General features: G+C 59.9%; 49 protein-coding genes and 2 tRNA genes (2 of these 51 only partly in view). 15 read left to right on the top strand and 36 right to left on the bottom strand.

Annotation, left to right across the window (positions count from 1 at the left end):
- The 8 genes from KW837_RS16345 to rnr form a co-directional block, all read right to left on the bottom strand.
- Positions 1-2,045: the 5' portion of a YgiQ family radical SAM protein gene (locus tag KW837_RS16345; protein ID WP_123499835.1), read on the bottom strand. 259 nt of this gene lie to the left of the window's left edge; only the first 2,045 of its 2,304 coding nucleotides appear in the window; it begins with the start codon at positions 2,043-2,045; the stop codon falls past the left edge of the window.
- Between the two features lie 218 nt (positions 2,046-2,263).
- Complete coding sequence (gene dnaB / locus KW837_RS16340; RefSeq protein ID WP_008068885.1) at positions 2,264-3,658, bottom strand: replicative DNA helicase; 1,395 nt, start codon at positions 3,656-3,658, stop codon at positions 2,264-2,266.
- A 123-nt stretch (positions 3,659-3,781) separates the two neighbouring features.
- Complete coding sequence (rplI, locus tag KW837_RS16335) at positions 3,782-4,228, bottom strand: 50S ribosomal protein L9 (protein ID WP_003197251.1); 447 nt, start codon at positions 4,226-4,228, stop codon at positions 3,782-3,784.
- 19 nt (positions 4,229-4,247) lie between these two features.
- A complete protein-coding gene (locus KW837_RS16330; RefSeq protein ID WP_218397213.1) occupies positions 4,248-5,141 on the bottom strand; it encodes a hypothetical protein in 894 nt (297 codons plus the stop codon).
- A 36-nt stretch (positions 5,142-5,177) separates the two neighbouring features.
- Positions 5,178-5,408, bottom strand: a complete 231-nt coding sequence (rpsR, locus tag KW837_RS16325) for a 30S ribosomal protein S18 (RefSeq protein ID WP_002551829.1) — start codon at positions 5,406-5,408, stop codon at positions 5,178-5,180.
- 28 nt (positions 5,409-5,436) lie between these two features.
- Positions 5,437-5,859, bottom strand: coding sequence for a 30S ribosomal protein S6 (gene rpsF / locus KW837_RS16320; RefSeq protein ID WP_095052890.1), 423 nt, complete (start codon positions 5,857-5,859; stop codon positions 5,437-5,439).
- 304 nt (positions 5,860-6,163) lie between these two features.
- On the bottom strand, positions 6,164-6,925 hold the full coding sequence (rlmB, locus tag KW837_RS16315) for a 23S rRNA (guanosine(2251)-2'-O)-methyltransferase RlmB (RefSeq protein WP_218397210.1): 762 nt from the start codon (positions 6,923-6,925) through the stop codon (positions 6,164-6,166).
- Complete coding sequence (rnr, locus tag KW837_RS16310; protein ID WP_218397208.1) at positions 6,922-9,561, bottom strand: ribonuclease R; 2,640 nt, start codon at positions 9,559-9,561, stop codon at positions 6,922-6,924. The genes rlmB and rnr overlap by 4 nt, the downstream gene beginning before the upstream one ends.
- Positions 9,562-9,787: 226 nt before the next feature.
- On the opposite strand from rnr, the gene KW837_RS16305 reads away from it, so the two are divergent.
- From KW837_RS16305 to KW837_RS16290, 4 genes are all read left to right on the top strand, one after another.
- Positions 9,788-9,874, top strand: a tRNA-Leu gene (locus KW837_RS16305).
- Between the two features lie 165 nt (positions 9,875-10,039).
- Positions 10,040-10,126 (top strand) — tRNA-Leu (locus KW837_RS16300).
- 335 nt (positions 10,127-10,461) lie between these two features.
- The gene (locus KW837_RS16295) at positions 10,462-11,472 is read left to right on the top strand and encodes an iron ABC transporter substrate-binding protein (RefSeq protein ID WP_218397206.1); all 1,011 of its coding nucleotides are present in this window, start codon (positions 10,462-10,464) and stop codon (positions 11,470-11,472) included.
- Positions 11,472-13,037: an iron ABC transporter permease gene (locus KW837_RS16290; protein WP_218397204.1), complete on the top strand. Its 1,566-nt coding sequence runs from the start codon at positions 11,472-11,474 to the stop codon at positions 13,035-13,037. Before KW837_RS16295 ends, KW837_RS16290 begins: the two co-directional genes overlap by 1 nt.
- 96 nt (positions 13,038-13,133) lie before the next feature.
- On the opposite strand, the gene KW837_RS16285 is transcribed toward KW837_RS16290, so the two are convergent.
- The 12 genes from KW837_RS16285 to KW837_RS16230 form a co-directional block, all read right to left on the bottom strand.
- The gene (locus tag KW837_RS16285) at positions 13,134-15,068 is read right to left on the bottom strand and encodes a methyl-accepting chemotaxis protein (protein ID WP_218397202.1); all 1,935 of its coding nucleotides are present in this window, start codon (positions 15,066-15,068) and stop codon (positions 13,134-13,136) included.
- 149 nt (positions 15,069-15,217) lie between these two features.
- Entirely contained in the window at positions 15,218-16,510 is a 1,293-nt protein-coding gene (locus KW837_RS16280) for an adenylosuccinate synthase (RefSeq protein WP_008068879.1), read from the bottom strand.
- A gap of 54 nt (positions 16,511-16,564) precedes the next feature.
- On the bottom strand, positions 16,565-17,752 hold the full coding sequence (locus KW837_RS16275; RefSeq protein ID WP_008068877.1) for an ATP phosphoribosyltransferase regulatory subunit: 1,188 nt from the start codon (positions 17,750-17,752) through the stop codon (positions 16,565-16,567).
- Between the two features lie 317 nt (positions 17,753-18,069).
- A complete protein-coding gene (hflC, locus tag KW837_RS16270; protein ID WP_123499847.1) occupies positions 18,070-18,939 on the bottom strand; it encodes a protease modulator HflC in 870 nt (289 codons plus the stop codon).
- Positions 18,939-20,111 (bottom strand): FtsH protease activity modulator HflK, encoded by a 1,173-nt coding sequence (gene hflK / locus KW837_RS16265; protein WP_192345971.1) that lies wholly within the window; start codon positions 20,109-20,111, stop codon positions 18,939-18,941. The genes hflC and hflK overlap by 1 nt, the downstream gene beginning before the upstream one ends.
- A gap of 96 nt (positions 20,112-20,207) precedes the next feature.
- Positions 20,208-21,509 carry a ribosome rescue GTPase HflX gene (gene hflX / locus KW837_RS16260; RefSeq protein WP_008009827.1) on the bottom strand — a complete coding sequence of 434 codons (1,302 nt, stop codon included), beginning with the start codon at positions 21,507-21,509 and terminating at the stop codon, positions 20,208-20,210.
- A gap of 12 nt (positions 21,510-21,521) precedes the next feature.
- Positions 21,522-21,782, bottom strand: coding sequence for an RNA chaperone Hfq (hfq, locus tag KW837_RS16255; protein ID WP_007902656.1), 261 nt, complete (start codon positions 21,780-21,782; stop codon positions 21,522-21,524).
- Between the two features lie 94 nt (positions 21,783-21,876).
- Positions 21,877-22,848, bottom strand: a complete 972-nt coding sequence (miaA, locus tag KW837_RS16250; RefSeq protein ID WP_007902653.1) for a tRNA (adenosine(37)-N6)-dimethylallyltransferase MiaA — start codon at positions 22,846-22,848, stop codon at positions 21,877-21,879.
- Positions 22,848-24,755, bottom strand: a complete 1,908-nt coding sequence (gene mutL, locus KW837_RS16245) for a DNA mismatch repair endonuclease MutL (protein WP_371317135.1) — start codon at positions 24,753-24,755, stop codon at positions 22,848-22,850. Before mutL ends, miaA begins: the two co-directional genes overlap by 1 nt.
- Entirely contained in the window at positions 24,752-26,182 is a 1,431-nt protein-coding gene (locus KW837_RS16240) for an N-acetylmuramoyl-L-alanine amidase (protein ID WP_123499853.1), read from the bottom strand. Before KW837_RS16240 ends, mutL begins: the two co-directional genes overlap by 4 nt.
- Positions 26,183-26,653: a tRNA (adenosine(37)-N6)-threonylcarbamoyltransferase complex ATPase subunit type 1 TsaE gene (tsaE, locus tag KW837_RS16235; RefSeq protein WP_218397200.1), complete on the bottom strand. Its 471-nt coding sequence runs from the start codon at positions 26,651-26,653 to the stop codon at positions 26,183-26,185.
- Positions 26,641-28,140: an NAD(P)H-hydrate dehydratase gene (locus KW837_RS16230; RefSeq protein WP_218397198.1), complete on the bottom strand. Its 1,500-nt coding sequence runs from the start codon at positions 28,138-28,140 to the stop codon at positions 26,641-26,643. The genes tsaE and KW837_RS16230 overlap by 13 nt, the downstream gene beginning before the upstream one ends.
- A 63-nt stretch (positions 28,141-28,203) precedes the next feature.
- Between KW837_RS16230 and queG the strand changes: the two genes are divergently transcribed.
- Positions 28,204-29,268: a tRNA epoxyqueuosine(34) reductase QueG gene (gene queG / locus KW837_RS16225; protein WP_218397197.1), complete on the top strand. Its 1,065-nt coding sequence runs from the start codon at positions 28,204-28,206 to the stop codon at positions 29,266-29,268.
- A gap of 101 nt (positions 29,269-29,369) precedes the next feature.
- On the opposite strand, the gene KW837_RS16220 is transcribed toward queG, so the two are convergent.
- Both KW837_RS16220 and orn read right to left on the bottom strand, forming a co-directional pair.
- Positions 29,370-29,981, bottom strand: coding sequence for a trimeric intracellular cation channel family protein (locus KW837_RS16220; protein WP_030128339.1), 612 nt, complete (start codon positions 29,979-29,981; stop codon positions 29,370-29,372).
- Between the two features lie 182 nt (positions 29,982-30,163).
- Positions 30,164-30,706 carry an oligoribonuclease gene (gene orn, locus KW837_RS16215; RefSeq protein WP_008068863.1) on the bottom strand — a complete coding sequence of 181 codons (543 nt, stop codon included), beginning with the start codon at positions 30,704-30,706 and terminating at the stop codon, positions 30,164-30,166.
- Positions 30,707-30,813: 107 nt separating this feature from the next.
- Between orn and rsgA the strand changes: the two genes are divergently transcribed.
- The 4 genes from rsgA (at position 30,814) to KW837_RS16195 (ending at position 33,914) form a co-directional block, all read left to right on the top strand.
- Entirely contained in the window at positions 30,814-31,845 is a 1,032-nt protein-coding gene (gene rsgA / locus KW837_RS16210; protein WP_007902636.1) for a small ribosomal subunit biogenesis GTPase RsgA, read from the top strand.
- A 213-nt stretch (positions 31,846-32,058) separates the two neighbouring features.
- Positions 32,059-32,466, top strand: coding sequence for a TIR domain-containing protein (locus KW837_RS16205; RefSeq protein WP_218397195.1), 408 nt, complete (start codon positions 32,059-32,061; stop codon positions 32,464-32,466).
- A 3-nt stretch (positions 32,467-32,469) separates the two neighbouring features.
- A complete protein-coding gene (locus KW837_RS16200) occupies positions 32,470-33,429 on the top strand; it encodes a caspase family protein (RefSeq protein WP_218397193.1) in 960 nt (319 codons plus the stop codon).
- A complete protein-coding gene (locus KW837_RS16195; protein ID WP_218397191.1) occupies positions 33,429-33,914 on the top strand; it encodes a toll/interleukin-1 receptor domain-containing protein in 486 nt (161 codons plus the stop codon). Before KW837_RS16200 ends, KW837_RS16195 begins: the two co-directional genes overlap by 1 nt.
- A 42-nt stretch (positions 33,915-33,956) precedes the next feature.
- Here KW837_RS16195 and motB read toward each other — a convergent pair whose 3' ends face one another.
- Together motB and motA are read right to left on the bottom strand one after the other, a co-directional pair.
- Positions 33,957-34,985: a flagellar motor protein MotB gene (gene motB / locus KW837_RS16190; protein ID WP_218397189.1), complete on the bottom strand. Its 1,029-nt coding sequence runs from the start codon at positions 34,983-34,985 to the stop codon at positions 33,957-33,959.
- A gap of 3 nt (positions 34,986-34,988) precedes the next feature.
- Entirely contained in the window at positions 34,989-35,840 is an 852-nt protein-coding gene (motA, locus tag KW837_RS16185; RefSeq protein WP_008009851.1) for a flagellar motor stator protein MotA, read from the bottom strand.
- 155 nt (positions 35,841-35,995) lie between these two features.
- On the opposite strand from motA, the gene KW837_RS16180 reads away from it, so the two are divergent.
- From KW837_RS16180 to KW837_RS16165, 4 genes are all read left to right on the top strand, one after another.
- Positions 35,996-37,528: an HDOD domain-containing protein gene (locus tag KW837_RS16180; RefSeq protein ID WP_218397187.1), complete on the top strand. Its 1,533-nt coding sequence runs from the start codon at positions 35,996-35,998 to the stop codon at positions 37,526-37,528.
- Between the two features lie 265 nt (positions 37,529-37,793).
- Positions 37,794-38,609 (top strand): rhodanese-like domain-containing protein, encoded by an 816-nt coding sequence (locus KW837_RS16175; protein WP_218397185.1) that lies wholly within the window; start codon positions 37,794-37,796, stop codon positions 38,607-38,609.
- Positions 38,610-38,627: 18 nt separating this feature from the next.
- Entirely contained in the window at positions 38,628-39,488 is an 861-nt protein-coding gene (asd, locus tag KW837_RS16170; protein WP_218397183.1) for an archaetidylserine decarboxylase, read from the top strand.
- A 161-nt stretch (positions 39,489-39,649) separates the two neighbouring features.
- A complete protein-coding gene (locus KW837_RS16165) occupies positions 39,650-41,440 on the top strand; it encodes a molecular chaperone (protein WP_218397181.1) in 1,791 nt (596 codons plus the stop codon).
- A gap of 119 nt (positions 41,441-41,559) precedes the next feature.
- Here KW837_RS16165 and serB read toward each other — a convergent pair whose 3' ends face one another.
- A complete protein-coding gene (gene serB / locus KW837_RS16160; protein ID WP_007939616.1) occupies positions 41,560-42,774 on the bottom strand; it encodes a phosphoserine phosphatase SerB in 1,215 nt (404 codons plus the stop codon).
- Between the two features lie 134 nt (positions 42,775-42,908).
- On the opposite strand from serB, the gene KW837_RS16155 reads away from it, so the two are divergent.
- On the top strand, positions 42,909-44,438 hold the full coding sequence (locus KW837_RS16155) for an AhpA/YtjB family protein (protein ID WP_218397179.1): 1,530 nt from the start codon (positions 42,909-42,911) through the stop codon (positions 44,436-44,438).
- A 240-nt stretch (positions 44,439-44,678) separates the two neighbouring features.
- Here KW837_RS16155 and KW837_RS16150 read toward each other — a convergent pair whose 3' ends face one another.
- The 9 genes from KW837_RS16150 to KW837_RS16110 all read right to left on the bottom strand — a co-directional run bounded on the left by KW837_RS16150 (position 44,679) and on the right by KW837_RS16110 (position 54,057).
- The gene (locus KW837_RS16150) at positions 44,679-45,392 is read right to left on the bottom strand and encodes a membrane integrity-associated transporter subunit PqiC (RefSeq protein WP_218397177.1); all 714 of its coding nucleotides are present in this window, start codon (positions 45,390-45,392) and stop codon (positions 44,679-44,681) included.
- 176 nt (positions 45,393-45,568) lie between these two features.
- Positions 45,569-47,836, bottom strand: a complete 2,268-nt coding sequence (parC, locus tag KW837_RS16145) for a DNA topoisomerase IV subunit A (RefSeq protein ID WP_123500118.1) — start codon at positions 47,834-47,836, stop codon at positions 45,569-45,571.
- A 10-nt stretch (positions 47,837-47,846) separates the two neighbouring features.
- On the bottom strand, positions 47,847-48,368 hold the full coding sequence (locus tag KW837_RS16140) for a TIGR02281 family clan AA aspartic protease (RefSeq protein ID WP_218397175.1): 522 nt from the start codon (positions 48,366-48,368) through the stop codon (positions 47,847-47,849).
- On the bottom strand, positions 48,365-49,354 hold the full coding sequence (locus tag KW837_RS16135) for an esterase-like activity of phytase family protein (protein ID WP_218397173.1): 990 nt from the start codon (positions 49,352-49,354) through the stop codon (positions 48,365-48,367). The genes KW837_RS16140 and KW837_RS16135 overlap by 4 nt, the downstream gene beginning before the upstream one ends.
- Entirely contained in the window at positions 49,354-51,258 is a 1,905-nt protein-coding gene (gene parE, locus KW837_RS16130) for a DNA topoisomerase IV subunit B (RefSeq protein WP_218397171.1), read from the bottom strand. Before parE ends, KW837_RS16135 begins: the two co-directional genes overlap by 1 nt.
- Positions 51,259-51,312: 54 nt before the next feature.
- Complete coding sequence (locus KW837_RS16125; RefSeq protein ID WP_192346003.1) at positions 51,313-51,921, bottom strand: YqiA/YcfP family alpha/beta fold hydrolase; 609 nt, start codon at positions 51,919-51,921, stop codon at positions 51,313-51,315.
- A 148-nt stretch (positions 51,922-52,069) separates the two neighbouring features.
- Positions 52,070-52,885 carry a 3',5'-cyclic-AMP phosphodiesterase gene (gene cpdA, locus KW837_RS16120; protein WP_218397169.1) on the bottom strand — a complete coding sequence of 272 codons (816 nt, stop codon included), beginning with the start codon at positions 52,883-52,885 and terminating at the stop codon, positions 52,070-52,072.
- Between the two features lie 111 nt (positions 52,886-52,996).
- Positions 52,997-53,449 (bottom strand): DUF1249 domain-containing protein, encoded by a 453-nt coding sequence (locus KW837_RS16115; RefSeq protein ID WP_218397167.1) that lies wholly within the window; start codon positions 53,447-53,449, stop codon positions 52,997-52,999.
- Positions 53,440-54,057 (bottom strand): NUDIX domain-containing protein, encoded by a 618-nt coding sequence (locus KW837_RS16110; RefSeq protein WP_123500105.1) that lies wholly within the window; start codon positions 54,055-54,057, stop codon positions 53,440-53,442. Before KW837_RS16110 ends, KW837_RS16115 begins: the two co-directional genes overlap by 10 nt.
- Before the next feature lie 229 nt (positions 54,058-54,286).
- On the opposite strand from KW837_RS16110, the gene KW837_RS16105 reads away from it, so the two are divergent.
- On the top strand, positions 54,287-55,033 hold the full coding sequence (locus KW837_RS16105) for an RsiV family protein (protein ID WP_123500103.1): 747 nt from the start codon (positions 54,287-54,289) through the stop codon (positions 55,031-55,033).
- Here the strand turns inward: KW837_RS16105 and cytX are convergent.
- Positions 55,002-56,294 carry a putative hydroxymethylpyrimidine transporter CytX gene (gene cytX, locus KW837_RS16100; RefSeq protein ID WP_218397165.1) on the bottom strand — a complete coding sequence of 431 codons (1,293 nt, stop codon included), beginning with the start codon at positions 56,292-56,294 and terminating at the stop codon, positions 55,002-55,004. The two genes, KW837_RS16105 and cytX, sit on opposite strands and share 32 nt — an antisense overlap.
- A gap of 187 nt (positions 56,295-56,481) precedes the next feature.
- On the bottom strand, positions 56,482-57,671 hold the 3' portion of the coding sequence (thiC, locus tag KW837_RS16095) for a phosphomethylpyrimidine synthase ThiC (protein ID WP_192346009.1). Its footprint extends 700 nt past the window's final position; the window shows 1,190 of its 1,890 coding nt (coding positions 701-1,890); its start codon lies off the right edge, out of view; it ends in the stop codon at positions 56,482-56,484.

Here is a 57,671-nt window from a genome sequence, read left to right as displayed (position 1 = left end):
GTCGCCGGTTGATGCAGCGGGATCAACTGGTTCTTGCCCGGCCCGATCAGATCGGCGCGGCCCATGCGGGTCAACGCTTCACGCAGCATCGGCCAGCCTTTGGGGTCGTGATAACGCAAGAACGCCTTGTGCAGGCGACGCTGTTCTTCGCTCTTGACGATGGTCACGGCGTCACTCTTGTAAGTGACCTTGCGCAGCGGGTTCTTGCCCGAGTGGTACATCGCGGTAGCGGTAGCCATCGGCGACGGGTAGAACGCCTGCACCTGGTCGGCACGGAAACCGTTGCCCTTGAGCCACAGGGCCAGGTTCATCATGTCTTCGTCGGTGGTGCCCGGGTGAGCGGCGATGAAGTACGGAATCAGGTACTGCTCTTTCCCGGCTTCCTTGGTGTACTTCTCGAACATGCGCTTGAACTTGTCATAGCTGCCGATGCCCGGTTTCATCATCTGGTTGAGCGGACCTTCCTCGGTATGTTCCGGGGCGATCTTCAGGTAACCACCAACGTGGTGGGTCACCAGCTCCTTCACGTATTCCGGCGACTCGACCGCGAGGTCGTAACGCAGGCCGGATGCGATCAGGATCTTCTTCACACCCGGCAAGGCACGGGCGCTGCGATAGAGCTGGATCAGCGACGAGTGATCGGTGTTGAGGTTTTCACAGATGCCCGGGAACACGCAGGACGGCTTGCGGCACGCGGATTCGATGACCGGGCTCTTGCAGGCAATGCGGTACATGTTCGCGGTCGGGCCGCCGAGGTCGGAGATCACCCCGGTGAAGCCTGGCACCTTGTCGCGGATCTCTTCGATTTCGCGAATGATCGACTCTTCGGAACGGTTCTGGATGATCCGGCCTTCGTGCTCGGTGATCGAGCAGAACGTACAGCCACCGAAGCAACCGCGCATGATGTTCACCGAGAAGCGGATCATGTCGTAGGCAGGAATCTTTTCCTTGCCGTACGCCGGGTGCGGAACCCGTGCGTAAGGCATGCCGAACACGTAGTCCATTTCTTCGGTGGTCATCGGAATCGGAGGCGGGTTGAACCAGACGTCCACTTCGCCATGCTTCTGCACCAGCGCACGGGCGTTGCCCGGGTTGGTTTCCAGGTGAAGCACGCGGTTGGCGTGGGCGTAGAGCACCGAGTCGCCACGGACTTTTTCCATCGACGGCAAACGGATGACCGTTTTCTCCCGGGTGAGGCGCGGGTTCGGCAGCAATTGCACGACCTTCGCTTCGTTCGGATCTTCCGTCGGACCCTTTTCCTGCTCGATGGCGCAGGCTTGCGTGTCCTGGGTGTTCACGTACGGGTTGATGATCTTGTCGACCTTGCCCGGACGATCGATGCGCGTGGAGTCGATCTCGAACCAGTCTTTTGGCGTGTCACGACGAATGAACGCGGTGCCGCGCACATCGGTGATGTCTTCGATCTTGTGACCGAATGACAGACGCTGGGCGACTTCGACGATCGCACGCTCGGCGTTGCCGTAGAGCAGGATGTCGGCGCAGGCGTCGATCAGGATCGAGTTGCGCACCCGGTCCTGCCAGTAATCGTAGTGGGCGATGCGGCGCAGGGAGGCTTCGATGCCACCGAGCACGATCGGCACGTGCTTGTAGGCTTCCTTGCAGCGCTGGCTGTAAACCAGGCTCGCGCGGTCCGGACGTTTGCCCGCCAGGCCACCGGGGGTGTAGGCGTCATCGGAACGGATTTTCTTGTCGGCGGTGTAGCGGTTGATCATCGAGTCCATGTTGCCGGCCGCGACGCCGAAGAACAGGTTTGGCTCGCCGAGCTTCATGAAATCGTCTTTTGACTGCCAGTTCGGCTGCGCAATGATCCCGACGCGGAAGCCCTGGGCCTCCAGCAGCCGGCCGATGATTGCCATGCCGAACGACGGGTGGTCGACGTAGGCATCACCGGTGACGATGATGATGTCGCAGGAATCCCAGCCAAGCTGATCCATCTCCTCCCTGCTCATCGGCAGGAATGGCGCTGGCCCGAAACATTCGGCCCAGTACTTGGGATAGTCAAATAACGGCTTGGCTGCTTGCATGTCGATAACCGGTGTTGGCTTTCATTGAATTTCGCGGGCGCGGAATATAGCACAAAATTTGACCAATTCCGACGGCTATGGTCGGAAATTAGTGTCGCCCTCTTCGCGGGCAAGCCTCGCTCCTACAGGTTTTGCGTTGGATCACGATTGCGCGAACGACACATGGTCTGTAGGAGCGAGGCTTGCCCGCGAAGAGGCCCTGTCAGGCACTACACAACTTACTCGTCGTCGAAATTGTAGCTGCCCGGCGCCAGGTTTTCGAAGCGGGTGTACTTACCGATGAACGCCAGTCGTGACGTGCCGATCGGGCCGTTCCGCTGCTTGCCGATGATGATCTCGGCGATGCCTTTGTGCTCGGTTTCCGGGTGGTACACCTCATCCCGGTACACGAACATGATCACGTCAGCATCCTGCTCGATCGCTCCGGATTCCCGGAGGTCGGAGTTGATCGGGCGTTTGTTCGGTCGTTGCTCCAGGGAGCGGTTGAGCTGGGACAGCGCCACCACCGGGCAGTTGAATTCCTTGGCGAGGGCTTTCAAGGAACGGGATATCTCGGAAATCTCGTTGGTCCGGTTGTCGCCGCCGGAACCTGGAATCTGCATCAACTGCAGGTAGTCGATCATGATCAGGGCGATGTCGCCGTGTTCACGTACCAGACGCCGGGTCCGCGCGCGCATCTCCGAGGGGCTGATACCAGCCGTGTCGTCGATGAACAGCTTGCGATCGTTCAGCAAGTTGACCGCCGAGGTCAGGCGCGGCCAATCGTCGTCGTCCAGGCGACCGGCCCGGACCTTGGTCTGGTCGATACGCCCAAGGGACGACAGCATACGCATGATCAGCGATTCGCCTGGCATCTCCAGCGAGTAAACCAGTACGCACTTGTCGCTGCGCAACACGGCGTTTTCCACCAGGTTCATCGCAAAGGTGGTTTTACCCATGGACGGACGGCCGGCGACGATGATCAGGTCGGCAGGCTGCAAGCCGCTGGTTTTCTCGTCGAGGTCGGTATAACCGGTGGACAGGCCGGTAATGGCGTTGTCAGTGTTGAACAAGGTGTCGATGCGGTCGATAGCCTTGGTCAGCAGGTCATTCACGCTCACCGGGCCGCCGGTTTTTGGCCGGGCCTCGGCGATCTGGAAGATCTGCCGCTCAGCTTCGTCGAGAATCTCTTCAGCCGTGCGGCCTTCCGGGTTGAAAGCGCTGTCGGCAATTTCGGTGGCGATGCCGATCAGTTGCCGCAAGGTCGCCCGCGCACGAACGATTTGCGCATAGGCCTTGATGTTGGCGACGGACGGCGTGTTTTTCGCCAGCTCACCCAGGTAGCCGAGACCACCGACTTGCGAGGTCTGACCTTCCTTGTCCAATTGCTCGGCAAGGGTCACGACGTCGATAGGGGAGTTCTGGTCGGCGAGCTTGGCGATCGCACGGAAGATCAAACGGTGGTCATGACGATAGAAATCGCCGTCCGAGACCTGATCGAGCACGCGTTCCCAGGCGTTGTTGTCCAGCATCAAACCACCGAGCACGGCCTGTTCGGCCTCGATGGAATGCGGCGGCACCTTCAGGGCAGCGGTTTGCAGATCGTATTGCTCGGGAGCGGAAATATCGTTCATGGCCACTTGGAATTAGTTTGTAGAAAATCAGGAACCGCAGAAAGACAAAGGGCACGACCTGTAAACAGGATCGTGCCCGATGTTACCGGCAAGCACCCGAGGGTGCCAGCCGACAAGTGCTGCTTAAGCTGCTACCACGACAACGCGTACGGTGGCTTCAACTTCGGCGTGCAGGTGCACGGCTACGTCGAATTCGCCTACGTTGCGGATGGTGCCGTTCGGCAGACGAACTTCGCTTTTTGCAACTTCAACGCCAGAGGCGGTCAGTGCATCAGCGATGTCGTGGGTGCCGATCGAACCGAACAGCTTGCCTTCGTCACCAGCGGTGGCAGTGATAGTCACTTCCAGCTCAGCCAGTTGGGCGGCACGGCTTTCAGCCGAAGTTTTACGGTCTGCTGCGGCTTTTTCCAGCTCAGCGCGACGCTCTTCGAACGCAGCCAGGTTGGCAGCGGTCGCAGCGGTAGCTTTGCCGTAAGGCAGCAGGTAGTTACGACCGTAACCAGCCTTAACGTTCACTTTGTCACCCAGGTTGCCCAGGTTGGTGACTTTTTCCAGAAGGATCAGTTGCATGTGAAAATCCTCTTAACTTTTAACCTTCACCGTTCGCGCTATCGGCATCTTTCGGTGCCGAACGACCGCGAAAATCAATCAGGCTGTCGACGATGGCCAAGACCACCAGCAACGGATAGATCAGTTGCATGAACAGCAACAGCGTGACGTACAACCCCACCAGCCAGAATTTGGCCAGTCGCTTTTGCGCCACCAGCCCGTGAATCAGGGCCAGCCCGGCGAACACCAGCGGTACGCTGCACAACGGTGTCAACATGGCCATCTGCGAGCCTAAGTTAGGCCCCAGAAGCATCAACACCAGCAGCAACATCGCCGGTAAAAGCGGGATTCGGATGGCGCGAAACTCGCGACCAAAACCACCCGGGTTGTACAACAACGCCTGCCAGTAGCGCCCGACAATCAGGCTCAGCACACTGACGATTTGCAACAAGGCCGCAATCAGGCCGGTCAGGACCGGTGCAATCAGGGACGCGAAACGCGCTTGCTCGTCTACCGACAATTGCTGGTAGACATCACCGAGTAGCGACGGCATGACTTTTATCAAAGCCTGCGCCAGCATCTCGATCTGGGGCGCAAAAGCCGCCCCCAGCACCACTGAAAACACCAATCCCATCGCTATGCTGACCAGCAGCACGCGGTTCCAGGACTCGCTTGCGCGCAAAACCAACGCAAGGCTCGAAGACCCCAGCAGCACCAGAAGTGCCCGTGGGTCGTCGGAGTAAAGCCACCAGATCAACGCCGGCAGCAGTCCCAGAGCAAGAACGCCCAAGGCGTCCTTCAATCCGCGCCGCAGGAGCACAAGGCATCCGGCGGCAGCACCCAACCAATACAACAACGGCAACGTTGCGCATCCGGCCACTACCAGAGTGGCCTGCATACGGCCGCGCATGATGAACTCAGCTAAGGCGCGCATGCATTCAATCCTTTGCTACGTGTCGACTGCCCGGTCTCAGCGGCCGTGGCTGTCGGTGTAGGCCAGCAGGGCCAGGAAGCGGGCGCGCTTGATAGCGGTGGCCAGCTGACGCTGATAACGAGCTTTGGTACCGGTGATGCGGCTTGGAACGATTTTGCCGGTCTCGGATACGTAGGCTTTCAGAGTGTTGAGATCTTTGTAATCGATCTCTTTCACGTCTTCAGCGGTGAAGCGGCAGAATTTACGACGACGGAAGAAACGTGCCATGTAATAGGCTCCTCAAAAGGTCCGTGGATTACTCGTCAGCGTTATCGCTGGCGTCGCTGTCATCACCATCAACGCTATCAGCGTCGGAGTGCTCAGGACGGTCGCGACGCTCACGGCGCTCACTGCGGTTTTCTTCAGCCTTGAGCATCTCGGATTGGCCGGTAACGGCTTCTTCGCGACGGATGACCAGGTTACGGATCACTGCATCGTTGTAGCGGAAGTTGTCTTCCAGCTCGGCCAGGGCCTTGCCAGTGCATTCAACGTTCAGCATCACGTAGTGAGCCTTGTGAACATTGTTGATTGCGTAGGCCAGTTGACGACGGCCCCAATCTTCCAGACGGTGGATTTTGCCGCCGTCTTCTTCGATCAGCTTGGTGTAACGCTCAACCATGCCGCCGACTTGCTCGCTTTGATCCGGGTGGACCAAAAAGATGATTTCGTAATGACGCATGAATGCTCCTTACGGGTTGTAGCCTGCCGCTCAAAAACGGTCAGACAAGGAGTGAATGACACTTATGGACTTGCTTGCGATAGACACATGCGTGCCTGCCGTCACAGCAAGGGGCGCAATTGTAGAGAAGGGACAAGAGAGGCGCAAGGCAATTGGTGATTATTTGAACAACCACCAATGTCGCCAGGCATAAATCATTGTGGGAGCGGGCTTGCTCGCGAAAGCGGAGTGTCATTCAGCACAAGTGTTGAATGTCAGACCGTATTCGCGAGCAAGCCCGCTCCCACATTAGGACTGCGTCGGATCAGGACTTTTTGCTGGCAGCTTTGACGCCACGCTGACGCAGGGCCTCGAACAGGCACACTCCAGTCGCCACGGAAACGTTGAGACTGCTGACGCTGCCCGCCATCGGCAGACGCACCAGGTAGTCGCAAAGATCGCGAGTCAGGCGACGCATTCCGCTGCCTTCCGCGCCCATGATCAGGATGGTCGGGCCGGTCAGGTCTTGCTGATACAGATCCTGCTCAGCCTCGCCCGCCGTACCGACAACCCACAAGCCACGTTGCTTGAGTTTTTCCAGGGTGCGCGCCAGGTTGGTCACGGCCACCAACGGAATCACTTCCGCCGCACCGCAGGCGACTTTCCGTACCGTCGGGGTCAGGGTAGCTGACTTGTCCTTTGGCACGATCACCGCCAGCGCACCCGCCGCATCGGCAGAACGCAGGCAAGCACCGAGGTTGTGCGGATCGGTCACGCCGTCGAGCACCAGCAACAGCGGCGCGCCTTCGGTACGATCGAGCAATTCGTCGAGCATCGCTTCGCCCCAGACCTGACTCGGACTCACGTCCGCGACCACGCCCTGGTGCACGCCATCTACCCACGCATCCAGCTCACGACGCTCAGCCTGACCGACCGCTACGCGATTTTCGGCAGCGAGTTCGATCAGCGTCTGTACCCGCGGATCACTGCGGCCTTCAGCCAGCCAGATCTGCTTGACGCGTTTTGGATGGTGACGCAGCAACGCTTCTACAGCGTGCACGCCATAGATCTTTTCCAACTGACTCATGACTTGGCCTTAGGTTTACGCGCCCCGCCGCTTCTGGCGGCTGGAGCGGAACCCGCTTTTGGCGGGCCTTTACGGTGTTTGCTCGGTTTTGCTGGTTTGCCGCCGGAGGCCTTCTCAGGCGCCGACCGCCCGGTCTTTCCCCCAGACGCCGCTTTACCGCCGCTTTTCGCTTCAGACAGCAACGCCTGTTTCAGTTCACGACTTTTGCGCAACTCGGCATTTTTTGCCGCGGCATCGCTCGGGCGATAGGCTTCGACAGCCTTTTCCCTGGCAGGACGACGGCCGGTTTTCGCCGGTGCCGGTTCTGCGGCTGTTTTTGTAGAAGAGGCAGCCGGAGCAGCGGTTTCAGCCCCACGCTTCTTGCGGCCGATCGGCGCGCTGATGGTTTTTTCAGCCATCTCGAAGTCGATCTTGCGCTCGTCGAGGTCGACGCGCATGACGCGAACTTCAACGGTGTCGCCAAGGCGGAAGCTGCGACCGGTACGCTCACCGGCGAGGCGGTGGTGTACAGGGTCGAAGTGGTAGTAATCGCCCGGCAGCGCGGTGACGTGCACCAGGCCTTCGACGTAGATATCGGTCAGTTCGACGAACAGACCAAAACCGGTCACGGCGGTGATCACACCCGGGAACGATTCGCCCACGCGGTCTTTCATGAACTCGCACTTGAGCCAGTTCACCACGTCGCGGGTGGCTTCGTCGGCCCGGCGCTCGCTCATCGAGCACTGCTCGCCGAGCTGCTCCAGGATCGCTTCATCGTACGGATAGATGCGCGCTTTCGGAATGGTCATCGCGCCAGCACGGCGAACGTGCGGGGTGTCCATTTTCGAATGGATGACGCTGCGAATCGCCCGGTGCGTGAGCAAGTCCGGGTAGCGGCGAATCGGCGAAGTGAAGTGGGTATAGGCTTCGTAATTCAGGCCGAAGTGGCCCTGGTTATCAGCGCTGTACACCGCTTGGCTCAACGAACGCAGCATGACGGTCTGGATCAGGTGGAAATCCGGACGGTCCTTGATGCTCGCCAGCAAAGCCTGGTAATCCTTCGGCGACGGACCATCCTTGCCTTTGTGCAGGGACAGACCGAGCTCGCCAAGGAAAGCGCGCAGTTTTTCCAGACGCTCCGGTGGCGGGCCATCGTGGACGCGATACAGCGCAGGGATTTCGTGCTTCTTCAGGAACTCTGCAGTGGCCACGTTGGCCGCCAGCATGCATTCCTCGATCAGCTTGTGGGCGTCATTGCGAACGGTCGGACGGATTTCGGCGATCTTGCGCTCGGAGCCGAAGATGATCCGGGTTTCCTGCGTTTCGAAATCAATCGCGCCACGCACGTGACGGGCCGCCAGCAGCACCTTGTACAGTGAGTACAGCTGCTTGAGGTGCGGCAGGACGTCGGTGTACTCACCACGGAGCTGACGCGCTTCGGTAGCTTTCGGCGTTTCCAGCATGGCGCTGACCTTGTTGTAGGTCAGGCGGGCGTGGGAGTGAATCACCGCTTCGTAGAAGCAGTAGTCAGTCATTTCGCCGGATTTGGAGATGGTCATCTCGCAGACCATGGCCAGGCGATCGACGTGCGGGTTCAGCGAGCACAGGCCGTTGGACAGCTGCTCAGGCAGCATTGGCACGACGCGCTCGGGGAAGTACACCGAGTTGCCACGAACCTGGGATTCGTTATCCAGTGCCGAACCGATTTTCACGTAGCTGGAAACGTCGGCAATCGCCACGTACAACTTCCAGCCACCGGAGAACAGGCGCAGCTTGCCCGGCTTGGCTTCGCAGTAGACCGCGTCATCGAAGTCGCGCGCATCTTCACCGTCGATGGTCACGAACGGCAGATGGCGCAGGTCGATGCGCTTCTCTTTGTCTTTCTCTTCGACTTCCGGCTTGAGCTTGGCGGCTTCCTTGAGCACCGCTTCAGGCCAGACGTGAGGAATATCGTAGGTGCGCAGGGCGACATCGATTTCCATGCCCGGCGCCATGTAGTTACCCACGACTTCGACCACGTCGCCTTGCGGCTGGAAGCGTGGCGTCGGCCAGTGAGTGATCTTCACTTCGACGAATTGACCGATCTGGGCATTGGCGTTACGGCCCGGAGTCACCAGCACTTCTTGCTGGATCTTAGGATTATCCGCGACGACGAAACCGATACCGCCCTCTTCGAAGTAACGACCGACGATGGTCTCGTGGGCACGGGACACCACTTCGACGATCATGCCTTCACGGCGACCGCGACGATCCAGGCCGGAAACACGCGCCAGGGCACGGTCGCCATCGAACACCAGACGCATTTGCGCCGGGCTCATGAACAGGTCGTCACTGCCGTCGTCCGGGACCAGAAAGCCGAAGCCGTCACGGTGACCGCTGATGCGGCCCAGGATCAGGTCGAGCTTGTCCACCGGCGCATAGGTGCCGCGACGGGTATAGATGAGTTGAGCGTCGCGCTCCATGGCGCGCAGGCGACGACGCAGGGCTTCGATCTGGTCTTCTGTGGTCAGACCAAACTCTTCGACCAGCTGCTCGCGGTTAGCAGGCGAACCTCGATCAGCAAGGTGCTGAAGGATCAGTTCGCGGCTAGGAATAGGGTTTTCATATTTTTCCGCTTCACGAGCGGCCTCGGGATCGAGGGACTGCCAATCGGCCATTAGAGAGTTTTCACCTTGTCTATATGCGGGTTAGTTTGGCATAGGCGTAATGAAACGGGAAATTTCAGGCTGTGACAGCCCATCTAAAGCCCTTTATCGACATCGCAAAGCTGATTTGAATACCACTGGAGAAATTTTCCAGGTTTTTTCGATGCCGGGGGTTTACAGTTAAAAAGACGCTCCGTATAGTGCGCGCCATCGACGACGCACACGCGCTGCCGATACTGCCCAGATGGTGAAATTGGTAGACACGCCAGCTTCAGGTGCTGGTGACCGCAAGGTCGTGGAAGTTCGAGTCTTCTTCTGGGCACCAATTTCGAGCTTGAGATTAGAACAATTTCAAGGCTCACACAAAAACCCGCGAAAGCGGGTTTTTGCATTTAAGGCTTCCGGTTTATTAAAATTAAATCAGGGGTTTACAGATCAAAATGCTCTCCGTATAGTGCGCCACATCAACAGCGGCAACGCTGAAGATTATGCCCAGATGGTGAAATTGGTAGACACGCCAGCTTCAGGTGCTGGTGACCGCAAGGTCGTGGAAGTTCGAGTCTTCTTCTGGGCACCAATTCAAATTCAAGGTTTCGATCTTGAATTTCACAGAAACCCGCGAAAGCGGGTTTTTGCGTTTCTGGCTTTCGAAAACCCCAAGCCATTACTTCCCTGTGGCGAGGGGGCTTGCTCCCGCTGGAGTGCGAAGCGCTCCTCATCATTCCAATAGTTACACCGCACTCTCAGGACTTACGACTGCTTCGCAGCCGAACGGGAGCAAGCCCCCTCGCCACAAAAACTCGCCCCCGCCCCTCTAGCAAACACTCCTCAGACCCGCAAGACGCACATGAGAAACAATATCGTTTATCATTGTTGCAAGATTTTGCAATGCGACAGTGAGGAACCCTGCGAATGATGTTTCGAAATACCCTGCGCCGCGGCCTGACCATCACCCTGCTCGGCCTGACACTCGCCACTCCCCTCACCCAAGCCGCCGATCCGGTTTCCCTGACACTCTATAACGGCCAACACAAGGAAGTCGGCGATGCCGTCGCCAAAGCCTTCGAAGCCAGGACCGGGATTCACGTCAATGTGCGCAAGGGCAGCAGCAACCAGCTCGCCAGCCAGATCGTCGAAGAAGGTGATCGCTCCCCCGCCGATGTGATTTACACCGAAGAATCCCCACCACTGAACAAACTCGGCGAACAAGGACTGCTGGCGAAAACCGACGCCGCCACCCTCGCCGTTCTGCCAAAGGACTACGTCGCCGGCAACGGCACCTGGATCGGTATCACTGCGCGAGTCCGCGTGGTTGCGTTCAATCCCAAGTTGATCGATGAAAAAGACCTGCCCAAGTCGGTAATGGAATTCTCCGATCCGAAATGGCAAGGCAAAGTCGGCTTCGTGCCCACCAGCGGCGCATTCCAGGAACAGGCCGTGGCGATCATTAAAGTCCACGGCATGGACGCCGCCGAAGAATGGCTCACCGGCCTGCGTGCATTCGGCAAGACCTACAGCAACAACATGGTCGCGCTGAAGGCTGTGGAAAACGGCGAAGTCGCCTCCGTACTGGTGAACAATTACTACTGGTTCGCCTTGCAGCGTGAAAAAGGCCAGCTCGATTCGAAACTGCATTACTTCACCGGCGGCGACGTCGGCGGGTTGATCACCGTTTCCAGCGCCGCTGTACTGAAATCCAGCAAACATCCAAAAGAAGCCCAGCAATTCCTCGCCTACATGGCCAGCGAAGAAGGTCAGCGCGTGATCACCCAGACCACCGCCGAATACCCGCTGCACAAAGGCATGGAATCGGATCGCGGCCTCAAGCCGTTCAGCGAACTGCAAGCACCGAACGTCACGCCCGCCGATCTCGGCAACGCCGAAGAAGCCCTGGACCTGGAACGTGACGTTGGCCTGAACTGATGAGCGCATCGTTATCTGCCCCCGCCTTGCGCGGGGGCTACGTGCCACGGCGCAAGCGGCCGTCGATCTGGTTGTTGCTGCCGGTTTTGCTGCTGGTGGTGCTCAGCCTGTTGCCACTGGCTTATGTCGGCCTCAAAACCTGGCAAGCAGGCTGGGCCGAGGCGCTGCATCTGCTGTGGCGACCTTACGTGTTTGGCCTGCTGCGTAATACGCTGGCGCTGATGGTGGGCGTCACCCTGGCCTGCGGCGTGATTGGCCTGTCGCTCGCCTGGTTGCTGGAACGCAGCAATCTGCCGGGGCGACGGCTATGGGGCGTGATCCTGTGCCTGCCGTTCGCGGTGCCGGCGTTTGTCAGCAGCTTCACCTGGGTCTCGCTGAGCGCTCACTTCGAAGGGCTAGGCGGCGCGATTCTGGTGATGACCCTGTCCAAATACCCGCTGATTTTTCTGCCAGTGGCGGCAACCCTGCGCAATCTCGATCCGTCCCTGGAGGAGTCCGCACGAACCCTGGGGCAGAATCGCTGGGGCGTGTTCTTAAAAATCACCCTGCCTTTGCTCTGGCCATCACTGCTGGCCGGTTCGCTGCTGATTGCGCTGCACATGCTGGTGGAGTTCGGCGCGCTGTCGATCATAGGGCTGCAGACTTTCACGACAGCGATCTACCAACAGTTCGAGCTGGAATTCAGCAACGCTAACGCCGCGATGCTCTCGGCGGTGCTGTTGGCGCTGTGTCTGGTGCTGCTATGGCTGGAGCTACGCGTGCGTGGCAAGGGCCGACATGTGCGCACCGGCCAGGGCGCGGCGCGGCAGGCGCAACAGGTTCGCCTGGGGCCATGGACGACTGTCGGGCAGCTTTACTGCCTGCTGCTGGCGATCATCGGCAGCGGCATTCCGCTGGGGATGCTGGCGTACTGGCTGATGGTGGGTTCGTCGGCGGCGTTCCCGGTCGCCGCGATCAGCGAGGCGTTGTTGTCATCTCTGGCGCTGTCTCTCGGTGGTGCGGCGCTGTGCCTGGTGCTGGCGGTACCGGTGGGATTGCTGGTGGTGCGCCATAAAGGGCGACTGGCAATCTGGGCCGAGCGCCTGCCGTATCTGCTGCATGCGCTGCCTGGATTGGTGATTGCGCTGACTCTGGTGTATTTCGCCCTGCATTATGTGCCGGTGCTGTACCAGACCTCAGCGCTGCTGCTGATTGCTTATGCACTGTTGTTTCTGCCGCTGGCGCAGGCACCGATTCGTACGGCGCTGAACAAGGCAGCACCGCAACTGGAAGAGGCCGCACGCACGCTGGGAGCGTCGTCCTTCAGCGCGTTTTGTCGAGTGACGCTGCCGATCATCTTCCCTGCCTTGGGGGCAGCCTTTGCGCTGGTGTTTCTGGATGCGATGAAGGAGCTGACGGCGACGCTGCTGCTGAGTCCCACCGGACTGAATACCCTGGCGACGGAAGTCTGGGCGCATACCGCGAATGTGGAGTTTGCGGCGGCGGCGCCTTATGCGGCGTTGTTGATAGTGGTGTCGGGGTTGCCGGTTTACTTGCTGACGACGCGGATGTATTTGAGCCGTTGAAAAGCTTCGCGGGCAAGCCTCGCTCCTACAAGGATTGCGCAACCCCTGTAGGAGCGAGGCTTGCCCGCGAAGGCGTCAGACTTGCAGACAAAAAACTTAAGCCCTGAACTGCCCCAAGCTAGCTTTCAACTGCGCCGCCAAGCCATCCAGTACCTTGCCACTGGCCGTGGTTTCCACCACCGCCTGAGCAGCCTTTTCGGCTTGAGCATGAATGGTCTCAACCCGCCCACGCACGGCCTGCGCACCTTGCGCCTGATGCGCCGCAGCCTGTGTCGCCAGACCAATCGCCGCATGCACCTGCTCGACCGACGCCTGCACCGACTGCTGCAACCGCGCACTGTCGCGCAACACCAACAAACCTTCGCTGGCCTGACGTCCAGCCTGGCCGATTGCCGCAACAGCCTCTCGCGCGCCCTGCTGCAACGCAACAATGTGAGCCTGAATGTCGCCGGTTGAGCTCTGAGTCTTGCTCGCCAGTGCCCGCACCTCATCCGCCACCACGGCAAACCCGCGACCGGTCTCACCGGCACGCGCCGCCTCAATGGCCGCGTTCAACGCCAGCAAGTTGGTTTGTTCGGCGATCCCGTGAATCACCGTCAGCACCACTTCAATCTGCTCACTCTGCTGCGCCAGGCGCTCGATGACTTTCGCACCGGTGTCGACTTGTCCGGCCAATGCCTCAATGAGACTGCCAACTTTCGCCGAGGTCCGAGTGTTTTCATCCGTGGCCTGACGAATGCCCACCACCTGCTGCAAAGCGGCCTGCATGGCGTGGCTTTCAGACTGAGCTTCATCAGCCATTTGCGACAACGCGCGCAAGCTTTCGGCCACTTCATCGCGCTGCATGCCCGCCGCGGCATCGGCGCCGGCATTGCGCAGGGTCATGGCACCGATTTCCACGCCGGTACGCTGGGCCACATCGCCCGCCTCCCGCACGATCGGCTGCAACTTATCCACAAAGCGATTGACCGCCGAGGCCATGTCGCCAATCTCATCCTGGCTGTTGATCTGCACACGCTTGGTCAGATCGCCCTCACCCGCTGCCAGGTCATCCATGGCAGCGATCAGCAGCTTCAAGCGATTGACCACTCGACGACCCAGCACCACCGCCAGCAACAGCAGCACACCAAAACCTACCAGCGCCAGGCCCATGCCGATGCGCCAGCGTAAAGTCCCCGCAGCTTCCTGCACGGCAGTGGTGGTATTGGCTTTCATTTCAGTGGCGGTGGACTGTGCCGATTGCAGGCGCCCGCGCATCGCCGTCGCGCTGTCAGCTGCCGCACCTTTGAGGCTGTCACCCACCAGTTGATCGCTGCTGGCGATCAGCGCCGAGAATCGCTTGTCCAGCGCCGCCACATCGGTTTCCACGGAGGCGGTCGAGACGCCCATCAACACCTTGCCGATCTCCACCCCATTGGGGTTGATCGAGGCTTCAAGGTAGTAGACCGACGGATCGTTCTTCGCCGCATCCAGTACCTTGTCCAGCGCCCGCTCGCCCTGACCTTTTTCCAGAAGCGCCTTGTTGATCGGGTTCTCCCGGTTGAGGTAGCGCGTCAGGTGCTGGCCCGTGGCGTCGTCGTAGACCACGAACAAAACGTTGGGATTACGCTGGGCACGGCGAGCGAATTCGGACAGGGTAGGAATGTCGCTGTCCCACATGGCGCGAGGTGCGACCGAAGCCAGAAGCTGCGCCATGTCGTTGGCCGAATCCTTCAGGTCCGTCTCCAGCGTCGTACGCAATTGCGCCTGTTCGTCCTTCAGACGCGAAGACAGCCCGGCCGTCAGGCGCTGACGGGTACTGGTGGACAGGCTATCCAGGCTCGACGTGACTTCACGACCTGCCTGCTCAAGCTCACCAGAGAGCTTTTGGCTATCGGCGTCCAACCGCATACCCAAATCAGCTTCCAGCGCAGTCACTGTGCTCCGGGTCAGAGCGACAGCTACCAGCACCTGCACCAAAAGGGCGATACCTAGGGTAACGAACACGGGCCGCAAGAGACGGCTTTGTAACAGTGAGAGAACGGCCGACACTGAAAATCCCTCTGCTTTGACGCCATCAAATTGATAGCACGTCAGAAACGATGCTTTTTCAATGTTCACAGCAAAGGTCATGCCGTTCGACAGGCATAAACGACAAAGGCCCCAATTAAGGGGCCTTTGTGTTTTACATCAACGACTTATTAAGCGAACGGGTGACGCAGAACGATGGTTTCGTTGCGGTCCGGGCCCGTCGAAATAATGTCGATCGGAGCACCGACCAACTCTTCGACGCGTTTGATGTAGTTGCGTGCAGCCTGAGGCAGCTCTTCCAGGGTCTTGGCACCGACGGTGGATTCGGTCCAGCCTGGCATTTGCTCGTACACCGGCTCCAGGCCAATGTAGCTGTCGGCGTCAGTCGGTGCGTCGATCACTGCACCGTCCTGATTCTTGTAGCCCACGCAGATGTTGATGGTTTCCAGACCGTCCAGTACGTCCAGCTTGGTCAGGCACAGGCCCGAAATGCTGTTGACGTCGATGGCGCGACGCAGGATGACGGCGTCGAACCAGCCGCAACGACGAGCACGGCCGGTAGTAGCGCCGAACTCATGGCCACGCTTGGCCAGGAAAGCACCGACGTCGTCGAACAGTTCAGTCGGGAATGGACCCGAACCCACGCGAGTGGTGTAAGCCTTGGTGATGCCGAGGATGTAATCCAGGTACATCGGGCCAAAACCCGAACCGGTGGCGATGCCGCCCGCGGTGGTGTTGGAGCTGGTGACGTACGGGTAGGTGCCGTGGTCGATGTCCAGCAGGGAGCCTTGGGCGCCTTCGAACATGATGTCTTTGCCAGCGCGACGCAGCTCGTGCAGTTCAGCGGTGACGTCGACCATCATCGGCTTGAGCAGCTCGGCGTATTCCATGCACTCGTCGAGTGTTTTCTGGAAGTCGATTGCCGGTTCTTTGTAGTAATTGACCAGTACGAAGTTGTGGTAATCCAGCAACTCGCCCAGCTTGGCGGCGAAACGCTCGCGATGGAACAGGTCACCGATGCGCAGACCGCGACGGGCAACCTTGTCTTCGTAAGCCGGGCCGATGCCGCGACCGGTAGTACCGATCTTCAGCTCGCCACGGGCCTTTTCACGGGCCTGGTCCAGCGCTACGTGGTAGGACAGGATCAGCGGGCAGGACGGGCTGATACGCAGGCGCTCGCGCACCGGTACGCCTTTCTCTTCCAGCTTGATGATTTCCCGCAGCAGGGCGTCGGGTGCAACCACCACGCCGTTACCGATCAGGCACTGCACGCCTTCGCGCAGCACGCCCGACGGAATCAGGTGCAAGACGGTTTTTTCGCCGTCGATCACCAGGGTGTGGCCAGCGTTGTGACCACCTTGGTAGCGCACTACGGCGGCAGCATGTTCGGTCAGCAGATCAACGATCTTGCCTTTGCCCTCATCACCCCATTGGGTGCCCAGGACTACGACATTCTTACCCATAACACTTGTCCTCATTCGCGCAAACTTGGTGCCGGCGGCGGCCGGCAGGAAAACTCAAGAAGCCAGCGGCAATACTTGCCAAAGCCCGTTCTGCTGAATCAATTGCCGGTCGCAGTCCGCTTCACGGGCGGCGGCCAAAAGCTGCCCAGGCAATGCCTGAACGACACGCTGACCCTCACTGCGCAACTGGCAAACCTGCTGCCAGAGTGCTGCATCCGTACTGTCAGGCATCCAGATACCGCCAGACGGTAGCTCGATTTCAGCACGCCCCAGGGTCACCAGGGTTTTCAAATCGGTAGAGAAACCAGTCGCCGGACGGGCACGACCGAAGTCGGCGCCGATGTCGTCGTAACGACCGCCCTGAGCAATGGACTGGCCAACACCCGGGACGAACACGGCGAACACTACACCGGTGTGGTAGTGGTAGCCGCGCAACTCGCCCAGGTCGAAATACAGCGGTAATTCCGGGAAACGCGTGGACAGACGCTCGGCAATTGCCAGCAGATCGTCCAGGGCCGCCAGCACGGGCGCCGGCGCATTGGCCAGACGCTCGCGCGCTGCGCTCAACACTTCACGACCGCCACACAGGTCGACCAGCGCTCGCAGCATGCCCGACAGATCGGCAGGCAGGCCTTCGGTCAAGGTAATGACCTCGTCGATGGCTTTACGTTGCAACGCATCGAACAACTGTTGCTCGACTTCGCCGGACAAACCGGCGGCGCGGGCCAGGCCGCGGTAGATGCCGACATGGCCGAGGTCCATGTGCACATCTGGCACATCGGCCAGTTGCAGCATGGCCAGCATCAGGCTGATGACTTCCACGTCGCTGCTCGGGCTGGCATCGCCGTACAACTCGGCGCCCAGTTGAATCGGGCTGCGCGAGGACGACAAGGCACGTGGCTGAGCGTGCAGCACGCTGCCGGCATAACACAGACGGCTCGGCCCTTCGCGACGCAGGGTATGCGCATCGATGCGCGCCACTTGCGGCGTGATGTCGGCACGGAAACCCATCTGCCGGCCCGACTGCGGGTCGATGACCTTGAAGGTACGCAGATCGAGGTCTGAGCCCGCACCAGTCAGCAGGGATTCCAGGTACTCGATATGGGGAGTCACGACAAACTCGTAACCCCAGCTCTGGAACAGATCCAACACCTGGCGACGCGCTATTTCGATGCGCGCAGCTTCTGGTGGCAGTACTTCTTCGATGCCATCTGGCAGCAGCCAGCGGTCTACCGTTGCCATTACGCCATTCCCCTATGATCCGGGCGACAAGCCTTTGGGCGAGCCTTGAGTGAAGCAGAAAATGATCGGCCCATGCGCACAAACCGCGCGCATGGACAACGGGGCGAAAAGCCTGAAACCGGCTTCGCCAACCACTTTCCTCGAAAAACCTGTCGAGTCATTCAACTCGGGCGCCTGCATAAAAACAGCAATCAAACGTGCAGACGCAAAAAAGCCGGGAATTTCCCGGCTGCCGCATCATACACACGTTTTCCCAAAGGATCACCCCGCCCGAGGTTTTAGCCGCCAGGCGGGGGATGATTCAGGTCAACGCCGTATCAAGGCTTGGCTTTTTCCAGGTAACGGAAGAAGTCGCTGCCCGGGTCCAGGACCATGACGTCGGATTTGTTCGCGAAGCTTTCACGGTAGGCACGCAGGCTACGGTAGAACGCGTAGAACTCCTGATCCTGACCGTATGCCTTGGAGTAGATCGCAGCAGCCTGGGCATCACCGTCACCGCGAACCTCTTCAGATTCACGATAGGCTTCAGCCAGCAGCACACGGCGTTGACGGTCGGCGTCGGCACGGATGCCTTCAGCCAGCTCGTTACCCTTGGCGCGGTGCTCGCGAGCTTCACGCTCACGCTCGGTGCTCATACGTTCGAACACGCTGCGGTTCACTTCCTTCGGCAGGTCGATGGTTTTGACCCGGACATCGACAACTTCGATGCCCAGTTCTTTTTCCGCCATCTTGTTCAGCGAGTTGGTGATGTCAGCCATCAGCGCATCACGCTCACCGGACACTACTTCGTGCAGGGTGCGCTTACCGAACTGGTCACGCAGGCCCGATTCCAGACGACGGGAAAGACGCTCGTCGGCAATCTGCTTGAGGCCGGAAGTCGCGGTGTAGAAGCGCTCGGCATCTTTCACGCGCCATTTGGCGTAGGCATCGACCATTACGGCTTTCTTTTCCAGCGTCAGGAAGCGTTGCGTCGGTGCATCCAGTGTCATCAGGCGCGCGTCGAATTTGCGCACCTTGTTCACGTAAGGCACTTTCATGTGCAGGCCCGGCTGAACATCGGTCTGGACCACGCGACCGAACTGCAGCATCACCGCGCGCTCGGTCTGAGCCACGATGTAGAAGCAGTTCCAGGCAACGATCGCCACGACGACGCCGATAATAAGGGCGATCAGCGATTTATTGCTCATCAGCGACTCTCCCTGGTACGTGCTTGCTGTTGCTGCAGATCAGCTGCCGCACGCGCATTCACTTCATTGCTGCTGGCTGCCGCACCGGTCACCGGAGCGCCGGGGCTGCGACCACTGTCAATCATCTTGTCCAGCGGCAAGTACAGCAGATTGTTCTGGCCATCCTTGTTGCCGGTCACGAGAACCTTGCTGGTGTTGCTGAAGATTTCCTGCATGGTGTCCAGATACAGACGCTGACGGGTGACTTCAGGGGCCTTGCGATACTCGGCCACCAGCTTGGTGAAGCGATCAGCCTCACCCTTGGCGCGGGAGACGGTCTCGTCGCGGTAACCGTTGGCATCCTCGAGAATGCGCTGGGCCTGACCACGGGCTTCCGGCACGACGCCGTTGGCGTAGGTTTCAGCCTGGTTTCGCGAACGCTGCTCGTCTTCACGGGCGCGGATCACGTCATCGAAGGCTTCCTGGACTTCACGCGGTGCAGCTGCGCTCTGTACGTTGACCTGGGTGACGGTGATACCGGTGCGGTAGGTATCGAGGAAGCGTTGCAGACGCTCCTTGATTTCGCTGGCCATCAGCTCACGACCTTCGGTCAGCACCTGATCCATGGCGGTAGAACCCACCACGTGACGCAAGGCACTGTCGGTTGCATGTTGCAGGCTGATTTCCGGCTGATCGACGTTCAGCACGAAGTCTTGCAGATTGCTGATCTTGTACTGCACGGTCAGCGGCACTTCGACGATGTTTTCGTCTTCGGTCAGCATTTGACCCTGCTTGGTATAGGCACGCTCACGCGTGACGTTTTCCATGTACTTGCGATCGATCGGCGGGAAATAGATGTTCAGGCCCGGGCCGACGGTTTCATAGTACTTGCCGAAGCGCAGCACTACGGCTTGCTCCTGCTCGTCGACCACGTAGACAGCGCTGTACAGCCACACAGCCGCCAGCACGACCAGGCCGATGCCGAGCAGGCCGCCGAAGCCGCCACTCTTGCCCGGGCGACTGCCCTCGTCACCGCGTTTTTTACCACCACCGAACAACCCGTTCAGGCTTTCCTGCAGCTTTCGGAAGGCCTCGTCGAGATCCGGTGGTCCCTTGCGGTCGCCGTTATTGCGGCGCTTGCCACCCCAAGGATCCTGATTATTCGAGTTGCCACCCGGCTCATTCCAAGCCATAGCGCTCTCCATCTGATAAAGCAAAGACGCACCCACGGCGCGCCGACCAATGCTACAGAATGCCTGTCACCGCGGCACAACCGCTTTCTCAGGCTTTTATTGCAAAGTGTGTTGCTCGATGAATTCCATCGGTTGCAGACCTTCGCGACTCACGAGTCGATTCAGTTCGATCCGTGGCAAGCGAACGGCCAGCAAGCTGATGCCTTCTTCGTCGTGTTCTTCTTTTTGCACCGCACCCAGTTCGAAAAACTGCGCACGCAGTCGAGCAAAACGTTGCGGCAAGCGCAAGGTGCCAACAAACAAATCACTGCCTAACAGTTCGGCCACCGCCTGCTTGAGCAGGTCAAGACCGGTACCGTCCTTGGCCGATAACCAGACCCGCTGCGGTTTGCCATCGGCATCGCGCTGGATCTGCGGCTCAACACCCTCGAGCAAATCGAGTTTGTTGTATACCTCAAGGATCGGCAAGTCTTGTGCCCCGATCTCCCCGAGCACCACCATGACCTGTTCAATCTGGGCCATACGCTCAGGCTCATGCGCATCGATCACATGCAGCAGCAGGTCGGAGTTGCTCGACTCTTCGAGCGTAGCCCGAAATGCCTCGACCAGTTTGTGCGGCAGGTGGCGAATGAAGCCTACGGTGTCAGCCAGCACGATCGGCCCGAGGTCGTCGAGTTCGAGTCGGCGCAAGGTCGGGTCGAGGGTCGCGAATAACTGGTCGGCGGCGAAGACGTCGGAATCGGTGACCGAGTTGAACAGCGTCGATTTGCCGGCGTTGGTATAACCCACCAGTGAAACCGTCGGAATGTCAGCACGTTTGCGCCCGCGACGAGATTGCTCGCGCTGGCTGCGGACCTTTTCCAGGCGCCCCTTGATCTGCCGCAGGCGAACCCGCAACAGGCGCCGGTCGGTTTCCAGTTGGGTTTCACCCGGGCCGCGCAGACCGATACCGCCCTTCTGCCGCTCAAGGTGAGTCCAGCCACGAACCAGTCGCGTACTCATGTGTTCAAGCTGAGCCAGTTCAACCTGGAGCTTGCCTTCATGGGTGCGGGCGCGTTGGGCGAAGATATCGAGAATCAAACCCGTGCGGTCAATCACGCGGCACTCGAAAATACGTTCGAGGTTACGTTCCTGACTGGGCGTGAGGATGTGATTGAAAATCACCAGATCGACCTGTTCGGCGCTGACCAGATCGCGTAACTCTTCGACCTTGCCGCTGCTGATCAGGGTTTTGGCGGTTGGCCGATGACGCGGCACGTTAAAAAACGCGACGGTCTCGGCGCCAGCCGAAATTGCCAACTCCTGAAACTCCTGCGGATCTTCGCGCGCCTCAGGGTCCTGACCATCCAAGTGAACGAGAATTGCCCGTTCACCACCACCGTGGCGCTCAAAGAACAAAGGAGACTCCTATCAGGCGTTACCTGGCTCAGCGTCACCTGCTTCGGATTCGGTTGCGCTAGGCAGACGAATTGGACGAACCGGCACCACTGTAGAGATAGCGTGTTTGTAAACCATTTGGCTAACGGTGTTTTTCAGCAGGATAACGAACTGGTCGAAAGACTCGATCGTGCCTTGCAGTTTGATCCCGTTGACCAGGTAGATGGAAACCCCCACTTTCTCTTTACGTAAAGTATTCAAGTAAGGGTCTTGTAGCGAATGCCCTTTTGACATGTGCCGCACTCCTTTAAGGATTCAATATAAAAAATAGGTAAACAGATGGCTTGGGGCCGTCACACCCCCAAGGATAGACGGCAATTGCAAGGACTCAGCTCAATATGGAGATGGTCCCAAGGTATTTCAAGGCGCGCGGCAGATTGTCGCAATCGAGGCTGTCCAACCAGTGTAAATCAGCCCAACTGCGTAGCCAGGTGAACTGGCGCTTTGCCAATTGGCGCGTGGCAATGATTCCACGCTCCTGCATCTCGGCTTGCGTCAGCTTGCCATCCAGGTAATCCCAGACTTGTCGATAACCTACAGCACGTATAGACGGCATCCCCGAATGCAGGTCACCTCTATCTCGCAGGGCTACGACCTCGTCGATGAATCCCTGTTCCAACATATTTGTGAATCTTTGTTTAATACGCTCGTGCAGTACCTGGCGATTTGCCGGGGCGATAGCCAAGTTCGCGACAGTATAGGGCAATTGTTGCAGTCCCGAAGCGGCTGCTTCAGTACTTTGCGCAGATTGTCGCAAGCGTAGCTCAGTCATGCTCTGACCACTGACGCGATAAACTTCCAGCGCGCGACTGAGGCGCTGCGGATCGTTCGGATGAATTCGCGCGGCCGATTGCGGATCGATGACCGCCAATTGATCGTGCAGGGCTTGCCAGCCAAGGCGTGCAGCCTCTTCTTCGATTTGCGCGCGCACCTGCGGATCGGCCGCCGGCATGTCGGCCAGACCTTCGAGCAAAGCCTTGTAGTAGAGCATTGTGCCGCCTACCAGCAGCGGAATTTTGCCCCGCGCGGTGATCTCGGCCATGGCCTCAAGCGCATCGCGACGAAAATCCGCAGCGGAATAACTCTCGGCCGGGTCGAGAATATCGATCAACCGATGCGGAAATTCGGCCAACAACTCTTTGGAAGGCTTGGCGGTGCCAATATCCATGCCACGGTAAACCAGCGCCGAATCGACGCTGATCAGCTCGCAGGGCAGGACCTTGGTGAGTTCGATGGCCAGGTCGGTCTTGCCGGCAGCCGTCGGCCCCATCAGGAAAATCGCAGGAGGGAGCTGGCTCATCAACGACCGCGCAAAAACAGTTTGTCCAGATCGTCCAGGCCCAGTTGGGTCCAGGTCGGTCGGCCATGGTTGCATTGACCGCTGCGTTCGGTGTTTTCCATGTCCCGCAGCAGACCGTTCATTTCCGGCAAGGCCAGACGCCGATTCGCGCGAATCGCGCCGTGGCAGGCCATGGTGCCGAGCAGTTCGTTCAGGTGTGCCTGAATCCGGTCGCTGGTGCCGTATTCCATCAAATCCGCCAGAACGTCACTGACCAATCGATTGGCTTGCGCCTGTTTCAGCAGCGCGGGGATTTGCCGGATCGCTAGCGACTCCGGGCCAAGACGCTGCAATTCAAAGCCCAGCCGCTGGAACCACGCGACGTGTTCTTCGGCGCAATCGGCTTCGCGCTGACTGACCGCCAGGGACTCCGGCACCAACAGTGGCTGACCGCTCAGGCCTTCGCTGGCCATGGCGATTTTCAGGCGTTCGTACATGATCCGCTCGTGGGCGGCGTGCATGTCCACCAGCACCAGGCCTTGGGCGTTTTCCGAAAGAATATAGATGCCCTTGAGCTGCGCCAACGCATAACCCAGCGGTGGAATGTCGTCCTGCCCGGCTGGCAGCGCGACCGCGTTGGCCTCGGGCAACGGCGCGAAGAACTCACGGTAGGCCGCTTGAGCTTCGGCGACGGGCACGCCGGTCTGCGGCCGCGGCGTGTATTGATACTGATAACCGGCGCCAGCGCCCGAGCCAGCCGGCGTGTTGAATGACGGTTGGGCCTGAGGCTGTTCCAGCAGCGCATTGGCCGCCAGACGCATTTCGCCCTGCGGACCGAACTCACCGGCGTCGAGCCCGGTGGGCCGGACAATGGTCGCAACAGGCGCAGCCAGATGATCCTCCGGCCGCACATCGCCGAGCGCGCGGTGCAACGTGCCATAGAGGAAATCGTGAACCATGCGCCCGTCACGGAAGCGTACTTCGTGCTTGGTCGGGTGCACGTTGACGTCGACGCCCGCCGGATCGACTTCGAAAAACAGCACGAACGTCGGGTGCCGACCGTTGAACAGCACGTCGCGATAAGCCTGGCGCACCGCGTGGGCCACCAGTTTGTCGCGCACCGCGCGGCCGTTCACGAAGAAATACTGCAAGTCCGCCTGGCTGCGGTTAAAGGTCGGCAACCCGACCCAACCCCACAAGTGCAGGCCGTTGCGCTCGATCTCGATCGGCAGCGCCTGCTCCAGAAAACCCGCCCCGCAGATCGCCGCCACACGCCGGGCACGGGCCGCGTCATCGTGGGCTTCGTGCAGGCTGAGGATGGTTTTGCCGTTGTGGCGCAGATGGAACGCCACGTCGAACCGCGCCAGCGCCAGACGCTTGATCACTTCTTGCAGGTGATCGAATTCGGTTTTTTCGGTCTTGAGAAACTTGCGGCGCGCGGGAGTATTGAAGAACAGATCGCGCACTTCCACCGAAGTCCCCACCGGGTGGGCCGCCGGTTGCACGCGCGGCGCCATGTCCCGGCCTTCGGTTTCCACCTGCCAGGCCTGATCGGCATCGCGAGTGCGGGACGTCAGGGTCAGACGCGCCACAGAGCTGATGGACGCCAGCGCCTCACCACGAAACCCCAGGCTCATCACCTGCTCAAGGTCTTCCAGGTTACGAATCTTGCTGGTGGCGTGACGGGCCAGGGCCAGGGGCAGGTCATCGGCAGAAATGCCGCTGCCATCGTCGCGCACCCGCAGCAACTTGACGCCGCCCTGCTCCACATCGACATCGATGCGTTTGGCACCGGAGTCGAGGCTGTTCTCCAGCAACTCCTTGATCACCGAGGCCGGGCGCTCGACCACTTCACCGGCAGCAATCTGGTTCGCCAGCCGCGGGCTGAGCAGCTCGATGCGCGCAGTGTTGGTCAGCACCTGGTTCATTCTTTGGCCGCCAGTTCAGTGCCGGGGATGGTCAACGTCTGACCAATCTTCAGCTCGTCGCTCTTGAGGTTGTTGGCGCTGCGCAAGGTGGCCGGAGACACCTGATAACGCACGGCGATCATCGCCAAAGTTTCGCCGGGATTGACGCGATGGTCACGCGGGCCCTGGGCGATTTTGCCGGAATCGCGCAACCAGGCAATGTAGGTGCCCGGCGGTGGATTCTGCTGGAAGAACTGCCGCACGCCGCTGCTGATTGAACGCGCCAGCGCTTGCTGATGGTTCGCAGCGGCAAGCTTGGACGCTTCGTTGGCGTTGGAGATGAACCCGGTTTCCACCAGGATCGACGGGATGTCCGGCGACTTCAGCACCATGAACCCGGCTTGCTCTACACGCTGTTTGTGCAGCGGCGTGACGCGACCGATGTTGCTCAAGACTTTCTGGCCAACGTTGAGGCTGGATGTCAGGGAAGCGGTCATCGACAAATCGAGCAGCACGCCGGCCAGCATGCGGTCCTTGTCATCGAGGCTGACGTTGCCGGCACCGCCGATCAAGTCGGAACGGTTTTCGCTGTCGGCCAGCCAACGGGCGGTCTCCGACGTAGCGCCGCGGTCGGACAGGGCGAACACCGACGCACCGAATGCAGCAGCCGAAGGCGCGGCATCGGCGTGGATCGAAACGAACAGGTCCGCACCCTTCTTGCGCGCGATTTCGGTACGACCGCGCAACGGAATGAAGTAGTCGCCGGTGCGAGTCAGTTCGGCGCGGAAGCCTTTCATGCCATTGACCTGACGCTGCAGTTCACGGGCGATGGCCAGCACCACATCTTTCTCACGCTGACCGCGAGAGCCCGAAGCGCCTGGGTCTTCGCCACCGTGGCCAGCATCGATCACCACAATGATGTCGCGCTTGCCGGCCGGGGCGGGCGGCAATTTGATCGAAGGCTCGGAGGGTGCGACAGGGACCGCAGGCAACGTCGCCACAGCCGGCGTTGGCGCAGGCGGTGGCGCGGCGTCGGCCGCATTGTCGAACAGGTCGACGACCAGGCGATTGCCGTATTGGGCGTTTGGCGCCAGGGTGAAGCTTTTTGGCGTGACGGCTTTTTTCAGGTCGATGACCACCCGCAGGTCGGTCGGCGTACGTTGAGCCGAGCGCATTGCGGTGATCGGAGTGTTCGAGGTATTGACGTTCAGCGGCGCCCCCAGAGTTGCGCCATTGATGTCGATCACCAGCCGATCCGGGGAGGTCAGGGTAAAAACGCTGTGCTGGACAGACCCTGTCAGGTCAAACACCAGCCGCGTGTTGTCCGGCGCCCGCCACAGGCGAACACTGTTGACCTTCGTCTCGGCCACAGCGTCGACGGTCACCGCCAGAAACAACAATCCTACGGCAGCAACCAACGCGCGAAAGCGCATACCTAACCCCATCATTTAATTGAATTCCAATGCCAAAGCGGCACACCACGACTCGCCACGCGAGCCTTGCGGCAAAATTTTCAGCGAACGCCCGCTGTCTTGCGGGCTAATGGTAATGGTCAGGTCGGGCTTTGGCAAAAAGCCTGCACCGTTACGGGGCCATTCGATCAGGCACAACGCGTCGTCTTCGAAATAGTCGCGGATGCCGAGGTACTCCAGCTCCTCCGGATCGACCAGTCGATACAGGTCGAAATGGAAGGCGCGGATGTCGCCGATCTCGTAGGGCTCAACCAGGGTGAAGGTCGGACTTTTTACCGCGCCTGTATGTCCCAGGCCACGAATAACGCCCCGGGACAGCGTGGTTTTCCCCGCACCCAAATCCCCCTCGAGAAAAATCAGACCGTGCCCTTCAGTGGTTTGTGCAATGCGCGCACCAAACGCGGTCATCGCCTCTTCATCAGCCAGGTACAGGGTTACTTCAGACACGGTGCTTGCTCCTCCAACAACTGACGAATGGCTGGAATCAGATCACTGGCCGCCAGCCCACGGCCGAATTTACCTTGTTGCGCGCCGGCATTGGCGTGCAGCCAGACCGCCAGGCATGCCGCGTCATACGCATCCATACCCTGAGCGAGCAAGGCGCCGCCCAGCCCGGCCAGCACATCGCCCAAACCGGCAGATGCCATGGCCGGATGGCCCTGATGACACAGCGCCAGGCGCCCGTCGGGGCTGGCGATCAGGCTGCCGGCGCCCTTGAGCACCACGACAGCTGTATATTTTTTGCTCAACGCATGGGCAGCGGCAGGACGATCGGCCTGAACATCGGCCGTCGATAGCCCCAGCAATCGCGCCGCCTCGCCAGGGTGCGGCGTGATAACACAATGGGCGGGCAAACTCACGCCACCTTCGGCCAACAGGTTCAACGCATCGGCGTCCCAGACTTGCGGCAGCGGCGCATTGGCCGCGGCCGACAACAGACTGCGCCCCCAGGCGGCCTGCCCCAGCCCTGGGCCGACGACCAGCACCGTGACCTTCGCAAGCAGCCCCATCAATTGATTGGCCGACGAAATGCCGAGCACCATCGCTTCAGGCAACCGCGCCAATGCAGCTGAAACATGCTCGCTGCGAGTGGCCACGGACACCATGCCGGCACCGCTGCGCAGGGCGCTTTGTGCACCGAGCAGGATGGCGCCGCCAAAACCGCGATCACCGCCGATCAGCAATACGTGGCCAAATTTGCCTTTGTGGGCAGTTGGTGCGCGACCGGTCAGATGCGGCACATTACCTGCCGTCAGGCGACGAGCACTGACCGTGGCCCCGATAAACGTCTCAGGGGCGGCTAGCAGATCATTGAAGACCAAATCGCCAACCACATCCGCAGCGTCACCGGTGAACAGGCCCAGCTTCAAGCCGATGAACGTCACCGTGAGGTCCGCTCGAACCGCCATGCCGAGCTGGCGCCCCGTATCGGCGCACAGCCCCGAGGGGATATCCACCGCTGCAACCGGTAACCCACTGGCGTTGATCGCGGCGATGACACTGGCGTATGGCTCGCGCACTTCACCGGTCAGGCCGGTGCCGAGCAAGGCATCCAGCACAATGCCGCGTAATTCGCAGTGCGCGTTCCAGCCTTGAATGGCGACGCCTTCGGCTACTGCCTCGGCATGGGCCGACGCGGCATCGCCCTGCAAACGCCCGGGATCACCAGCGGCCAGCACCCGCACGTGCCAGCCGGCACGTCGGGCCAGCACGGCCACCAGATAACCGTCGCCCGCATTATTGCCGTGGCCGGCCACCACGCTCAATTCGTGGGCCGTGGGCCAATGGCGGACCAGCGCACGCCAGGTCGCCCGCGCTGCACGCCGCATCAATTCGAAGCCCGGTGTACCGGCCGCAATCAGGCTCGCATCGAGCCCTCGGACTTGCGCGGCGCTATACAGCGCGTCGGGTAATTCATCTTTAGTGTGCGGCATGCGTCTTCAGGCTCCGATGTCTGGCAGAATTATACGCACCTCAGCTCCGGTTTCTCTCGTCTCATGCCCGCTATTACCACAGACCTGCCCGCCCTCGCCCAATCCATCAAGGACTGGGGCCGCGAGCTGGGCTTTCAGCAAGTCGGCATCAGCGGCCTCGACCTGGCCGAGCATGAGCAGCACCTGGAACGCTGGCTCGCGGCCGGCTACCACGGCGAAATGGAGTATATGGGCGCCCACGGCAGCAAACGTTCGCACCCGGAAGAACTGGTGCCGGGTACCTTGCGAGTCGTTTCCCTGCGCATGGACTACCTGCCGGGCGACACCGAAATGGCCAAACGCCTGGCCGAACCGGAAAAAGCCTACGTCTCGCGTTATGCCTTGGGCCGCGATTACCACAAATTGATCCGTAAACGCGTGCAACAACTGGCAGAAAAAATTCAGGCAGAGATCGGCCCGTTCGGCTACCGCGCCTTTGTCGACAGCGCCCCGGTGCTGGAAAAAGCCATCGCCGAACAGGCTGGTCTGGGCTGGATCGGCAAAAACACGCTGGTCTTGAATCGCAAGGCCGGCAGTTATTTCTTCCTCAGCGAACTGTTCGTCGACCTGCCGCTGCCGGTCGACCCGCCCCACACCACGGAACACTGCGGCCGCTGCACCGCCTGTCTGGACATCTGCCCGACCAACGCCTTCGTCGGTCCGTATGTACTGGACGCCCGACGCTGCATTTCGTACCTGACCATCGAACTGAAAAGTGCGATCCCTGAAGATTTGCGGCCGCTGATCGGTAACCGGGTGTTCGGTTGCGATGACTGCCAGATCGTCTGCCCGTGGAACCGCTTCGCCCGACCTTCCGGGGAAAGCGACTTCAAACCAAGACACAATCTGGACAACGCCGAACTGGCCGAACTGTTCATGTGGGACGAAGAGAAGTTCCTCAGCAGCACCGAAGGCTCACCACTCAGACGTGCGGGTTACGAGCGCTGGTTGCGCAATCTGGCGGTCGGTCTGGGTAACGCGCCATCCAGCATTCCGGTGCTGGAAGCGCTGAAGGCACGGCGGGACTATCCGTCGGAGCTGGTGCGCGAACACGTCGAATGGGCCTTGAAACAACACGGACTCCTGTAGCAGCTGCCGAAGGCTGCGTTCGGCTGCGCAGCAGTCGTCATTTCGCAAAGCGAGTCCTGCGGCCTCGAACGCAGCCTTCGGCAGCTGCTACAGAGACCGTGTCAGGCTTCGTCGTTATAAACGAACTTGGGCATTTCCCAGTGGAAACGGATCGCCAGCAAGCGCAGCAGGAAGCCGCCGAACAGGGTGATCAGGATCGCCTGTTCACCGGGTAATTGCAGGTAGATGCAGAGCAGATAGCACCATGCCGCGGCAAACGAGACGCTGGCGTAGAGCTCGCGGCGGAAGATCAGCGGGATGTCGTTGCAGAAAATGTCTCGCAGGATGCCGCCAAACACGCCGGTGATCACACCGCTGACCGAGGCCACCAGCATGCCGTGGCCCATTTCCAGGGCCGTCATGCAGCCGATCAGGGTGAACGCTACCAGGCCCACGGCATCGAGCACCAGAAACAGCGAACGCAGATGACGCATCCAGCGGGCGATGAAGATCGTCAACATCGCCGCGACGGAGGTCAGCACCAGGTATTCCGGGTGTTTTACCCAGGTCAGCGGGTAGTGGCCGAGCAGCACGTCGCGTACCGAACCGCCGCCCAGTGCGGTGACACACGCAATCAGCACCACACCAAACCAGTCCATGCCGCGACGCCCCGCAGACAGGGCGCCCGTCATGGCTTCGGCAGTGATGGCGATCAGATAGAGCATCAGCAACATGGTGGCGGTCCTGGCAGAAAGGCGCGCAGTCTAGCCATTTAGGGCCGGCACCAAAAGGGGGCGCTCATTCAAATAGACCGCGTCGCCTTCTTCGCGGGCAAGCCTCGCTCCTACAGGTACAACGCAGGCCCCGTAGGAGCGAGGCTTGCCCGCGAAGGCGTCAGAACAGACACACCACCCAATCAGAACTTGATGAAATTCTTGCGGTAGTGCTGCAGCTCGGCGATCGATTCGCGGATGTCGTCCAGGGCCAGGTGGGTGCTGCCCTTCTTGAAGCTGTCGCGCACGTCCGGTGCCCAGCGCGCGGCCAGTTCTTTAAGGGTCGACACGTCGAGGTTGCGGTAGTGGAAGTAGCTTTCCAGCGATTTCATGTGGGTATAAAGGAAGCGACGATCCTGGCAGATGCTGTTGCCACAGATCGGCGACTTGCCCTTCGGCACCCATTTTTCCAGGAAGGCGATGGTCTCGGCTTCGGCTTCGGCCATGCTGATGCGGCTGTCGCGAACCCGTTGGGTCAGCCCGGAGCCGCCATGCTGACGGGTATTCCACTCGTCCATGCCGGCGAGGATCTCGTCGCTGTGATGAATGGCGATCACCGGACCTTCGGCCAAGGTGTTCAAATTACTGTCGGTGACGATAGTGGCCATCTCGATGATGACATCGGTATCAGGGTTCAGACCGGTCATTTCCAGGTCGATCCAGATCAGGTTCAGCGGGTTTTGCATGAGTCGGCTCCTCGGCGTAGGTGCGCAGTTTAGCCTAGGGAGGCCACCGGGCGTGCTAAACTCGCGGCCGTTTTACCTAATCGCTGCATTCTCGATACGGAACACCCATGGCCAAACGCCAACTTAATCGTCGTCAAAACTGGCGCATCGAAAAGATTCAGGGCGAGCGCGCTGCCCGCGCCGCCAAACGCGAGTCCTCGGCTGTCGAGGCACTCGAAGGCGGCGACCTGGGTCCGGAACAGACGGGCCTGGTGATCGCGCACTTCGGTGTGCAGGTCGAAGTCGAGGCCCTCGATGGCGAATTGGCTGGCCAGGTGTTCCGCTGCCATTTGCGCGCCAACCTGCCAGCGCTGGTGACCGGCGATCAGGTGGTATGGCGTGCCGGCAACCAGGGCATCGGCGTGATCGTGGCGCAACTGCCGCGCAAAACCGAGCTCTGCCGTCCCGACAGCCGTGGCCAGCTCAAGCCGGTGGCAGCTAACGTCGACCTGATCGTGATCGTCTTCGCGCCGCTGCCCGAGCCTCACGCCAACCTGATCGACCGTTACTTGGTCGCTGCGGAACACGCCGGTATTCGGCCGTTGCTGTTGCTGAACAAATTCGACTTGATCGACGAGCAGAACGCCCCGGCGCTGAATGCCTTGCTGGCGGTTTACCGCACGCTGGGTTACCCGGTGCTGGAAGTGTCGGCCCACCACGGTAATGGCATGGAACAGTTGCAAAAGCAGCTGGACGGGCACATCAGCGTGTTCGTCGGCCAATCCGGCGTTGGCAAGTCGTCGCTGGTCAACAGCCTGCTGCCGGAAGTCGATACCCGCGTCGGCCCGCTGTCCGAGCTGTCGGGCCAAGGCACCCACACCACCACCACCGCGCGACTGTTCCACTTCCCCGGTGGCGGTGAGTTGATCGACTCCCCGGGTATCCGCGAATTCGGCCTGGGTCACGTCAGCCGTGCCGACGTCGAAGCCGGCTTCATCGAGTTCAACGACCTGATCGGCACCTGCCGCTTTCGCGACTGCAAGCACGACCGCGAGCCGGGTTGCGCCCTGCTCAAGGCATTGGAAGAAGGCCGCGTGCAGCAGCAGCGGATGAACAGCTACCGCTCGATCATCGCCAGTTTGCCTGAAAGCAGCTATTAAACAGACGTGCCAACCGCCCCTGACTATTACGGGGCGGTAGGTCGTTCGTGGCGTCCTGCAAAAACTCCCTCAGTTAAACGTCAGACCTCTCTGTAAGGTTTCTTCGCGCCTGCCTGAAGGACGCGTCTCTTTAACCGCCAAGGCCTTGTTGCGGCCACTCAAGTGCATACATTCGAGCCCTCATCGCATCTCTGGCGATACCGAGGGACAGCCATGCAAACCTATCACTTGTTCATCAGCCACTCGTGGAACTACTCAGACGCCCACGACAATCTGGTTCGCCTGCTCAATGCGAAGCCCGGCTTCACGTTCAAGAATTTTTCGGTGCCACCGGACAACCCGATCATCGGCGCGAAAACCGACAAACAACTTGAAGAAGCCATCGAAAACAAGATTCGGCTCTGCTCGGCAGTGCTGATCATGGCGGGGATGTATTCGACCTACAGCAAGTGGATCAACAAGGAAATCGAGATCGCCAGGCGAATGGGCAAGGTCATCATTGCGATAAAGCCGTTTGGCGCCGAACGGATTTCCACGGTGGTACGCCGGGCGGCGCACGCGGAGTGCGCGTGGAACACCAACAGCATCATCAGTGCCATTCGCACTCACGCGGCGGGCTGAACCATGCGCAAGGGACTGTTCATCGGCATTAATAACTACAGCCATGTTTCACAATTGAGTGGTTGCAATAACGACGCGATGGCCATGGCTTCGGTGCTTAAAACCGACGCCAATGGCGATCCGAATTTCAAGAACCTGGTCCTGACCTCCGCCGAAGATTATCTGAGCCGTGAAAAGCTCGAAGGGCATATCCAGGAATTGTTTTCAGGCGATTGCAGCGTTGCACTGTTGTATTTCGCCGGACACGGCAACTTCGACGTCGATACGGACGAAGGCATGCTGATCCCCCAGGACTACAAATCCGCCAAGGATGGAATTCGCATCAGCGACATCCTGAATTGGGCGACCAAAGCCGCAAAAATCAAAAACAAAGTGATTATTCTCGACTGCTGCCAGGCGGGCTCGGCGGGCGAAGTGCGGGCGCTACGCAGCGAAAGCAGCATGGTGTGCGAAGGCATGACCATCCTCACCGCGTGCAAAAAGGCAGAGCCGGCAATGGAAGGCGCCAACCACGGCGTCTTCACAGGGCTGTTGCTGCAAGCACTGCACGGTGGCGCCGCGAACATATTGGGAAAGATAACTCCAGGCAGCCTCTATTCATTCGTCGACAACGCTCTAGACGCGTGGGAACAGCGCCCGGTGTTCAAGACCAATGTGTCGCAGTTCATTTCATTGCGAGAAGTCTCGCCGCTGATCCCCAAAGAGATCCTGCGCAAACTGCCCGACTGGTTCGAAGAGGCGGAATCAATGTTTGCCCTCGATCCGAGCTACGAACCTACCGAAGCCACGTTCAATCCAGAACACGGCGAAGTCTTCGCCCAACTGCAAAAGTGCAATCGCCACAGCCTGATCGAACCGATGGACGCCGAACACATGTACTACGCCGCCATCCATTCCACCGGTTGCCGCCTCACCGCCCTCGGCGCCTATTACCGTGAACTCGCAATCAAGGGACATTTCTGATGCCAGTGTTTATCAGCTACCGCCATACCGATCGGTCCCACGCCATCGCCATCAGCACCCGTCTGATTCGGGCCAACATCAAGACCTATTTCGACGTGCTGGATCCGGAATCACAGACCACTGACGACATCACCGGGGTCATCACCCGCAACATCACCGAGTGCACGCACCTGCTGGCGATAGTCTCGGACAAGACCGCGCTGTCGTGGTGGGTGCCGTTCGAAATCGGTGAAGCGACCATCAGCAACCGACGGATATGCTCATTCAAGACCGGACCGGCGGAACTGCCGCTGTACCTCGATAAATGGCCAAAGCTCAGCACCGACAAGGATCTGGAGTTTTTCATTGATGCCTATCGTGAAGAAGTGGCGACCAAGCGCTCAATGACGCTGGGCTCGATCAACGAATCCCTTTACCGCACCTACAGAGGCAACGCCGAGTTGTTCCATGACCAACTCAAGAACCGCATCCGACGTGGTTTCTGACAGGCGCAAAAAAGCCGCGATCATTCGCGGCTTTTTCGTGGGTCACTGCTTCCGTGGCTCACCCGGCTTCGGCACCGGATCATCAAACAGATTCAACCGCTCACGAAGCTCATGCGCCGGCAACGGTTCCTTATCCGCCGGCAAGGCATTCGGATCGGCTGGCGGCGTGGGCACTTCGCCCGGGCCGCCCTGCCCTTGCGTCGGCACTGGCGCAGGTTCTACACCTTGCGAACCTTCGATGGCACGCTGGGCTTTCTTGGTCAGCACGACGATGTCGATGCGGCGGTTGACCGGGTTGAACGGGTTTTCCCGGTCGAACAGCGCCGACGAGGCATAACCCACGACTCGCGCTACTTGAGCGTCCGGATAGCTGCCGGCGATCAATGCACGGCGAGCCGCGTTCGCACGGTTGGCCGAGAGTTCCCAGTTGCCGAAGTCGCCGGTGCCCGAGTACGGCTTGGCATCGGTGTGGCCGCTGATGCTGATCTTGTTCGGCACCGCTTTGATGGTGTCGGCCATGGCCAGCAGGATGTCTTCGAAATACGGCTTCAGACGCGCACTGCCGGAGTCGAACATCGGGCGGTTTTCGGCGTCCACAATCTGGATACGCAAACCGTCCTGGGTGATTTCGAAGAGAATCTGGTCCTTGAACTTCTGCAACTGCGGGTTTTCTTCGACCTTGTTCTGCAACTCTTGCAGCAGCAATTCCAGGCGCTCTTTCTCAACCTGCTCGGCCATGCCTTCGACCTGTTCGGAGTCGATAGTCACCTTGTCCGGCTGAGGCTGGGATTTCACCTCGGGGTTGAGGGTGTTCTCCGGTGCCAGGGTCGGCGAGCCGCCCAGATCGATGATGTATGGCGTGCCGCTTTCGCTGAAACCGACCGGGTCCTTGAAGTAACCGGCAATGGCGATCTTCTGTTCCGGCGTTGCCGTGGACAACAGCCACAACACCAGGAAGAACGCCATCATCGCCGTCGCGAAGTCCGCGAAGGCGATTTTCCAGGAGCCCCCGTGATGCCCGCCCGCGTACTTTTTGACGCGCTTGATGATTATCGGCTGGTTATTTTCCATGACTTAGCGACCGCGAACCGCTTGTTCCAGCTCAGCGAAGCTAGGACGGTGCGCCGGGTACAGAACCTTGCGACCGAATTCCACTGCCAGCGATGGCGGCATGCCGGAAGCCGAAGCCACCAGCGAGGCCTTGATGGCTTCGTAGACGTTCAGTTCTTCCTTGGCATCGTGGCCCAGAGCGTGGGCCAGCGGGCCAAAGAAACCATAGGCCGCGAGAATACCGAAGAAGGTACCTACCAGAGCCGCACCTACGTGCAAGCCAATCATTTTCTGGTCGCTTTCACCCAGCGAAGCCATGGTCACCACGATACCCAATACCGCCGCAACGATACCGAAACCCGGCATGGCATCGGCGATGCCGTTGACGGCGTGGGAGGGGTGGTCCAGGTCTTCCTTGAGGCTGGTCAGTTCCATGTCGAACAAGCCTTCAAGCTCATGGGGAGCCATGTTGCCGGAGGACATGATGCGCAGGTAATCGCAGATGTACGCCGTCATGCGGTCATCTTTCAGGACTGCCGGGTACTTGGCGAAGATCGGGCTCGCGGCGGCATCTTCGATGTCGCCTTCGATTGCCATCATGCCTTCGCGACGGCTCTTGTTGAGGATCTCGTAAATCAGCCCCAACACTTCCAGGTAGAAGGTGTGGTTGAAACGCGAACTGAACATGCCCAAAGACTTCTTGAGCACGTGCATCGTCATATGACCGGGGTTGGCCTGCAGGAATGCACCAAGGGCCGCGCCACCGATAATCATCACCTCGAAAGGCTGAATGAGGGCGGCAATCTTGCCGTGGGAAAGCACGTATCCGCCGAGCACGCTCGCGAATACGACGATGATGCCGATAATTTTAGCCATAGGTAGGAGAGCACTTACTGAGTCGGGTTCAAGGTCATATTCGGAAGTTAAAAAATCTCTTCTTCTCCTTATCGGCAAAACTGCGCCAGACTATAGCCAGATAAGGCGAAAAGCCAATTTGGCCCACGCAGGGATAGGTAAAGCAGCGTCCAGACATGGCTAACGAAACGAACGTCCCAACGCCAAAACCGACCACGCTCGAAGGCTGGGTCAAGCTGCTCGATGGTGTGCGCCTGCCGGTTCCGCAAGCCAGTCACGACCGCGTCTGCAAAGCCATCCGCGATAGCCGCAGCTCGCTGCGCGACATTGCCGAAATGATGCAGGACAGCCCGGCCCTGGCCTTGAGTGTGATTCGCGAAGCCAATCGCCACACTCATGGCAGCATGGCCACGCCCGCTGAAAATCTTGAAGTGGCAATTAATCGCCTCGGTTTGAAACGCACCGAAGAATTGCTCGAGCGCTTGCCCGCCGAACCCCAATCGCAGATCCCCGTTGCCCTGCGCCAGCTTCAGCTGATCAGTCAGCACGCCACTCAACAGGCCAATGGTTTTTTTGCCAGTCGCCTGGCGCGGTTGTGGCAGGACATCCACTGGGGCAGCCTGCTGTTTCTTTCGCCACTGTGGCCCATGGCGTTGACCCATCCGCAGATGCTTGAAGAATGGGAACTGCGGGTCATCCATAAAGGCGAGTCGGCGCGCAAAGTCGAAAAGCAATTGTTCGGCGTGCGTCTGCTGGAAATCTGTATGGCGCTGGTGGATGTCTGGCGTTTGCCGATCTGGGTCCAGCAGGGTTATCGGCTGCTGCTCAATGAACAACGCGAACTGGTGAAAGTCCTGCGCATTGCACGGGACGATGATCACCCGCTACGCCAACAGAATCGTCTCGATGACGACCCGACGTTGCGGCGCTGGCTTAATCAGCCCGCCAACACCGTGCTGCTGGCCAATGGTCTGGCGTTGTCGGCACAACAGGCCTGGGACAGTCCGCACTGTGAACGCTGGCAGTACCTGACCAGCCTTTATCTGCAAATGCCGATGGATGAAGTGCAGCAACAGTTGCACCAACAGGCCGCCAACAGCGCCCGGCAACATGCCATGCCGGACCTCTGGCACCCAGCCGAAACATTGATCTGGCCGGCGGGCATGAACCGCGTTCACGCCGGCTTGCTGCCGGCCCCGGCGCCCACCGCCGAAGACCTGGCGAAGTGGCGTAAACAATGCGCCGAATTGCTGGTGGAGCCGAGCCGGTTTACCAATGCCATGCACTTGACCACATCGGCCCGAGATGCCCTGGTGGCGTGTGGCATGCGGCGAGTGATGATCCTGATGGCCGATCGCACACACGCCAGTCTGCGGGTGCACCAGATTGCCGGGCTGCCCAAAGAAGTGGCCGGCCTGAACCTGGTGGTCAGCCAGAGTGCGGTGCTGCAGCGTCTGCTCGCACAACAGGCCCAGGTGCGCCTGACGCCAGCCAACAACGCCCAATTCTCGGCCCTGTTGCCGGCGAGCCTGCGTTCGCAGTTCAGCGGTGAACACCTGCTGCTGCGCTCCCTGGTCAACAATGGTCGGGTGATCATGATCGTGGTGGCGGATCAGGGCGGCGGGCCGTTCTCGGAAATCACCGTGCAGGCGTTCGGCAAAACCGCGCAGTGCATTGAAAAAGCCCTGCACAGCTTTAGCCACCGCTAGCCAGTTAAGCCGCGACGCACTCTTTGTAGCAGCTGTCGAGCTCCAGCGAGGCTGCGTTCGGCTGCGAAGCAGCCGTGAACCTGGCGAATTCGGTCTGCCTGATATACCGCAATCTCTGATTTTACGACTGCTACGCAGCCGAACGCGGCCTCGCTGGGGCTCGACAGCTGCTACAAGCCACGTTGTTTCCTGTGCCGAAATAACTGATAACAGGCCCTCATGACGCTGCGCTACAATCCTCCCCTTTGTGCTCTGGAGACCTCACATGTCTGACTTCTCTGGCTTGGCGCTGGTGATCGAGCCGAGCGACCTGCTCCCGCGTCTCGACTCCCGCGAACTGATTCTGGTGGACCTGACCAGCAGCGCCCGCTATGCCGCAGGGCATATCCCCGGGGCACGCTTTGTCGATCCAAAACGCACTCAACTGGGTCAGGCGCCTGCGCCAGGCCTGCTGCCGACCCAAGCCGCGCTTGAAGCATTGTTCGGCGAACTGGGACACAACCCCGATGCGGTCTATGTCGTCTATGACGACGAAGGCGGCGGTTGGGCCGGGCGCTTTATCTGGCTGCTGGACGTCATCGGCCACAGCAAATATCACTATATAGATGGTGGCCTGAAGGCCTGGCTGGCGGAAGGCATGCCCATGTCGATCCAGATCCCGCCAGCGGTCGGTGGACCAGTCGCCCTGACCCTGCACGACGAACCCACCGCCACCCGCGAATACCTGCAAAGCCGTCTCGGTGCCGCTGACCTGGCGATCTGGGACGCACGCGGGCCGCAGGAATACTCCGGCGAGAAAGTGCTGGCGGCCAAGGGCGGGCACATTCCGGGCGCGGTCAATTTCGAATGGACAGCCGGCATGGATCAGGCACGCAACCTGCGCATCCGCACCGACATGCCAAAAATCCTGGAACAACTCGGTATAACCAAAGACAAAGAAGTCATTACCCACTGCCAGACCCACCATCGCTCTGGCTTCACGTATCTAGTAGCCAAGTCGCTCGGTTATCCGCGAGTCAAAGGCTACGCCGGCTCTTGGGGCGAATGGGGCAACCATCCCGACACGCCCGTAGAGATTTAAGGTTTTTAAGGACAGTTAATGAATAAGCGTTTGTTTATCCTCAGCCAATACCTGCTGCCCCATCACTTGCTCTCACGACTGGCCGGCTGCATTGCCGAATGCCGCGTGCGCTGGTTCAAGAACGCCCTTACCGCCTGGTTCGCCAAGCGTTATCAAGTGGACATGTCCCAGGCACTGGTCGAAGACCTGACGGCTTACGAGCACTTCAATGCATTCTTCACTCGTGCCTTGAAAGACGGCGCTCGCCCGCTGGACCCAACCCCAGGCGCGATCCTCAGCCCGGCCGATGGCGCCGTCAGCCAGCTCGGCCCGATCGAACACGGTCGCGTTTTCCAGGCCAAGGGCCACAGCTTCAGCGTGCTGGAACTGCTGGGGGGTGACGCGGCCAACGCAGCGCCATTCATGGGCGGTGACTTCGCCACCATTTACCTGTCGCCCAAGGATTACCACCGCGTGCACATGCCGCTGGCCGGCACTCTGCGCGAGATGATCTACATCCCAGGCCGCATCTTCTCGGTCAACCAGACCACCGCTGAAAACGTACCGGAGCTGTTCGCGCGCAACGAGCGTGTGGCGTGCATTTTCGACACCGAACGTGGCCCGATGGCCGTAGTGCTGGTGGGTGCGATGATTGTGGCGTCGATCGAAACTGTCTGGGCCGGGCTGATCACGCCGCCAAAACGCGAGCTGAAAACCTTCCGTTACGATGAAGCCGCCCGTGCGCCGATCCATCTGGAAAAAGGCGCGGAGCTGGGTCGCTTCAAACTCGGCTCTACGGCTGTCGTGCTGTTCGGGCCGGATCAAGTGAAATGGGCTGAAGGACTGGGCGCTCTTTCGCCCGTACAGATGGGCCAAGGCATCGGCTTGCCAAGCGCCTGATCCCGGGCCCGCCGCCCCGAATTTCTTCCGGGCGGCGCATCCCCCTGTAGGTGCTGCCGAAGGCAAGCGTGACGCAGATATCGCGATACTCCCTCCAGCGCTCATAGCTGCTACAGTCAAGTCATTCACTGCCCATTTCCCGGTCGGAGTTTGTCTACGGCATGAATGAGACCAATCCTGTCCTGCTGCTACGCGCACCGATCCCGACGCAGTCGCGTCTGTCTTTCTGCGAAGCCACGCCTCGCGATCTCAAGCGCTGGATCGCCAACCTGCCCAAAGCCAACATCGGCGAAACCGCTCGCCAGTTGTATCAAGGCTTGAGCGAACTTAATCAACTGCTCACCCCCAGCGACAATCGCCTGCAATTGCTCGAACTGCTGCGGCCCGAGGTGTATTACGTCTGCAAGCACCTGGAGCGGCATTTCCTGCATCAGACCATTGTGCTCGACGAGCGCTCGCGCAAGATCGCCAACCTTTGCCAGGCGCTGCAGAGCCACTTGGCGATCGGCTACAAGCAAATCGTCATTCGCGTCACGCCGCGCTTCAGTAAAGATCGCGCGCCGCTGCTGACCCAGGCTTTGCAGCGGGCAATCCATTGCCTGAACGGCGCATTGATCCGCGCCACTGAACTCTATTGCCCGGTGCCCGAAAATCTGTGGCTGGAACTGCATCAGCTGTATCGGATTGGCTGTCAGTTCCAACTGCAAAATCTGAGTGTGCGCGATGAACTGGCCAGCCAGACGCAAAAGCTGAGCATCGAGCAAACCTACGTCGTCGCCCTTCTGCTGGGTGCTTCACGCTGCAATCAGCTGCGCCAGAACCAGATCGCCCGGCTCGCCGAGGTGCTCGAACCCTGGAGCCAGTGGATCAAGCTGCAACCGGCCAAACCGGAAAACGGGCTGTTTGCCATCGCCCCGGATCTCGACACCGGGCCGCGCTACCGCTCCAAATTCCTCGCCGAACAACAGGAGCGTTTGCTGGGGATCGACTCGCAACCCTTGGTCATGGCCATCGAAAACCATCTGCAGCAGTCGGCCGACAAGGTCTCGCCGTTGCCCGTGCCGGTGGGGCTGAATCTGGATACGCTGCAACACCTGCATGCCGCCTGGGGCCAGGCCGCCGAGCGCAGTTTCCAGCGCACTGTCGGCCACGGCACGTTGACCCTGTGCGTGGGTATGAGCGCTTTGCACTTTTATCTGGGCGGGCAACGCTCGTTCAACGACATCCTGAAAAAACCCGGCGCCCGCCCCGCGCAGTTCTCGGCGACCGACCCGACAGCTCGCGCCAAAGACCAATGGCGCCACGCCTTCGACGCCGCCCCTCATGGCACGGCAGACACGCTGCTTCCCTACGAAGAGATCGAATACCCGCACCTTCAAAACGATGACAGCCACGAGGCATCCGACCGCCAGCAGCATTTCCCGACCTATGCGCTGCCGGTGATCAATCACAGTCCTGGCGGCTATTGCCTGGCTTGGCCCGGCGCGGTGCCCGCCGAGCTACAGGCTGGCGAAATGGTCGGTATCGAGGATGTCGCCGGTCAAGGCTGGAGCATTGCAGTGGTGCGCTGGATCCGCCAGGTGCGGGGCGGCGGCACGCAGATGGGTATCGAGCAAGTCGCGCCTTGCGCCGAACCCTGCGGCCTGCAGCTGATACGCTCCCACGACGAGCACAGCCAGTACTTGCGTGGGCTGTTGCTGCCCGCCATCAGTGCCATCGACCTGCCGGCCACCCTGCTCACGCCGCGCCTGCCGTTCCAGGAAGGCAATAAGGTGTTGATCAATACCAACGGCGAGGAACGCCGGGCCGGGCTGGAGCGTCGGGTGGCGAGCACCAACAGCTTCAATCAGTTTGCCTACCGTTCGCTTGAAACCGCCAGAAACGAAAACGCCGCGGGGAGCGGCGTGGTCGGGGTAGCGGAAGAATTTGATTCGTTGTGGAAGTCGCTTTGAGCGTCCGGCATTTGATCGGCGGTGATGCGTTCGCGGGCAAGCCTCGCTCCTACGGGTCCGCGCAAACCCTGTAGGAGCGAGGCTTGCCCGCGAAGAGGCCCGCCCAGACAACCTGAAACTCAGAGCTGCCCGTCGCGATCCCGGAAGCCCAGCAGATACAGCACGCCATCCAGCCCAAGGGTGGAAATCGCCTGTTTCGCCGATTGCTTGACCAACGGCTTGGCACGGAACGCTACACCCAGCCCGGCAATCGCCAGCATCGGCAGGTCGTTGGCACCGTCACCGACGGCAATCGTCTGCTCCAGACGCAAACCTTCCTTATGCGCCAGCTCACGCAGCAGATCCGCCTTGCGTTGCGCATCGACAATCGGCTCGACCGCCACGCCAGTCACCTTGCCGTCGACCACTTCCAGTTCGTTGGCAAATACATAGTCGATGCCCAGCTTGGCCTGCAGTTGCTTGGCGAAGTAGGTGAAGCCGCCCGACAGAATCGCCGTCTTGTAGCCCAGACGCTTGAGTTCGGCGAACAGGGTTTCGGCGCCTTCGGTCAGGCGCAGCGAGGCGCCGATGGAGTCCAGCACGCTGACGTCCAGACCTTGCAGCAAGGCCAGGCGCTCTTTGAAGCTGGCGCGGAAGTCCAGCTCGCCGGCCATCGCCCGTTCGGTAATCGCAGACACCTGGTCACCCACACCGGCGGCCTTGGCCAGTTCGTCGATGACTTCGGCTTCGATCAGCGTCGAGTCCATGTCGAACACCGCCAGACGGCGGTTACGGCGGAACAGTGAATCTTCCTGGAAAGCGATGTCGACGTTCAATTCTTGAGCGACGCTGAGGAATTCGGCCCGCAGCGCTTGCGGATCCGCCGCCTCGCCGCGCACGGAAAACTCGATGCAGCCCTTGCCCTTGTCGGCAGGGGTGTCCAACGGCATGCGCCCGGACAGGCGATCGATATGATCGATGTTCAGCCCATATTTGGCGGTGATCGAGCTTACGCGCTGCAATTGCTCGGCGGTCACTTTGCGGGTCAGCAGGGTGACAATGTGGCGTTTCTTGCCCTGATTGCCGACCCACTGCTGGTAATCCTCTTCGGACACCGGCGTGAAACGCACTTGTTGCTCAAGCTCATAGCCTTTGAACAGGATGTCCTTGAGCACCGAGTTACCTTGTTCGGTATCGGGAATTTCAACCAGGATGCCAAACGACAGGGTGTCGTGGATCACCGCCTGACCAATGTCGAGAATGTTCACACCACCCTGGGCCAGAACGCCGGTAATGGCCGCAGTCAGACCCGGACGGTCGACTCCCGTGATGTTTATCAGGACGATTTCGCGCAAGGCGCACCCCCGCAGGTGGAAAAAAACCGCATTCTACCCATTTTCAGTGACCATCGGGCACCGCGAGCGCTTTGACGGCCTAGGGCCTGTCGCTATACTGCGCGTCAACTTCACGGACAAAGAGCCGAGCTCAAGTGAACCGGCCCACGCCAGTAAAAACCGATAACTTCTTTCTGCTGATCTTCCGGGCACTGCGTCATCGCCGTGTACCGATCGCATTGCGCATTGCCAGCCATAACGTGATCCTGGTCGCTCTGGCCCTGGTGATCTATGCCTGCGTGATGGGTTTGCAGTTCAAGCAGGCCATGCACGAGCAGGCGGATGCCCTGGGCGAAAGCCTGACCACCCAGACCGCGACCTCGGCCACGGAACTGTTGGTGTCCAATGACATCCTCAGCCTGAACGTGCTGCTCAACAACCTGACCAAGAACAAACTGGTGGCCCATGCTGCCATTTACAGCGTGGATAACCGCATCCTCGCCGAAGCCGGTCAGCGTCCCAAGCATAGCCTGCTGGGCGAAGCCGAGGGCATGTACCAGAGCAAGATCACCTTTCAGGACGTGACCGCCGGGCAACTGCGCATCAGCCTGGACATGGACCAGTTTCAGCAGCCGATGACCATCAGCCTGCAAAGCATGGGCATTCTGAGTGCGATTCTGTTGGCGCTGTCCTTGGCCTTGAGCCTGCGCCTGGGGCGCAATATCTCCACACCACTGCTGCAATTGCGGGTGTGGCTGCGCAATATCGACGAATACACCCCGGCCACCGAGCGTCAGGATGAAGTTGGCGATCTCGCTCGTCAGCTACACGCCAATTTCGCACCAGAGCCGGCCGAACCGGAGCCTGTTCCGGAGCCCGAGTTCGACGACAGCGATGACGACGAAGAGACCGATCCAGCCTTCGAAGTGCGCAACCTGCGTGATCCGAGCTTCGATGAAACCCGACCGGTGGCAGGTCTCAAGCCTGCGCCACGACGCATAGTCAGCACCGTCGAGGACGATGAGGACGACGAAGATCCGTTTGCCGATCTGCGTGACGACGCGACAGACAGCACACCGAAACCAGTCGTAAAATCGAAGGTATCGAACCTGCCGCAGCACAGCGCGGTACTGGCCGTGCAGCTGGGTGCGCAAGATCAATTGCGCCGCCTGCCCCGCGCACGTCTGGAAGAGCTGCTGAAACGCTACCGCGATTGCCTCGATCAGGCCGCGTCGCTCTACCAGAGCGAACTGCACACCCTGAACGATGGCAGCACGCTGATGCTGTTCCACACCGAAGACAGCGGCGACGATTACCTGACCAATGCCATCTGCTGCGGCGAGTTGCTGCGTGCCTTGGGTCATCAGTTGCAGATCGAAGTCGCCGACAGCGGCATCACCCTGCAATTGCAGCTGGGTCTGACGCTGGGTGACGAGTTGTTCGGCTTGAGCCAGATCGATTTGCTGCTGACTGAAACCGCTCAGGATGCACTGGCCCTGTCGCAACACAGCCGCAACCTGCTGCTGGTTGAGCGCAAGATCAGTGACGACGCGCTGATTCGCCAGCGTGCGCGGATCCGCCCGATCGCAAGCCCTGAAGGTGCATGTTGCGTAGAGCGCTTGATGGAGCCTTATCCGTCGATGCTGGAACGGCAACTGGCACGGATGCACGAACGCCGGACGTAAGCCTTAGCCCTGCTGTAAAGAAGCCTGCAGATGAGTGATCGTCTGCGGGCTTTTTATTGCCTGTCCCGACGCCTTCGCGGGCAAGCCTCCCTCCTACGGGGCCGCGCAAACAGAGACTGACCCATTCCTGTAGGAGCGAGGCTTGCCCGCGAAGAGGCCAGCAGCCACGCTGGATTTCTCATTCCGCAGAAACAACAAAGCCCGCATCAATGGCGGGCTTTGCTTTGGATCAATCCAGGCTTAGAACCTGAACACTTCCATATCCGTGCGAATCGGCGAAGCCATCGGGATTTTCGGCTGCTTCTCCGGCGCTGCTGCCGGTGCCACAGGCTTGGCAGCCTGCTTGCGTGGCGCTTCGGCGATCGGCGGCTGGTTAGCCAGCGGCTTGAGCGCCGTCGACAGCTGCTCGGCCAGACGCTGCAGCAACACACCCTGAGCCTGAACCTGAGCCGCAGTCCCGCCGGTGTGCTGTTCCTGCAGATGAATGATGCGGTTATCACGCACCTGACCACGACGGTCAATCAGCCGCCATTGGGCATCAAGGATCGCCGGTTGCGATGCACCCGAGTCCAGTCGCGTGATCGTCAGCAGCACCTGAACATCCGGCGTGAAGCCTAATGTCGCCGGTGCCAGGACAACGCGCTGGCTGTCCAGATGGCCGGCGACCTGACGCAGCAACAGCTGATCGATGTCGGAAGACAGGCTACCCGCCCAACGACCATCAGCCGAAGCTTGCAGGCTGCCATCGGGCTGACGCTGCAACAAGGTTTCGCGTTGCAGATAGTCGGCAACCGTTACCGGGCCCAGCAATACCGCCATGCCAGCGCTTTGCGCAGGCTGAGCCGGACTTCCGCTGTCCAGCTGATACAGCGACACCGGTTGGTGAACGCTGCAACCCGCCAGGCCAAGTACGCCGGCGAGCATCAAAATAAAAGGAAGGCGCAGAGCAGTCATCGTCCCATCCAGGTGGCTGCCACAAGGCTAACCACAGTGAAAATACTCAAAAAATATGAAGAACGCTCGGCTACGCCGGCGCTTGAAAGGCCATATCATCCGTGAATATGCGTTCCGACTCCAGCGGCAAAGCGTCGATCTACGCGTTAAATCGTAGATCGAGCGCTCTAGGACGCTTAATTGAGGTTTTCGACGAACAGCGCATCAACCCTCTGAAAGCCACGTGGCAGTTTGTTACCGCGACGTCCACGCTCACCTTTGTAGTGTTCGAGGTCGTCCGCCTTCAGTGACAAGGTACGTTTTCCGGCCTGCAGCACCAAAGTGGCACCCTCCGGCAAAACGGCAATGTCCGTGACATATTCTTCGCGACTGGCAACACGTTCACCGGAAATCCCGATGATCTTATTCCCTTTTCCTTTACCTAATTGTGGCAAATCGCTGATTTTGAAAATCAGCAGGCGACCTTCGGTGGTCACCGAGGCCAGCCAGTTGTGCTCACGATCGGCTACCGGACGCGGCAGAATCACTTTGGCGTTGTTCGGCAAACTCAACAAGGCCTTGCCCGCCTTGTTCTTGGCTTGCAGGTCTTCACCCTTGACCACGAATCCATAACCGGCGTCGGAGGCGATCACGTACAGCGAATCGTCTTCAGGCATCAGCACACATTCGAAACTCGCCCCTGGCGGCGGCGTCAGGCGGCCGGTCAGCGGTTCGCCCTGGCCTCGGGCCGAGGGCAAGGTGTGGGCCGCGACCGAATAACTGCGACCGGTGGAGTCGATAAACACCGCAAACTGGTTGGAGCGACCGGGCGCTAAGGCCTTGAAACCATCTCCGGCCTTGTAGGAAAGCCCGGTGGCGTCGATTTCGTGCCCCTTGGCAGAGCGAACCCAGCCTTTTTCCGACAGAACTACAGTCACTTTCTCGTTCGGCAGCAGATCGTGCTCGGTCAAGGCCTTGGCTTCTGCACGCTCGACGATTGGCGAGCGACGGTCGTCGCCGTAAGTTTCGGCGTCCTTGATCAGTTCAGTGCGTACCAGCTTTTTCAGCTTGGCTTCGCTGCCCAGCAGGGCTTGCAGCTTGGCCTGTTCCTTGAGCAGTTCATCCTGCTCGGCACGCAGCTTCATTTCTTCCAGTCGCGCCAACTGACGCAAACGGGTGTCGAGGATGTAATCGGCCTGGATTTCGCTCAGGGCGAAACGCTCGATCAGTGCGGCTTTCGGGTGTTCCTCGGTGCGGATGATGTGAATCACTTCATCCAGATTGAGGTAAGCGATCAACAAACCGTCCAACAGGTGCAGGCGACGCTCAACCTTGTCCAGGCGGAATTGCAGACGACGACGCACGGTCTGCACCCGGAACTCCAGCCACTCGACCAGCAAGGCCCGCAGGTTTTTCAACTGCGGCTTGCCGTCCAGACCGATGATGTTGATGTTGACCCGGTAGCTCGACTCCAGCTCGGTGCTGGCGAACAGGTGCTGCATCAGCGCGTCGTGATCGAAGTTTTTGCGGGCACCGGGAATGATCACGATGCGGCATGGGTTTTCGTGGTCGGACTCGTCGCGCAGGTCAGCGATCTGCGGAGCCTTGGAGGGCTTGGCCTGCATCATGCCCGCGATCTGTTCCAGCACCTTGGCACCGGACACCTGGTGCGGCAGCGCGGTGACGATGATGTCGCCGTCTTCAATGTGGTACACGGCGCGCATGCGCACCGAGCCCTTGCCGGTTTCGTAGATTTTCAGCAGGTCGGCGCGCGGCGTGATGATTTCCGCTTCGGTCGGGTAATCCGGGCCCTGGATGTGTTCGCAGAGCTGCTCGACCGTGGCTTTCGGCTCGTCCAGCAAGCGCACGCAAGCGGTCGCGACTTCGCGCAGGTTATGCGGCGGTACGTCGGTGGCCATGCCCACGGCGATACCGGTGGTGCCGTTGAGCAGGATGTTCGGCAAACGGGCCGGCAACACCAAAGGCTCTTCCAGCGTGCCGTCGAAGTTCGGGCCCCAGTTCGCGGTGCCCTGGCCCAGTTCGCTGAGCAGCACTTCGGAATAACGCGACAGCCGCGCTTCGGTGTAACGCATGGCGGCGAAGGACTTCGGATCGTCCGGCGCACCCCAGTTACCCTGGCCGTCGACCAGCGTGTAGCGGTAGCTGAACGGCTGGGCCATCAGGACCATGGCTTCGTAGCACGCCGAGTCGCCGTGCGGGTGGAACTTACCGAGCACGTCACCGACGGTACGCGCCGATTTCTTGTGCTTGGAATCGGCGTCCAGCCCCAACTCGCTCATCGCATAGATGATGCGCCGCTGTACCGGTTTCAGGCCGTCGCCGATATGCGGCAGGGCACGGTCCATGATCACGTACATGGAGTAGTTGAGGTAGGCATTTTCGGTGAAGTCAGCCAGTGACCGGCGTTCTACACCGTCCAGGCTGAGATCAAGGGAGTCGCTCATGCGGGCCTCATCAGTTCGTTGTCTGGCGCAGCAGCATGGTGCCACCGCGCTGGGTAAATTCAAGTTTGTTCAGTGCGCTCATACCGAGCAGCACCTGATTGCCGTGCAAACCGGGCGCCACCAGCGCGCGAACGTCACGCAGCACGATGTCGCCCAATTGCAGCCGGTCGAGGCGGGTTCGATAGCCCTCGCTCAAGCCATTGGCCGTGCTCAGGGTCACCCCAAAGCCTTTTTCCAGTTTCAGCCGCTCGGCCATTTCGGCCGGGATCGACACATCGGTCGCACCGGTATCGAGCATGAACTCCACGGGCTGGCCGTTGATCTGGCCGGTAGCAACAAAGTGCCCCTGGCTGTTGCCGATCAGCTTCACTTCGATAAAGCCTTGGCCCTGTTCAGAGCTGACGACGGTGTTGGGATTCTGTTGACGCTCCTCCCACTGACCGAAGAACCGCGTCGCCAGAAATAGCGCGGCGCACCAGGCCAGCACCATCAACACCCGACCGGCGCGCTTGCCCGGCGGTTGCGGACTCATGGCTTGGCACTCCAGCCACCTTCAGGCGCAGCAAAGCGCCAGACAATCGGGCGTACCTCGCCATCGGCTCGCGCACCGTTATTGTTGTCGATGCCGATCCAGGCGCCGTCGGCGTCCACGATCAACGCCTCCGCCAGCCCATAGGCCTGTGAATAACGACGGTTTTCCTGCAAGGCCTCGGCGGCAAACGACCAGCAGCGCTCCACCTTGGCTGTCACTGCATCACGGCGGCAAACCTGAAAGACGTTGCGCTCAAGGGTAAACAGCTTGCCGTCGAACAATGACAGATCGGCAAAATCCCGGGAGCGCGCTCTGGCCTTGGGAAATTGCGCTGGCTGCATCTCCACCCCTGCCTCACTCAGCAGCACACAACCCCCCTTGCAGTCCCAGACCGTTTGCTGGCGCTTGATCAGTAGCAAACCGCGGCGCTCGCGTTCGGCGGCCAGCCACAGCGTGTCACCGGCCGGATTGATCGCCAGCCCTTCAAACAATGCATTGAAGTGCAGCAACATACCGCTGGCCCGTGCTTCGCGTACCAGCATCGGCGAGATTTTCAGCCAGGACGCAGGCCCGATTGGCGGAACTTGCAGCACCGCGGCGTGCGCTTCGCTGACGATGTAACGATTGCCGGCGCTGTCGCAGGTGATACCTTCGAAATCCAGGTTCCCGCCCCGCACGAACGATGCCACCCAAGTCCGTGAACGCAAGCCCCAAGGCAAACCGCTATCGGGCGCCACGGGTACGTCGATGCGCACGGTTTCGGCTTGCCAGGTGTTGTTGCGGGTGTCGAGGCGATAGATTTGATCATCGTCCCGATCCGAAACGGTCCATAGATCCTTGCCGCACTGGGCCAGCCCCGACAGATTGCCGCCGCGCATGCCGTCGACGGCATGCTCGGATAACAGGCGCAGCTCGGGCGCAGGCTCCGCCGAAACCGTTACCGAAGTCAGCAGCAACGCACACGCCAGGGCCCAGCCAAATCGCATCAGCCCAGAACCTCGGCCAGGTTGCCCTTGGACTCCAGCCAGGACTTGCGATCACCAGCGCGTTTTTTCGCCAGCAGCATGTCCATCATTTCCGAGGTCGCGTCGAAATCTTCCAGCGTCAACTGCACCAGACGCCGCGTGTTCGGGTCCATGGTGGTTTCGCGCAACTGCGGCGGGTTCATTTCACCCAGACCTTTGAATCGGGTGACCTGTGGTTTGCCGCGTTTCTTCTCGGCTACCAGGCGATCGAGGATGCCATCGCGCTCGGCTTCGTCCAGGGCATAGTAAATTTCTTTGCCCAGGTCGATACGGTACAGCGGCGGCATGGCGACGTAGACGTGACCGGCATCCACCAGCGGACGGAAATGCTGGACGAACAAAGCACACAGCAACGTGGCGATGTGCAGACCGTCGGAGTCGGCGTCGGCGAGGATGCAGATCTTGCCGTAACGCAGCTGGGCGATGTCCGCCGAGCCCGGATCGACACCGATGGCCACGGCGATGTTGTGCACTTCCTGGCTGGCCAGCACTTCGCCGCCGTCGACTTCCCAGGTGTTCAGAATCTTGCCGCGTAACGGCAGGATCGCCTGAAATTCTTTGTCCCGCGCCTGCTTGGCCGAACCGCCGGCGGAATCACCTTCCACCAGGAACAGCTCGGAACGCATCGGGTCCTGCCCGGCGCAGTCGGCGAGTTTGCCCGGCAACGCCGGACCTTGGGTAATGCGCTTGCGCTCGACCTTCTTGCTGGCCTTCAGACGACGGCCGGCGTTGTTGATCGCCAGTTCCGCCAGCAGCATGCCGGTTTCCGGGTGAGCGTTGAGCCACAGGCTGAAAGCGTCCTTGACCACACCGGAAACGAAAGCGGCCGCTTCACGGGATGACAGGCGTTCCTTGGTCTGACCGGAGAATTGCGGTTCCTGCATTTTCATCGACAGGACGAACGCAATGCGTTCCCAGACGTCTTCCGGCGCCAGCTTCACGCCACGCGGCAACAGGCTGCGGAACTCGCAGAACTCGCGCATCGCATCGAGCAAGCCCTGACGCAGACCGTTGACGTGCGTACCGCCCTGGGCTGTCGGGATCAGGTTGACGTAGCTTTCCTGAACGCTGTCGCCGCCCTCGGGCAACCACAGCAACGCCCAATCGACCGCTTCTTTGTTACCGGCCAGGCTACCGCAGAACGGCTCGTCCGGCAGGCGTTCGAATTCGCTGACCGCGTCCACCAGATAGGAGCGCAGGCCGTCTTCGTAATGCCATTCGACTTTCTCGCCGGTGGCCTTGTCTTCAAAACTGACCAGCAGCCCCGGACACAGAACGGCTTTGGCCTTGAGCACGTGCTTGAGGCGGCTGATGGAGAATTTCGGTGAATCGAAATACTTCGGGTCCGGCGCAAAGAACACGCTGGTGCCGGTATTGCGCTTGCCGACGGTGCCGACCACTTCCAGCTCGGTCTTTTTGTAACCGTCGGCGAAAGTCATCTGGTATTCGTTGCCGTCGCGTTTTACACGCACCCGGACTTCGGTCGACAAGGCGTTGACCACAGAAATACCCACCCCGTGCAGACCGCCGGAGAACTGGTAGTTCTTGTTGGAAAACTTGCCGCCCGCATGAAGCTTGGTGAGGATCAGCTCGACACCCGACACACCCTCTTCAGGGTGAATGTCCACCGGCATGCCACGGCCGTCATCGCTGACTTCCAGAGAGTGATCGGCATGCAGGATGACCTGTACCGATGTCGCATGCCCGGCCAAGGCTTCGTCGACGCTGTTGTCGATGACTTCCTGGGCGAGGTGGTTCGGCCGACTGGTGTCGGTGTACATGCCGGGGCGTTTGCGCACCGGGTCGAGGCCCGAGAGGACTTCGATGGCGTCTGCGTTATAAGAGCTAGCGCTGGGAGTGGCCATGGGGTCTCGTCGTCCGCCTGTAAAAAGAGTGTTCGGTGAAAAAGAGGCGACAAATCACAGTGCAGTGAAATCAATCGCCTGATACAAATCTGCGCCGATGCCGGCGAAACTCAGCATTGCCGGCAATTGCTCGGCAAAACCCTGGAAACTATGGTCGCCGCCCGCCTGGATGCGCAAGGCACAGGCCCGGTAATACTGCTGGGCGAGGCGATAATCCAGCGTTTCGTCGCCGGTCTGCAACCATACTTGAAACCGCTGCGGATCCTTGGGCGCCGGCACTTCCAGCTCGGCCAGGGCCGTTATGTGGTCGTGGGTCAATTCCCAAGTCTCATCGGTATACAGATTTTTCTGCGTCCCCAGGAACCCGTCGAACATCCGGTGCGGGCTGACGGCAGGGTTGATCAACAGGGCTTTCAAGCAATGGCGCTCGGCCAAGTGAGTCGCATAGTAGCCGCCGAGTGAGCTGCCGACCAGCAGCGGCCGCCCCAGCTCGGCAATCGCCTGCTCCAACTGACCGATGGCCTCGCGGGGATGATGATGCAAGGCCGGCACACGCAACTGATCGCTCAAGCCCAGCCGTTCCATCACATTAATCAACTGACAGGCCTTTTTCGACGCCGGCGCGCTGTTGAAACCGTGGATATAAAGGATCGAACCAGACATTTGAGCGCCCTGTGCGTCGGGTAAAGAGGCGCAGTTTACTGTAGGAGCTGTCGAGTGCAACGAGGCTGCGATTTTTTGATCTTGCTTTTAAAAACAAAGTCAAAAGATCGCAGCCTCGTTGCACTCGACAGCTCCTACAGGGGCTTTGTCAGTAGCCGTTGGAGCCGTAATCAACCTGAAAATCGAAACCGGTGACGCGCTCAACGCCTGTTTCGAGCTGGCCATTCGGCAACAACCGCAACCACCGATACCCCGGCGCCTGCTCGCTCACCTTGAAATCGTCACTGCCCGGCTCGAACTGAATGCAGGTCGAGGGCGATGCGATCAGGCGCACACCGTTGCGCACCTGGTCAATTTCCTGATGCACATGCCCCCACAACACCGCTCGCACCTGTGGAAAGCGATCCAGCACCGCAAACAACGCTTCTGGATTGCGCAAGCCAATGGGCTCCATCCATGCACACCCGATCGATACCGGATGATGATGGAAACACACCAGATGATGCCGCTCCGGTGCCTCACTCAACGAGCGAGCGAGTAACTGCAATTGCTCATCCTGCAAATACCCCGGCACCGACCCTGGCACCGCCGAATCGAGCAACGTGACCCGCCAGTTGCCGATGTCCACCACCGGCTCCAGCAGCGCACTTTGTACCGCTGCCTCGGCCATGATCTGTGGCTCGTCATGATTACCGGGAATCCAGCGGGCCGGCGCATCGATCTGCCGGGTCAGGTCACGAAACAGCTGATACGACTCCAGCGTCCCGTCCTGAGACAGGTCACCACTGGCAATCATCAGATCAATCTGCGGCTGCTGCTTCAATACCAGCTCAATGACCTGTTGCAGGCTGTCGCGGGTATTCATGCCCAGCAATGTCCCGTTCGCCTCGGCAAACAGATGGCTGTCGGAGAGTTGCACCAGCAACGCCGGATCGGCGGTGGTTAATGTGGATACGCTCGGCAAGGCGTTCTCCCAGGGCGTGATCACGGGATGGGTAAGTGCCGCAATTATGCTGGGGGACGATCAAAAGAGGAAATCTGTGAACCGGACGCAGTTCACAACTACACAGGGCTCTTAGCGCACAACAGCGTACTCGTGACCGCAAGCCAGGCAATGGCTCAGCCATTCCCCCAGGAACAGATTGAGCTGAGCCTTTTCATCCGGCTGATGCATTGCGGCGTTCGGGTAAGGATAGATGCCCCGGAAGCGTCGTGCATGTTCAGCGCTGACCACTTCGGCCATGCACGCGTCGTGATACACCTGAACTTCCAGTTGAGGCACCGGCAGCCACGGCAGGCTGTGTTCCTGGCGTATTTGCAGGGTCGTGGTGTACGGACAGACCTGCAGCACTTCGAGGGCCAGCACGCCCAGCATCTGGTCGCCATGGGTCACGGCAATGCGCCGCGCCTGCGGTTCGCTACGCATATCCGGTAGCAGTCGCATCAGGCGCGCGTAGTTGGCCTCGCAGGAGGCTTGCAGCCCCACGAGGTCGATCCGATAGCGATCGCGCAGCTTGTTTACGACCATAACCCCCTCACTTCAACGCGGTTCAAAGCCAGCCATTGCAAGGCAATGATGCTTGGCGCGTTGGCAATACGTCCGTCGCGTACGGCTTGCAGGGCATCTTCAAACGCCCAGACCGTGACGCGAATATCTTCTGCCTCTTCCTCCAGCCCATGCAGGCCGCCAACCCCGGTTGTCTCGCAACGCCCCAGGTACAAATGCACAAATTCGTTACTGCCGCCCGGCGATGGAAAATATTTGGTCATCGGCCAGAGCGCCCCGAATACAAGCCCAGCTTCCTCCTGCGCTTCGCGGTGAGCAACTTCTTCCGGTACTTCATCCTTGTCGATCAGACCGGCGACCAGTTCGATCAGCCACGGGTTATCGATCTTGCCCATGGCGCCGACGCGAAACTGTTCGATCAACACCACTTCATCGCGCTGCGGATCGTAAGGCAGCACGCACACCGCATCATGGCGAACAAACAGTTCACGATTGATCTCGCGACTCATGCCACCGGCGAACAATTCATGACGCAAGTGCACGCGGTCGAGCTTGTAGAAACCCTCGTAGCACTTTTCGCGCCGAACGATATCAACGGCGGTCGGAATGGCGTTGGCAAAATCAGTCATGACAATCCTCGTTTACTACAAATCCGTTACGAGGCTCCTTTTTGTTACTTGCAACCTCGACTTCGCGCCATCCTAACGCGCCCGCGATGTTTGATGCAGCCCCTTTCCAGTCAGCGGGATAGACGGTGAGGGCGAAACCAACTCTAATTAGCTTAGTGGCGAACTGACTGCTTCGTTGAGAGTCGAAGCGGGTAACTTTTCGCCTTTCCCTGTTTTATGAAGGACGCCCATGTCGCTTTTTAAAATCGCCTCCGTGGCCGCCATCGCCCTGACCCTGGGCGCCTGCCAGAGTTTGTTCCAGCCCAACTATCGGGCGCCGCTGGAAACTACCCGCGACGCATCGGAACAGTTGAAACCAGGCTGTGCCAACCCTGAATGCCCGTTGGTGAATATCGATACGCTGCGTTTCCCCGATGAGCCTGCACTTGACGGCATCATCGAAAAACGCCTGTTGCAAATGACCCGCACCTCACCCGAAGCCCCCGTAGCGCCAACGCTGGCGGCGTATCGCGAGCAGTTCTTGAGCAGTGCCGGGCCGCGCTACAGCAGCTACCTGCAAGCCAAGGTACGTGAGCAGCATGACGGCTTGGTGATCGTTGAATTATCCAGCTACCTGGACACCGGCGGTGCCCATGGCACGCCGGGCCGTGGTTTCATCAACTATTCACGTCAGCAGCATAAAGTGCTGACACTGTCGGATATGTTGATTCCGGGGCAGGAAGAAGCGTTCTGGAAAGCCGCCCAAGTGGCGCACAACAGCTGGCTGATCAGCACCAAGCTCGATCAGGAACCGGAGTTCGTGAAGAGCTGGCCCTTCGTGAAAACCCAGAATGTGGCGCTGACCTACGGCGGGGTGATCCTCAAGTACGAAGTGAGTACCCTTGCGCCTTACGCACTGGGCCACGTCGAACTGAAGATCCCCTACCCGCGCCTGAACGGGATTCTCAAGCCTGAACTGTTTCCCGGCCGTAGCTGAAGGCTCGACCGAGCAGCAGTTGCAGCAACCCTGCCAGTACCAGCGACGGCAGGGTTGCGCCGATGTCCGGATAGAGATTGGCCAGCAGATGATAGGTGCTCACCCCGCCCAACCAGGCGAGCAATGCCGGCCAGCGCAATGCAGCTGACGCTACGTGAGCGCTGCGCCTGCGCAGGATGAAATGATCCACCAGCACCACGCCGAACAGCGGCGCAAACACCGAACCGATCAACAACAGGAAGTTCTGGTACTGGGCCAATGGCGCCAGGCAGGCGATCAGCGTGCAGATGACGCCGATGGCCAAGGCCAGATGCTCGACTTTCAAGCGCAACAGAATCCCGCTGGATACCGCCGCCGAGTGAATATCGGCAAAGGCATTTTCCGACTCATCCAGCAAAATCAGCAGCAATGGAATCCCCAGGCCTGCACCGGCCAATGCCAGCAGCAAGGCATTCACTTCGCCGCTCGGCGCGAACGCCAGGGTGTAGGCCACGCCCAGGCTCATCAGCCAGAAGTTACCGATAAAGAAGCCCAGCGCCGTACCGCCGAAGACGTTTTTCGCACGCTTGCCGAACCGCGAATAATCGGCAATCAGCGGCAGCCAGGACAGCGGCATGGCGATCGCAATGTCAAAGCCCACGGCGAACGGCATCGAACCATCACCGGCCTGCGCCCACAACGCCGCAAGGTCGGCTTTGGCGAACAGGTTCCAGGTCAGCCAGATACACGCGGCCAGCAGCAGCCAGATACCCCACTTGCGCAAGATCTTGCGCACGAAGGTCAGTGGCCCGCTGACGGCCAGCAAAGTCGCCAAACCACCGAAGAAAACTGTCCAAAGCAGCGCACTCGACAACAGGCTGCCTTCGCTGAATGCGCGGGCGCCGAGCAGGCTGGCAGCGTCGCGCATCACGATGATTTCGAACGAACCCCAACCGATCAGTTGCAGCAGGTTCAACACCGCCGGAAGACTCGCGCCATGACGGCCCAAGCTGAGTTTGAGTGCCGCCATCGACGACAGGCCGGTGTCGCTGCCGATCACACCGACGGCGGCCAGCAACAGAACGCCGACCAGCGTGCCGAGAAAAATCGCCAGCAACGAGCCAGACAGGCCCAGACCCGGTGCGAGCAAAGCGCCGGTCTGCAATACCATCAGGCCGATGCCAAGGGAGAACCACAGGGAACACAGATCACGGCCGCCGAAGACACGTTTGTCGGTCGGCACCGCGGTATCCGGGGAGTAAGTGCTGGGTTGAATGCTCAAGGGTGTTATCTCAGAGGGATAAGTGTGTCAGTGGGATTTTTGGTGCATGAACCGGCGCTTTCGCGAGCAAGCCCGCTCCCACATTTGATCCCGGTCGTACACAAAATTTGTGTTTACAGGAGATCCAATGTGGGAGCGGGCTTGCTCGCGAAGACGGCAGCACAGGCACCGTCAATCACAGGTCAAATCAAACCTTCTTGTACAACTGACTACCTTCCTGCTTGAACCGCTCGGCCTGTTCCGCCAAGCCCTGGGCGATTTCCGCATCGACGGTTTCGATCCGCTGGTTGGCCGCGTATTCACGGACTTCCTGGGTGATCTTCATCGAGCAGAATTTCGGCCCGCACATGGAGCAAAAGTGCGCGACCTTGGCCGAATCCTTCGGCAGGGTTTCGTCGTGGTACGAACGCGCAGTGTCCGGATCCAGGCCCAGGTTGAACTGGTCTTCCCAACGGAATTCGAAACGTGCCTTGCTCAAGGCATTGTCGCGAATTTGCGCCCCCGGATGCCCCTTCGCAAGGTCGGCAGCGTGGGCCGCGATCTTGTAGGTGATGATCCCGGTCTTCACGTCATCCTTGTTCGGCAGGCCCAAGTGTTCCTTCGGGGTCACGTAGCAAAGCATTGCGCAACCGAACCAGCCGATCATGGCCGCACCGATACCCGAAGTGATGTGGTCGTAGCCCGGCGCGATGTCGGTGGTCAGCGGGCCGAGGGTGTAGAACGGCGCCTCGTCGCAGCACTCGAGCTGCTTGTCCATGTTCTCTTTGATCAACTGCATCGGCACGTGGCCCGGGCCTTCGATCATGGTTTGTACGTCATGCTTCCAGGCGATTTTGGTCAGCTCGCCGAGGGTTTCCAGCTCACCGAATTGTGCCGCGTCGTTGGCGTCGGCAATCGAGCCCGGACGCAGGCCATCGCCCAGGGAGAAGCTGACGTCGTAGGCCTTCATGATTTCGCAAATCTCTTCGAAATGCGTGTAAGCGAAGTTCTCTTTATGGTGCGCCAGGCACCACTTGGCCATGATCGAACCGCCACGGGAAACAATACCGGTCACGCGTTTGGCGGTCAGCGGCACGTAGCGCAGCAATACGCCGGCGTGGATGGTGAAGTAGTCGACGCCTTGCTCGGCCTGTTCGATCAGCGTGTCGCGGAACAGCTCCCAGGTCAGGTCTTCAGCGGCGCCGCCGACTTTTTCCAGGGCCTGGTAGATCGGCACGGTACCGATCGGTACCGGCGAGTTACGGATGATCCACTCGCGGGTTTCGTGAATGTGCTTACCGGTGGACAAGTCCATGATGTTGTCCGCGCCCCAGCGAATGCCCCAGGTCAGTTTCGCCACTTCTTCTTCGATGGACGAACCCAGTGCGCTGTTGCCGA

This window comes from Pseudomonas sp. PDM24 (genome assembly GCF_019218905.1).
Lineage (GTDB): Bacteria > Pseudomonadota > Gammaproteobacteria > Pseudomonadales > Pseudomonadaceae > Aquipseudomonas.
Note: the sequence above shows the minus strand (reverse complement) of the source record. Positions and strands in the feature narration are given on the sequence as shown.

What these genes read in the sequence shown, in the direction of transcription:
- motB (WP_218397189.1), bottom strand. Translation starts at nt 34,985, where the DNA reads ATGGAAAATAACCAGCCGATAATCATCAAGCGCGTCAAAAAGTACGCG.
- KW837_RS16105 (WP_123500103.1), top strand. Translation starts at nt 54,287, where the DNA reads ATGTCGCTTTTTAAAATCGCCTCCGTGGCCGCCATCGCCCTGACCCTG.
- queG (WP_218397197.1), top strand. Translation starts at nt 28,204, where the DNA reads ATGCCCGCTATTACCACAGACCTGCCCGCCCTCGCCCAATCCATCAAG.
- KW837_RS16220 (WP_030128339.1), bottom strand. Translation starts at nt 29,981, where the DNA reads ATGTTGCTGATGCTCTATCTGATCGCCATCACTGCCGAAGCCATGACG.
- motA (WP_008009851.1), bottom strand. Translation starts at nt 35,840, where the DNA reads ATGGCTAAAATTATCGGCATCATCGTCGTATTCGCGAGCGTGCTCGGC.
- rlmB (WP_218397210.1), bottom strand. Translation starts at nt 6,925, where the DNA reads ATGAGTCAGTTGGAAAAGATCTATGGCGTGCACGCTGTAGAAGCGTTG.
- KW837_RS16195 (WP_218397191.1), top strand. Translation starts at nt 33,429, where the DNA reads ATGCCAGTGTTTATCAGCTACCGCCATACCGATCGGTCCCACGCCATC.
- parC (WP_123500118.1), bottom strand. Translation starts at nt 47,836, where the DNA reads ATGAGCGACTCCCTTGATCTCAGCCTGGACGGTGTAGAACGCCGGTCA.
- rpsF (WP_095052890.1), bottom strand. Translation starts at nt 5,859, where the DNA reads ATGCGTCATTACGAAATCATCTTTTTGGTCCACCCGGATCAAAGCGAG.
- KW837_RS16175 (WP_218397185.1), top strand. Translation starts at nt 37,794, where the DNA reads ATGTCTGACTTCTCTGGCTTGGCGCTGGTGATCGAGCCGAGCGACCTG.
- hflC (WP_123499847.1), bottom strand. Translation starts at nt 18,939, where the DNA reads ATGAGCAATAAATCGCTGATCGCCCTTATTATCGGCGTCGTCGTGGCG.
- asd (WP_218397183.1), top strand. Translation starts at nt 38,628, where the DNA reads ATGAATAAGCGTTTGTTTATCCTCAGCCAATACCTGCTGCCCCATCAC.
- rnr (WP_218397208.1), bottom strand. Translation starts at nt 9,561, where the DNA reads ATGGCCGATTGGCAGTCCCTCGATCCCGAGGCCGCTCGTGAAGCGGAA.
- KW837_RS16140 (WP_218397175.1), bottom strand. Translation starts at nt 48,368, where the DNA reads ATGAGTCCGCAACCGCCGGGCAAGCGCGCCGGTCGGGTGTTGATGGTG.
- orn (WP_008068863.1), bottom strand. Translation starts at nt 30,706, where the DNA reads ATGCAAAACCCGCTGAACCTGATCTGGATCGACCTGGAAATGACCGGT.
- KW837_RS16330 (WP_218397213.1), bottom strand. Translation starts at nt 5,141, where the DNA reads ATGCGCGCCTTAGCTGAGTTCATCATGCGCGGCCGTATGCAGGCCACT.
- parE (WP_218397171.1), bottom strand. Translation starts at nt 51,258, where the DNA reads ATGGCCACTCCCAGCGCTAGCTCTTATAACGCAGACGCCATCGAAGTC.
- KW837_RS16290 (WP_218397204.1), top strand. Translation starts at nt 11,472, where the DNA reads ATGAGCGCATCGTTATCTGCCCCCGCCTTGCGCGGGGGCTACGTGCCA.
- KW837_RS16135 (WP_218397173.1), bottom strand. Translation starts at nt 49,354, where the DNA reads ATGCGATTTGGCTGGGCCCTGGCGTGTGCGTTGCTGCTGACTTCGGTA.
- KW837_RS16200 (WP_218397193.1), top strand. Translation starts at nt 32,470, where the DNA reads ATGCGCAAGGGACTGTTCATCGGCATTAATAACTACAGCCATGTTTCA.
- hfq (WP_007902656.1), bottom strand. Translation starts at nt 21,782, where the DNA reads ATGTCAAAAGGGCATTCGCTACAAGACCCTTACTTGAATACTTTACGT.
- KW837_RS16295 (WP_218397206.1), top strand. Translation starts at nt 10,462, where the DNA reads ATGATGTTTCGAAATACCCTGCGCCGCGGCCTGACCATCACCCTGCTC.
- KW837_RS16180 (WP_218397187.1), top strand. Translation starts at nt 35,996, where the DNA reads ATGGCTAACGAAACGAACGTCCCAACGCCAAAACCGACCACGCTCGAA.
- KW837_RS16150 (WP_218397177.1), bottom strand. Translation starts at nt 45,392, where the DNA reads ATGACTGCTCTGCGCCTTCCTTTTATTTTGATGCTCGCCGGCGTACTT.
- KW837_RS16115 (WP_218397167.1), bottom strand. Translation starts at nt 53,449, where the DNA reads ATGGTCGTAAACAAGCTGCGCGATCGCTATCGGATCGACCTCGTGGGG.
- rsgA (WP_007902636.1), top strand. Translation starts at nt 30,814, where the DNA reads ATGGCCAAACGCCAACTTAATCGTCGTCAAAACTGGCGCATCGAAAAG.
- rpsR (WP_002551829.1), bottom strand. Translation starts at nt 5,408, where the DNA reads ATGGCACGTTTCTTCCGTCGTCGTAAATTCTGCCGCTTCACCGCTGAA.
- KW837_RS16165 (WP_218397181.1), top strand. Translation starts at nt 39,650, where the DNA reads ATGAATGAGACCAATCCTGTCCTGCTGCTACGCGCACCGATCCCGACG.
- KW837_RS16205 (WP_218397195.1), top strand. Translation starts at nt 32,059, where the DNA reads ATGCAAACCTATCACTTGTTCATCAGCCACTCGTGGAACTACTCAGAC.
- KW837_RS16275 (WP_008068877.1), bottom strand. Translation starts at nt 17,752, where the DNA reads ATGGCAACGGTAGACCGCTGGCTGCTGCCAGATGGCATCGAAGAAGTA.
- KW837_RS16240 (WP_123499853.1), bottom strand. Translation starts at nt 26,182, where the DNA reads ATGATGGGGTTAGGTATGCGCTTTCGCGCGTTGGTTGCTGCCGTAGGA.
- dnaB (WP_008068885.1), bottom strand. Translation starts at nt 3,658, where the DNA reads ATGAACGATATTTCCGCTCCCGAGCAATACGATCTGCAAACCGCTGCC.
- miaA (WP_007902653.1), bottom strand. Translation starts at nt 22,848, where the DNA reads ATGAGCCAGCTCCCTCCTGCGATTTTCCTGATGGGGCCGACGGCTGCC.
- KW837_RS16125 (WP_192346003.1), bottom strand. Translation starts at nt 51,921, where the DNA reads ATGTCTGGTTCGATCCTTTATATCCACGGTTTCAACAGCGCGCCGGCG.
- KW837_RS16230 (WP_218397198.1), bottom strand. Translation starts at nt 28,140, where the DNA reads ATGCCGCACACTAAAGATGAATTACCCGACGCGCTGTATAGCGCCGCG.
- KW837_RS16280 (WP_008068879.1), bottom strand. Translation starts at nt 16,510, where the DNA reads ATGGGTAAGAATGTCGTAGTCCTGGGCACCCAATGGGGTGATGAGGGC.
- KW837_RS16110 (WP_123500105.1), bottom strand. Translation starts at nt 54,057, where the DNA reads ATGACTGATTTTGCCAACGCCATTCCGACCGCCGTTGATATCGTTCGG.
- mutL (WP_371317135.1), bottom strand. Translation starts at nt 24,755, where the DNA reads ATGAACCAGGTGCTGACCAACACTGCGCGCATCGAGCTGCTCAGCCCG.
- rplI (WP_003197251.1), bottom strand. Translation starts at nt 4,228, where the DNA reads ATGCAACTGATCCTTCTGGAAAAAGTCACCAACCTGGGCAACCTGGGT.
- hflK (WP_192345971.1), bottom strand. Translation starts at nt 20,111, where the DNA reads ATGGCTTGGAATGAGCCGGGTGGCAACTCGAATAATCAGGATCCTTGG.